Source organism: Rhodococcus triatomae (genome assembly GCF_014217785.1).
GTDB lineage: Bacteria > Actinomycetota > Actinomycetes > Mycobacteriales > Mycobacteriaceae > Rhodococcus_F > Rhodococcus_F triatomae.
Genome location: NZ_CP048814.1, coordinates 1,877,749 through 1,935,419, shown reverse-complemented (window position 1 = coordinate 1,935,419; position 57,671 = coordinate 1,877,749). Strand labels below are relative to the sequence as shown.

Sequence of the window (57,671 nt, the reverse complement as noted above, 5' to 3'; positions counted from 1 at the left end):
CCGTCCTACGGCATGGCGGAGGCCACCCTGTTCGTCTCCGCGACGAGGCACTCGGACGAGGCCCGGATCATCTACGTCGACCGCACCGAGCTCAACGCCGGCCGCGTCGTCACGGTGGATCCGCACGCGGAGAACGCGATCCCGCAGGTGTCCTGCGGCTACGTCGCGCGCAGCCAGTGGGCGACGATCGTCGACCCGGAGACCGCCACCGAGCAGCCCGACGGGCGTGTCGGAGAGATCTGGCTGCACGGCGAGAACATCGGCATCGGCTACTGGGGCCGCAAGGACGAGACCGACGACACCTTCCACAACAAGCTGCCGAACCGGCTCGCCGAGGGCAGCCACGCCGAGGGCGTCGCCGAGGACGGCAACTGGATGCGGACCGGCGACTACGGCGTGTACGTGGACGGCGAGCTGTACATCACCGGCCGCGTCAAGGACCTGGTGATCGTGGACGGGCGCAACCACTACCCGCAGGATCTCGAGTACTCGGCGCAGGAGTCCAGCAAGGCACTGCGGCCCGGCTTCGTCGCCGCGTTCGCGGTTCCCGCCAACGAATTGCCCGCCGTGGTGTTCGAGAACTCCCATTCGGGGATCAATTACGACCCCGAGGACAGTTCCGAGCAGCTGGTGATCGTCGCGGAGCGGGCGCCGGGCGCCGGCAAGGCGGATCCGCAGCCGATCGCGGACACGGTGCGCGCCGCACTGTCCACGCGTCACGGCGTCACGGCGCGCGATGTGCTGCTGGTACCCGCCGGGTCGATCCCGCGGACCTCGAGCGGCAAGATCGCACGGCGCGCGGCCAAGGCCGCCTACGTCGAGGGCACGCTGCGCGGTGGGCACGCGCAGACCGCCTTCCCGGACGCCGTTTCCGAATAATCCTTCTCCTCCTGACGGGTAGCTTGGTGAATTGATGGCTGAGAACAACGAGTCGACAGGTTCCGACGCGACCGGTGGGGGGACCGGGGACATGACGGTCGCGCAACTGCGTGACTGGCTACGGAACTGGATCGCGGATGCGACGGGGCAGCCGGTCGCCGCGATCACGGACGACCGGCCGATGGAGGAGTTCGGGCTCTCGTCCCGGGACGCCGTCGCGCTGAGCGGTGAGATCGAGGAACTGGTGGGTGTCACACTCACCGCGACCGTCGCCTACCAGCATCCGACGATCGCGTCGCTGGCCACCCGCATCATCGAGGGCGAGCCGGAGGCCCCGGCCGATTCGCTCGACGACGCGTACTACACGTCGGGTCCGGTGTCGGATGCGCACGACATCGCCGTCGTCGGCCTGGCCACGAGGTTCCCCGGCGCGGGCAACACGCCGGAGGCGATGTGGGAGATGCTGGCCGCCGGGCGGGACGGGGTCTCGGATCTGCCGGAGGACCGGTGGGAGGAGTTCACCTCGGACCCGCTGATCAAGGCGGCCGTCGAGAAGGCGAACACCAAGGGTGGCTACCTCGACGACGTGAAGACGTTCGATGCCGAGTTCTTCGCGATGTCCCCGCTCGAGGTCGCCAACGTCGATCCGCAGCAGCGGCTCGCGCTCGAGCTCGCGTGGGAGGCGCTCGAGCACGCGCACATCCCCGCCAACGAGCTCAAGGGCAAGCAGGTCGGTGTCTTCATCGGCACGTCGGCCAACGACTACCAGCTGCTCGCGGTCAGCGACCCGGTGCACGCGCATCCGTATGCGCTCACCGGTACCTCCACCGCGATCGTCGCGAACCGGGTGTCGTACTTCTACGATTTCCGCGGTCCGTCGGTGGCGATCGACACGGCGTGCTCGTCGTCGCTGGTCGCCGTGCACCAGGCCGTCCGTTCGCTGCGTTCGGGTGAGTCCGACGTGGCGTTGGCCGGCGGCACCAACATGCTGCTCGCGCCCCCGGCCACTCTCGGTTTCCACGAGGGCGGCATCCTCACCGAGGACGGCAAGATCAAGGCCTTCTCCTCGGACGCGAGCGGCATCGTCCGTTCCGAGGGCGGCGGTCTCGTCGTGCTCAAGCGGCTCGAGGACGCCGAGCGGGACGGCGACCCGATCCTCGCCGTGGTCGCCGGAACCGCCGTCAACCAGGACGGCAGGTCCAACGGCCTGCTGGCGCCGAGCCCGGATGCTCAGGCGGACGTGCTGCGGCACGCCTACCGGGACGCCGGGATCAACCCGTCGGGTGTCGACTACATCGAGGCGCACGGCACGGGCACCATCCTGGGTGACCCGATCGAGGCCGACGCGCTCGGCCGGGTCGTCGGCCGCGGCCGTGACGACGACAAGCCCGCCCTGCTCGGCAGCGCGAAGACGAACTTCGGTCACCTGGAGGCGGCGGCCGGTGCCGCCGGGCTCATCAAGGTGGTTCTGGCGATGCAGGAGAACACCCTGCCGCCGACGCTCAACTACGCGGGCCCCAACCCGTACATCGCGTTCGACAAGGCGCACCTCGAGGTGATCCCCGAGGGCGCCGAGTGGCCGCGCTACACCGGCAAGGCCGTCGCCGGTGTCTCCGGCTTCGGCTTCGGTGGCACCAACGCCCACGTCGTCGTCCGCGAGTACACCGGCCCCGAACCGGTGGCCGTCGATGCCGACCCGGACGCCGTGGCCGATGCCGACACCCTGTCCGCCGCCGCCGCCGCCGCCGACGACGACGACGCCGCCGCCTCCCTCCCCGTGGGTGAAGGTGGCCTTCAGTCGGATCACCCGGTCGAAGGGTCCCTTCACCCGGAGGAGCAGCAGGTCACCGAGGATCCGACGGTCGTGCTCCCGGTCTCCGGCGCACTGCCCTCGCGTCGACGCCGTGCCGCCGCGGAACTGGCCGACTGGCTCGAGACCGAGGTGGGCAGCACCACCCCGCTCGTGGACGTGGCCCGTACCCTGGCCCGCCGCAACCACGGCCGTTCGCGTGCCGTCGTGCTGGCGAAGACGCGGGCCGAGGCCATCACGGGCCTGCGTGCCGTCGCGGCGGGCAAGCCCGGTCCCGGCGTGTTCGCCGCCGACTCGCCGGCGTCGAAGGGCCCGGTGTGGGTGCTGTCCGGCTTCGGATCCCAGCACCGCAAGATGGCCAAGCAGCTGTACCTGGAGAACAAGATCTTCGCCGCGGCGGTCGACGAGGTGGACGCCCTCATCGTCGACGAGGCCGGATACTCGATGGTCGAGAAGTTCCTCGACGACGGCATCGACTACGACGTCGAGACGTCGCAGGTCGGCATCTTCACGATCCAGATCGGTCTCGCGGCCCTGCTGCGCCATCACGGTGCCGATGCGGACGCCGTCGTCGGCCACTCCATGGGTGAGGCGGCGGCCGCCTACCTGTCCGGCGGCCTGCATCTCGAGGACGCGGTACGGGTCATCTGCTCGCGGTCGCGGCTCATGGGCGAAGGCGAATCGACCCTGGTCGGCGACGACATTCGGCTCATGGCACTGCTCGAGTACAGTGCCGACGAGGTCGAGGCGCTGCTGCCGCAGTACCCGAAGCTCGAGGTGTGCGTGTACGCCGCGCCCACCCACACGGTGATCGGCGGCCCGCAGGCCGACATCGAGGCCATCGTCGCCCACGCCGAGGGCGAGGAGAAGATGGCGCGGGTCCTCAAGACGAAGGGCGCGAGCCACACGTCGCAGGTCGATCCGATTCTCGGTGAGTTCGCCGCCGAGCTCGCCGGTATCGAGCCGTCCGCCCTGAAACTCGGGGTGTACTCGTCGGTGGACAAGGACACCTTCTACCGCGCCGGCCACGCCGCCATCCACGACGAGGCCTACTGGGTCAAGGGCATGCGGCACAGCGTGTACTTCGACAACGCGGTGCGCCTCGCGGTGGGCAACGGGCACAGCACCTTCGTCGAGCTGTCCCCGAACCCGGTGGCGCTGATGTCGGTGGCAGCCAGCGCTTTCCACTCGGGTCTGCACGACATGCAGCTCATCCAGACGCTCAAGCGCAAGGAGGACGAGCCGCTGGGCGTCCTCACCGCGCTCGCCCAGCTGTACGTGCACGGCCATCGGGTCGACCTCTCGTCCCTCCTGCCCGCGGGTGCCGGATACGCCGAGATTCCGCGGACGTCGTTCCAGCGCAAGAGGTTCTGGCTCGATCATCGGATCGGGAGCGCGAGCAACTCGCGCGTGCCCGGTGCGCACGTGTCGTTGCCGGACGGCCGGCACGTGTGGGAGGTGCAGGCGGACGCCGTCTCCGACATCGAGTCGCTCGTGACCGCCGCTGCGGCGCAGGTGCTCTCGGACGTGGCGCTGACCGCCTCGGTCCCGCACGCCGCCGTACCGGCGACCGGGACGCTCACCACGACACTCGCTCCCCATCTCGGTGGGGCCTCGATCCAGGTGCACGCCAAGGACGGCAGCGCGTTCACGCTGCTGGCCGACGCCGTCGTCACCTCCGGTGATCCGCTGCCCGAACCGGTCGTCGCGCCGGTACCCGCGGTCACCGAACGGGTCGAGGAACTGCCCGAGGTCGTCGAGGACATCGGTGACAAATGGGATCCGGAGGGATCGCAGACGCTCGAGGAGCGGCTGACGATCATCGTCGCCGAGGCGATGGGCTATGCGCCGGAGGACCTCCCGCCGGAGATTCCGCTCATGGAACTGGGTCTCGACTCGCTCATGGCGGTGCGGATCAAGAACCGGGTCGAGTACGAGTTCGACATCCCGCAGCTGCAACTGCAGGCGGTCCGCGACGCGAACCTGCTCGAGGTGGCGAAGTACCTGCGGTACGCGGTGGAGAACCGCGAGGAGGTCGCCAAGCTCGCCGAGAAGCAACAGGCCGAGAAGGAAGCGGCGGAAGCCGCCGAGGAAGCCGGCGAGGCCGGGCAGGTGGCCGAGGAGGCCCAGGACGAGGCAACTCCGGGGGAGCCCACGGCCGACACCGTCGCCGAACCGGCTGCCGGGGGAGTCGGGGTAGCCAACAGCGCCCTGGCCACGAAGGAGGCCTTCGCGACCGCGACGGGATCCGACGTCCCGCCGCGCGATGCCGCCGAGCGGCTGACGTTCGCGACCTGGGCCGTCGTCACCGGCGAGTCGGCGAAGGGCATCTTCAACACGCTCCCGATCCTCACCGACGAGAAGGCGGAGGCCCTCGCGCAGCGCCTGTCCGAGCGCTCCGGCGGAGAGATCACCTTCGACGACGTGCTCGACTCGACCACCATCGAGGAGCTCGCCAACGTGGTGCGCGGCTTCCTCGAGGACGCGGGCAAGATCGACGGCCTCGTCCGCACGTTGCGGGCGCGCCCCGAGGGCTCCACGGCCACACCCGTGTTCGTGTTCCATCCCGCGGGTGGATCGACCGTGGCCTACGAGCCGCTGCTCAAGCGGTTGCCGGCGGACACTCCGATGTTCGGTCTGGAACGCACCGAGGGCCCCATCGACGTGCGGGCACGCGAGTACCTGCCGCTGGTCGAGGAGATTCAGGGGGACGGCCCGTACGTGCTGTACGGGTGGTCGCTCGGCGGCGTCCTCGCCTATGCCGTGGGCAAGCTGCTGCGGGACGCGGGCAAGGACGTCCGGTACGTCGGGCTCATCGACACCGTCATGGCCGGGGAGAAGATCGAGGACACCCCGGAGGAGATCCGCAAGCGCTGGCAGCGGTACGCGGCGTTCGCGAAGAAGACGTACAACGTCGACTACCCGTTGCCGTACGACAAGCTCGCGGCCGCCGAGTCCGACGAGGAGCAGATCAAGATTCTCACCGAGCTGCTCAAACTGTCCGGCGCCAAGATCCCCGGCGGCATCATCGAGCACCAGCGCACGTCCTGGCTCGACAACCGCGCTCTGCAGACCGCGCACCCCGACGTCTACGACGGCGACGTGGTGCTCTACCTGGCCGATCGGTACCACGACGACGTGATGCAGCTCGAGCCCGCGTTCAAGACCCGGCAGCCGGACGGCGGCTGGGGCGAGTTCGTGGAGAACCTCGAGATCATCCACGTCGGAGGCGATCACATCCAGATCGTGGACGAACCGTATATTGCGAAGGTGGGGGCGGACCTGACGAAGAAACTGGCGGCTATCGACGGCGCCGGAACCGGAGAAGAGTAGTGACCGAGTCCACGACGGCGGGAAAGCTTGCCGAGCTGCGCGAGAAGCTCGAGAAGGCGAAGGAGCCCGGATCCGAGCGGGCCATCGCGAAGCGCAACGCCAAGGGACTGCCCTCGCCGCGCGAGCGGATCAACATGCTGCTCGACCCGGGCAGCTTCGTCGAGGTCGGCGAACTGGTCAAGATGCCGGGCGACGCGAACAACCCGTACGGCGACGGCGTCGTCACCGGTCACGGCACCGTCGAGGGCCGGCCGGTGGCCGTGTTCTCCCACGACCAGACCGTCTTCGGCGGCACGGTCGGCGAGATGTTCGGCCGCAAGGTCGCCGGGATCATGGAGTTCGCCGCGAAGATCGGTTGCCCGTGTGTCGGTATCAACGACTCCGGTGGTGCCCGCGTCCAGGATGCGGTGACGTCGCTGGCCTGGTACGCCGAGCTCGGCCGCCGTCAGGAACCACTGTCGGGCATGTGCCCGCAGATCTCGATCATCCTCGGCAAGTGTGCGGGCGGCGCCGTGTATGCGCCGATCAACACCGACATCGTGGTGGCCACCGAAGAGGCGTACATGTTCGTCACCGGCCCGGACGTGATCAAGTCGGTCACCGGTGAGGAGATCAGTCTCGAGGAACTAGGCAGCGCGCGTAAGCAGGCCGAGTACGGCAACATCCATCACGTCGCGCCGGACGAGAAGGCGGCGTTCGACTGGGTGCGCGAGTACCTGAGCTTCCTGCCCTCGACGTGCCGGGAAGAGGCGCCGATCGTCAACCCGGGGCTCGAACCGGAGGTCACCGAGTCGGACCTCGAGCTCGATTCGTTCATGCCCGATGCGGACAACGCCGGGTACGACATGCACGACATCCTGCTGCGCCTGTTCGACGACGGCACGTTCCACGAGATCGGTGCGCAGGTGGCGCCGAACATCATCACCGGCTTCAGCCGGGTGGACGGCCGGTCCGTCGGAGTCGTGGCGAACCAGCCGATGTTCCTGTCCGGTGCGCTCGACGCCGCCAGTTCGGACAAGGCCGCTCACTTCGTGCGGATCTGCGACGCCTTCGAGATCCCGCTCGTGTTCGTCGTCGACACGCCGGGCTTCCTGCCGGGTGTCGAGCAGGAGAAGATCGGCGTCATCAAGCGTGGTGGCCGCTTCATCTTCTCGTTCGTCGAGGCGACGGTGCCGAAGGTGACCGTGGTGGTGCGCAAGTCGTACGGCGGCGGATACGCGGTGATGGGCAGCAAGCAGCTCGGTGCCGACGTGAACCTCGCCTGGCCGACCGCCCGCATCGCCGTCATGGGTGCGGAGAGCGCGGTGAGCATCATCGGCCGCAAGCAGATCGAGGCCGCGGGCGACAACGCCGAGGTGGTGCGCCGCCAGCTCATCAATTTCTACAACGAGAACGTGGCAACACCGTACATCGCGGCCGAGCGCGGCTACATCGACGCCGTGATCGAGCCGTCGACGACCCGACTGGAGATCCGTCGCGCCCTGACTCTGCTGCGCGACAAGAAGATCCAGCGGAACCCGCGCAAGCATCACCTGCTGCCGCTGTAGCGGCCGCTGGCTGTTGCCGTCCGCCCCGCCGTCGTCCCCCTGCGTTGGCACGATGTCACATCGTTTCGCTCAGATCGAACCGATGTGTCATTGTCCCGGGGCGGCGCGGCGGCCGGTGGAGTCTCAGGCGGCTTCGCGGAGGAATACCGCCGGCCGTGGTCGTACGCAGGCGAGCCGGTGGGCGGCCCGGAGGTCGGCGAGTACGGTGCGGGGGTCGCTGGTCAGCTGCCGTGGCAACGTACTGACGACGACGATCCCGGCGCGTTGCATGCGGGCGCGTCGTTGCAGGGTGGCGGCATGTGCCTCCGCGGTGAAGTGATAGCGCAGCGAGTCGATCTCCCAGGCCAGTGCCACCTCGTCGAGCCAGCCGTCCGGTCGCGCTATCCACTCGCCCGATGGGCCGAAGACGTCCTCGTTGTGAACCATGCGGGGAAGGCCGCTCGATGCATACAGTTTCTGTGCCTGTAGTTCGGCGACGGAGTGGGCGTCGTCGCCGAGTTCCCTGACGATGCTTCGGGGCAGGCCGCTCCCACGGTTGGGCCCGTCGCCCAGTTCCCGAGCCAGTTGATCCACCGTGACGTCCCCACGCTGTAGTCCCGACGTCAGCACTGCCCGGCAGCGGTCCGCGGACGAGAGCCGGCGAGCAACGTCGATCAAGCTGCGCGACGGTGGCGCGTAGCGGAGGTGGCCGCGCCGCAGGCCGTCCGGCATCCGGCATGTCCGTTCGACGTCGACGAACGAGACGGCACGCCGGTGCTGCTGCGCCGGGACGAGGAGTAGTACGTCGTTCCGATCTGCCGTGGAGTAGCCCGCCACGTCGAGTGCCGCGTATCCGCTGAGCAGGCAGTCCGGTCCGCCGTACGTCAGTGCGGCGAGATATCGCTGAGTGGTCGACGGACGGCCGTTGTGCAGCAGGACGACGCCGGGCAGGATCCGTTGCCACGGTCCCTCGGGTCGGCAGCGTGACCACACCGTGGACCTGGCGACGCCCAGCTGTTCGAGGGTGCGGGCGCGAATCACCCCGTCCAGGCTTGCATCCCGGATTGCCGTGAGATCGTCTGCCCATGCTCCGCGCTTCATGGTCGACAGCATGACCCCGCATCGGCGACCCCGGCCCCCTCCGCGCGATCTGTGGATGACGGAATCAGTTGTCCACATTCGTCCAGGAGCCTGGACAACTGGCCTTCCGTATGCGCCATCGGTTCGGGCCTCCCCGCGTTCGACCCGCCGCACGTTCGGCACGATGTCACACCAGTTTCGTCAGAACGAACCCGTGTGACATTGTGCCGCAGGCACGGTGGCGGCGAGGTGGGGCCGGCGAGGGGGGATCAGTAGACGCGGAGCGTGCCCTCCTTGGCCCAACCCCATCGGGTCACCTCGCCGGTGGTGAGTTCGGCCGGGGTCGCGTCGGGGGAGTGCCGGTCGTAGCGTTCCAGGGAGCCCCAGTCGCGCGCCCAGTCGTCCTGCAGATAGGTCGGGACGGCGGTGGCCCCGGCGAGCAGCTCGGTGATGCCGAGCGGGCCGCCGTTGTCCGCGGACTGCCAGGTGTCGGTGGAGCTCACGGCGAGCGGGCGGTCGGGCAGGATGCGGTAGTTCGGCATCTCCGCCACCCCGTAGCGGTGGTCGAACGGCCGCTGGCACGGGAACTGCAGTCCCACAGCCCAGTCCAGCAGCACCGGCTGTTCGGTACCGATGTAGCTGTTCAGCGTCTCGAGCTGCGGTACCCGCGGCGGGGTGAAGGCCAGCCACTGGTCGCCGATGAGGATGGGGTCGTACGCGAGGATGCGTACCGCGTCGGCCTCGGGTGCCAGATCGGCGATCGGTACCCGCAGATTCCGCCACGACGGCGCGGGGCCGATGTCACGGGGCTGGAAGGTGCCGAGCGGCTCGACGGACCCGTCCGCCTGGCGGGTGCCGTACTCGACCAGCAGCGACTGACCGTATGTCCCGGCACCGGTGTCGTCGACGGACGCGATACGGCCCGCCGCCGAGATGACCACCAGTGGCGCGTCGTCGCTGCGCTCCGGCAGCTGGTACCAGCTCGAGGTGAGGCTCGCCGGCTCCTGCACACCCTCCTGGTAGCTACCCATCACCGGGGTGGTGGCCGGGTCCAGGGCGAACGGCAGCCGGGCGGTGGAGCCGTTGACGCCGACGGCACCGGTGCCGCCGCTGGTGCCTGCGCTCGAACCGGTCTCGAACGTGGGGCCGACACTCTGGGTGTCGGTGTTCCCCATGCCCTGCTTGACCTCGATGTAGTCGGCGGTCAGGTCGGTGGGGACACCGTTGGGGGAGAAGCCCCGCGAGTCGGTGCCGGCGAGCGGATCCTCGAGCGGCCCATCCGGGCCGACGATCGGTTGCAGGGCGCCGGCATTGGTGTCTCGTTCGACGAGGACGTCCTCGGCGAGACCACACGTCTGGCCGGTGACCGCATCGATGTTCGAGCGCGCCAGCGAGTAGGCGGGGTATTGCGACACGGCGCCCTTGGCGAGCGAGAGGACCTCGAACACGACCATCGCAGCGGCGATCACGGTGAGCGGGGCGGCGGCGAACTTGCGAATCCGGCGGCCCTTCTTCGTGTTCGCGCGCACCGGCGGAGCCGCGTAGCCCTCGCGCAGGTACTGCCAGCCGGCGAGGGCGACGGCACCCGCGAAGAGCGCGAGGAACAGGGTGTTCGATTCGCGCCCGCCGAGCGAGACGGTCTTGTCGAACCACGGGACGCCGTAGCTCGAGACGTACCAGTAGCCGTTGATGCCGGCGAACGTCAGCGCGAGGACGAGGAGCAGGCCGGCCAGGAAGATGGTGCGGTTGCGCCGAGAACGCAGGGCGGAGGCAGACACCGCGACGGCGGTGAGTGCGGCCAGGGATCCGGCGATGCCCGCGTACGCCCCGAAGTGGTGAGTCCACTTGGTGGGGTTGAACATCATGAAGAAGATCGTGCCGAACACCACACCCAGCAGGCGCCAGGACGGCCCGGTCGCCGCACCCGGGATCCGGCGTCGGCGCAGCAGCACGAACAAGGTGGTGAACAGGCACAGGAGCAGCACCAGGAACGCGAAGCGGCGCGCCACCGACCCGTCGACGGTGTCGACGAACAGGTAGTAGTAGCGCAGGAAGTCCTTGTACCACTCGAGGTTCGGGCCGATCAGCGTGCGCACCCGGGTCGCTTCCATCACGGTGGCCAGGGTCTGATCGGCGAAGACGACGACGAGGACCAGGGTTCCTGCCGCGCCGATCGGCGCGATCAGCGGCAGGGTGCCGACCTGTCGGTGACGTTTGACGACGATGCGGACCAGGGGTCGGGACGCGGCGAGCAACGCGGCCACACACATCAACCCGGTCGGTGCCGCGGCAAGGGTGAACGCACCTATCAGCACCGCGATCGCGGCGGGCAACAGCCGGGCCGTGGCGATGGCGCGCTCGATCGAGCACCAGGTGAGCAGTGCGCCGAGGGCGACGATGGGTTCGGGGCGCAGGCCGTTGTTGAAGGGCAGCCAGAACGCGAGGAACACCATGCCGCCGGTCCACAGCGCGACGTTGTTGTTGCGGACGGCGCGGCCCAGGCGCGGGGCGACCTCGCGGCTGATCACCATCCAGCAGAGGACGCCGGCGATCAGCGCGGGCAGCCGGATGAACGGTGACGCGGTGGAGATCTTGGCGAGCGTGGCGAGCACGTCGTAGTACCAGCCGAAGGGTGCCTCGGGGACGCCGAACCAGCGGAAGTAGTTGGCCATGTAGCCCGAGTGCTCGGAGACACGGGCCATCGTGAGCAGGTAGCCGTCGTCGGAGGTGTTGGCGCCCAGGAAGTGCCAGAGTCCGAGGGTGCCGAGAACCACACCGTCGATGACGGTGAACTTCCACCAGTGTGACGGCAGGAAGCGCCGGTGGTGCCGGCCGTCGGTGCCGTCGAGTCGGCCCAACGCCACCAGCGACGTGATCGTGGCGAGGATCGCGACGATCATCGCGACCAGCTTGATCAGTGTGGGGCTGGACGAGAACCGGGAGTCGACGTCGATGGAGACGGACAGCCCGTCCGGTGCCGCGCCCTGCAGATCGGTGAACACGCCGACGACCTGCGGCCGGAGGTCACCGCCGAGCTCGCCACGGACCGGGTCACCGGCCTCGGTGGTGAGTCCGGTGAATTCGGCGGTCGTGCGGTTGATGTCGGCGGAGATCGCGATCTGCGAGCACTGCGCGGACTGCACCTGCTCGCGGGGCGCCGATGCCACCACCACGTTGCGGTCGAGCACGTCGACCGATTCGCCGGAGACGCGCACGAACAGGGCGTTGAGCGGTGCGCCCTCACCCTGCGGCGGCGCCGTCGACAGCAGGATCCCGCCGTAGTCGGGCAGGTCCGCGACCGTCGAGCAGGGAATCGTCGCCTCGAACCGCACCGGCACCTGCGCCATCAGCGGCGCCTCGACGTCGCCGACCTGGCCGTTCTGTGGCCAGGAGACGGACGCGGTGTCCTGGGTGACGGGCAGGAACGGGGTCGACACCGCCAGCACCAGGCCGAGGAGGCCGGTGACGATCGCGATCAGGCGCGCGGTCCGATACTCGGCCCGGAAATCCTGTGCGTTCGGCGGCGGTGGGGAGGACTCTGGCTCGGCTTGCTGAGCAGTCACGGCGTCGGACACGATTCGCCATGCTATGTCAGAAACCTGAGAACACCCACCTCAGCTACCGGCCGGTCGGTTACCCGATTCGTACCGGACCTGGCGTCCACGTACCCCAGCGGTCGACCTGCTCGACGTCGATCTGCGGGGTGCCCGCCGACGGATCGATCGGGGTGTACCGCTCGAGCGAACCCCAGTCCCGGTACCAGTCCTCGTCGAGGTACGTCGCGTACGTCTCGGCGCGTAGCAACTGGGTAGTCCAGCCGAGGGGGCCGCCGCCGAAGTGGTCCTGCCACGCGTTGGTGGCTTCCGCGCCGGTGCGGTCGGGCAGGATCCGGTACTCGGGGACCTCGGCGACGCCGTACCGGTGGTCGAACGGCCGCTGGCACGGGAAGGCCAGGCCGACGGACCAGTCCAGCAGCACCGGGGCGTCGGAGCCGACCACGTTCTGCAGGGTCTGCGTCACCGGCACCCGCGGCGGGGTGACGGCCAGCCACTGGTCGGGGCTGGCGTCCTCGTCGGTGACGACGAGGCGCACGCTGTCCGCCTCCGCGGCGATCGCGTCCAGCGGCACCCGCAGGTTCCGCCAGGAGGGCGCCGGGCCGATGTCGATGGGGTCGACCGTGCCGAGGATCTCCGTCGACCCGTCCGCGGCGGTGCGGCCGTATTCGACCTGGAGGCTGCCGCCGGGGGTGACGATGCCGTCCCGGTCGACCGAGCGGATGCGTCCGGCGGCGGCGATCGTGAGGAGCGGTGCGTCGTCCGTACGTTCGGGCAGTGCGTACCAGCCGGTGGTCAGTGCCGCCGGCCCCTGCTCGCCGGGCTGGTAGCTGCCGAGCACCGGTACGGCACCCCGGTCGAGCCCGAACGGGAGCGAGACGGTGCTGCCGTTGATGCCCTCGGTGGCTTCGGATCCTCCTCCGGTGCCGGCGCTGGTGCCGGTGGTGGCGGACTCGTCGGAATCGACGGTGTTCGCTGCGCCGGATGCGCGTTCCTCGGTGTCGGCGGTGAGGTCGTCGGCGACACCGTCCGGGGTGAAGCCGGTGGATTCGGTGGCGCCGAAGGCCCCCGCCCCGGCCAGGTCCACGGGGGGTACCCGCAACGGCAACACCGCGGCGTTCGGGTCGTTCTCGACGAGGACCGCGTCGGCGAGGGCGCAGGTACCGGTGATCGAGTCGAGATTGGCCTTGCCCACCGAGTACGCGGGGTACTGCGAGACGAACCCCTTGGCCAGCGAGGCCACCTCGAACACGACGACGACGATCGCCGCGAGCGTCAGAGGGGACACGGCGAGTGCGCGGGCGTGCGAGCCGTTGGGCCTGCCCTTCTCGTACGGCTCACGGAAGTGGAACCACGCGGCGAGCAGCAGTGCCAGGACGGTCAGGGCGAGGAACCCGGTGGAGAAGCCGCGCCCGGCGATCGACGGCGGCTTGTCGAACCACGGGATGCCGTAGCTCGAGACGTACCACCACCCGTTGGATCCGGTGAAGGACAGGGCCAGCACGAACAGGACGCCCGCGGCGAACAACGAGCGGTTCCGTTTCGATCGGATACTGGCGGCCCCGACCCCGACCGCGGCGAGCACCGCCACCGACCCGGCGAGGCCGGCGTACACACCGAAGTGGTGCGTCCATTTGGTCGGCGTGAACATCATCAGCAGCAGCGACGCGAAGACGATGCCGAGAATCCGGCGCGACGGCCCGATCGCGGTGCCGGGGATGCGGCCCTTGCGCAGGATCAGCATGACGCACAGGACCAGGCACAGCAGCATGACGAAGACACCGAAGCGGCGCGCGAGCGAACCGTCCGGAGAGATGGTCATCAACGCGTCCCAGCGCATCCGTTCCTCGAACCAGGCCAGGCTCGGTCCGACGGCGTTGCGCACGCGGGTCGATTCGAGGACGGTCGCGAGCGTCTGGTCGGCGAAGACCGCGACCAGCACGACGGTGCCCGCGGCGAGCATCGGGGCGGCCTGGGCGGCGACGCCGACGTTCCTGCGCCGCGCGACGAGCGCCTTCACCACGGGTCGGGAGCCGGCGACGAGGGCGGCGACACAGATCAGCCCGGACGGGCCGGCCGCGAGGGAGAAGGCGGCGATGAGGACCGCGACGGCGGCGGGCAGCATGCGGCCGGTGGCGATGGCCCGCTCGATCGAGCACCAGGTGAGCAGTGCGCCGAGCGCGATGACCGGCTCGGGGCGCAGCCCGTTGTCGTAGGGCAGCCAGAAGGCGAGGAACACCAGGCCGCCGGTCCACAGTGCGACCCGGTTGCGGCGGACGGCGACGCCGAGCCGGGGCACGACCTCGCGGCTGATCACCATCCAGCAGGCGATGCCGGCGATCAGGGCGGGCAGGCGCATCCACATGCTGGCGGTGGAGATCTTCGCGAAGGCGGCGAGCACCTCGTAGTACCAGCCGAACGGCGCCTCGGGGACCCCGAACCACCGGTAGTAGTTGGCCATGTAGCCGGAGTGCTCCGACACCCGGGCCATGCTGAGCAGGTAGCCGTCGTCGGAGGTGTTGGCGCCGATCACGTGCCACAGCAGCAGCGTGCCGATCACCACGACGTCGACGCCGGTGAATTTCCACCAGTGTGCGGGCAGGAACCGGCGCGCACGGCGGTGATCGACGCCGTCGAGTCGGTGCAGCGCGACGAGCGAGCTGATCGTGGCGAGGACACAGACGATCATCGCGAGCAGCTTCAGCAGCGTCGGCGAGGAAGAGAATCGGGAATCCAGGTCCACGTGCACGTTCAGACCGGGCACCGACTGGTCGAGGTCGGTGTACAGGCCCACCATCCGCGGCCGCAGGTCGCCGCCGACCGTCTCGGTGCGGTCGAGTCCGGAGACGGTCGTGGTCGTGGCCTCCGCGTCCGACGACACCGAGATGTCGCCGCATGCCGCGGCTTCCTGGGCGGTGAGCGAGGTGAGAGTGGTGCCGCGCAGGATCACGTCGACCGCGCCGTCGGCATCCGACCGGATCACCAGGCCCTTGTCGAACCGATCGGACGCCCCCTCGGGCATCGTCGACACGACGGTGCCACCGTCCGGTCCCAGTGCCGCGATCGCCGCGCACGGGGCGTGCACCCGGATCCGTTCCGGTGTGTAGGAGACCAGCGGCGCGTTGACCGATTCGGTGAGATCGGCCTGTGGCCACGAGATCGATGCCGCGTCCTGCTGGACGGGGAGGAACGGGATCGACAGTGCCGCCAGGAATCCGACGATCCCGGTGACGATCGCGATCAGTCGGGTGGTGCGCACGGAACCGGGGGTGACGGCAGGGCTCGGTGCGGCGGGGCGTTCTGCGACTTCGGACGGCACAACTGACGATGGTAGGGGAGGGCCGGACCGGGCAGGTCGGATCCCACCCGTCACACGACGGCGCGCACGTCCCACACCCAGGTGCCGCCCACCCGTTCACCCTGGACCCCGACGAGTTGGTTCACGGCCTCCTGGAGCATGCGATCGTTACGCGTCTTGGCGAGGACGAGGACGTCGGCGTTCCAGAACTCCAGGTCGGCGCGCGCCTGGGCCCTGGTCGCCTCGTCGACGGCAGGGATCGTGCCGGTCTTCTCGACCTCGCGTAGGAACAGCGCCGTCGGCCGATCCTCGGGACCGTACTTGCCGAGGTCGTCCGGCCCGGCGGGCCCGACGAAGTAGCCACCCGCGATGGGGAACCCGAAGTCCTGCTCGGCCTGCCAGTGCAGCAGGCGGGCATTCTGCGGGGAGGACAGCGGCACGGCGACGACCGATCCGTCGTCGACGTAGTCCCGCCAGATTCCGTCGTCGAAGAACGCCGGTGCCTGGGCACGGGGAACCACCTCGAGGGGGGTCGGTGCGAGTGGTATCAAGGCGATCGCGAGCCAGGCGAACCAGAGGAACGCTGTGGACCGCTGCCCGTCCCGGGCGAGTGGTGACTGCCCGGAGCGGGAGGAGGCGAGGGCACGGTCGGTACCGAGCGCGAGCAGCAGCGCAGCCGCGGGGATCACGCCCATCGCGAACCGGGATTCGAGCACGGACTCGAACAGGGGCTGGTCGGCGAGAAGCGCCCACGGGAGGGTGATGCCGGTTCCGGTGCCGCTGACGGTGAGTTCCGATCCGAGGGACAGCACACCCATCGCCACGGCCGTCGCGGTGGCGGCCCGTGCGAGCGGCATCCGCCACAGCCACAGTCCGGACACGGCGATGAGCAGGAGCAGCGGCCAGCCGAAGAAGGCATTCTCCTCGGTGGCGTTCATCCGCAGGCTGGACATGTCGGCGGGCGCGCCGGCGAGTGATTCGGTGGGGAAGCTGGTGATCGCCTGGACGTCGTTGCCGACCGGGCCGTGTTCGAGAGCGCTGTAGGCGTTCGGTCCGAAGAACTGCCACCACAGCGGGAACGCGGCGATCGCCAGTGCCACGGCACCGGCGACGGCGAAACCGGGGATCCCGCGGCGTACCGCCGCGACGGCGACCTTCGGCCGGCTCATCGCGTACACCAGCCCGAACACGCAGAAGGTGAGGGCGTAGATCAGCAGGGGTTCCTCGCCGAGGAAGATCTGATAGGCGATGAGCAGGCCGAGGACGATGCCGTCGCGTACCTGCCGTTCGCTGCTTCCGAGCCGCACGACGCCGAGGGCGATGAAGGGAAGCAGGAAGAGCGCGACGAAGTTGGGGTGTCCGTTGGCGTGCGAGATCATCGCCGGGGCGAAACCGCAGACGAGACCGCCGGCGGCGGCGGCGAAACGGGACGACACCACGTGCCGGGACAGCACCCAGTACCAGGCGATGGCGGTACCGGCGAGCCCGACGGTGAGGGCGAGCGCGAAGGTGACCGTGGGACCGAAGAGCAGCGTGACCGGGGCGAACGGGATGCTGAACCCGAACATCGCGGTGTTGCCCATGAGGTTCACGCCGAGTGGGTGGTTCTGCAGATCGCTTCCCAGCGGGTTCTGCAGGTTCACCAGTGAGTGTGCGGCGACGGAGAAGAACCACTCCCACATGTTCTGGTCCTGGCCGCTACGCAGGAGGTAGCCGGTCCCGAGGTTGCGCCACTGCCGGTACAGCACGAAGACGGCCAGAGCGACGAAGCAGGTGATCGCGGCGACATCGGCGGGCTGAGGCGCGAATCGCGCGAGCCGGCGAGAGGGCGGTGGCGCCTCGGGCGCGACGGCGGTGGCGCCGGGCGCCGACCGTTCCGTGGTCGTTGCGGTGGGCGGAAGCTGCCCCGTTTCGGCCAGGATTTCGCGCACTCAGCCGCACCTCCGGATTCCCTCGTCGGACACAATTCGGTCGAGGGTACCGAAGGGCCCTGAGCGCTTCCTGTGCCGTCCCGAGGCGGCGGGAGGAGGGTCAGGCCGCGTGGGGGAGATGCCGGTGGTCGCGCGCCGGGGCGGGCACGGTGAGGCGGGGGCGGGCGTGGACGAGGTGGGCGATGCCGTGTCCGCCCAGCCAGAGCCCGGCGAGTGTGGCGGCTACGGCCATCACGATCCAGATGCCCGCGAACACCGCGGAGATGGCGCCGACGGTGACGATGAGGCCGGTACTGACGGCGAGATGTCCGCCGGTGGTACCGAGGAGGTATTCGGATTCGTCGGGGCGTGCCGGATGCTTCATGATCACTCCTGCCCTACCTCGTGGAGGTTCCCACTCGTGTGCCGGACAGAGAATGCCCGAGTCACATCACGATTAAACGCCGAAAACCGACCGGTTTGCTGCGAATTGTCACAATTCGACGTTCTGTCGGTGTGTTTCCCCGACCTCCGGGTGGAGGTCGTTCACTCCCGGGTGACCACGACGAACGGGCCGGTCTCCGTCACGGTGAAGCGCGGGCCGTCGAACAGGCGCTCGTCGAACGTGACGGTGTAGCGCCGCACGTTCGGGTCGTTCGGGTAGACGTCCTCGGCGAGCCGCAGGGTGTACCCCTCGGGGGAACGGCGGAAGACGAAGGCGTCCGGCGCCCGCCACGGCAGCGAATCGAGCGCGTCGACGAGTTCGTCGGTGCTCTCGAGCTCACTCCATTCGCCGATCGCCGCGGCCCGGCCCGCGAAGTCCGCGAGTGGATTGGCGTAGTGCGAGGTGAGCGCCTGGAAACCGAGGTAGGGGTGGTAGCTGAGGAAGCTGGTGTCGGCGGTGAGAACGACGGTCTCGTCGCGCGGCCGGGGTATCTGCTGTTGCAGGATCGCGTCGACGTCACGGTAGTAGGACGCGGCTCCCGGCGGTCGCTGGTCGGCGCGTACCCCGTCACCGTCGGTGTCGGTGTAGGCGATGGTGATGTCGGGAGCGAGGAATCGGGGCGTGTCCTGGACGAACGCGAGCGCCCCGACGACGCCGACCGCGACGAGGGCCGCCTTGACCCGAGGATTCTCGCTGGTCGCGAGCACGATCCAACCGGCGAACTCGATGAAGCCGAACACTCCGGCCGCGCCGAGGAGGGCGATCAGTACCGGTTCCAGGCGGAAGGACAGCAGGGTCCCGCCGGCCACCGTGAACGCCATCGACAGCAGACACCACAGGTAGATCGCGACGACCCCGACGCCGAGGGCCTGAGCCCGCCGCGAGGACCACGCCCGGGAGACCAGCCACAGCGTGCCGAGCAGGCACAGCGCGCCGGTGAGGGAGAAATGCACCATCGGCAGGGGGAGGACGGCTCCGGATTCGGGAAGATAGTGCGTCGCGGTGCCGCTCGTGGCGGTGCCTCCGCGCAGCGCCTCGAGGAGGTAGGGCAGCCAGACGACGAGGGCGAGCAGACCGGAGATCGCGGCGATCACGACGAGGCGCAACGCCGGAACGAGAATCGCCCGCCACGAACGGGTTTCGCGTACCGAGAGCCAGGCGGCGAGCAGCGCCATCAGCACCACCGTGAAGGCGGCCCAGCCGAGGTAGAGGGTGTAGAAGGTGGCCGCCAGGCCGAGGAAGAGGCCGGTGCCGACCACGGCTCCCCAGCCGGCTCGCGGGTCACGCCGGTGCAGTGCACCCCAGGCGAGTAGCAGCCCGGGACCGGCGAGCAGGATGATCACGGCCCCGTACGCCTCGGGTGAGGCGTAGGTCACGGTCAGTGCGGCGGTCGCGGTGGCCGCGAGCACCGCCCAGTCGTGCCGCACGAGCTCCGTCCAGAGCACCAGGCCCACCACGGCCGCGACGGCGAGCGAACCGATCGCGTAGGGCTTGAAGGCTTCCCACCCGTCGAGCCCGAACACATTCGCGACGCGTCCGCCGATCCAGAACCAGCCGGCCGGGTAGTACGGCGGCAGGTCGGCGTAGTTCATGTCCCGCAGCGCCGCGCTGTCCGTGAGCCGGGTGAGGTACTGGGTGCGGAACTCCTGATCCACCGAGATCCCGTGCAGGTACAGCTTCGTGGCTGCCAGTGGCATCCCGAGCGTCACCGTCACGAATCCGGACAGGCTCGCCCAGGACAGGATCCGGGCGACCCACGGTGCCCGGTGGGCGCGGATCAGCAGGACGGCCCCGGCGATCCCGGCGAGGGTGACCACCTGGCCGACGGTGGTGATCGCCTGGGTGACGTTCGAGGAGTTGAACGCCGGCCAGTTCACCCGGCCGAACGCGAACAATCCGACGACGGCGACGAACGTCGCGACGGCGGCGGCGGCGGCGAGGTGCCCCATCGTGGACGCTGCGCGTATCCACGGCGTGGTCGTCGATGCGGTGGCCGGATCGGGTGAGGTGGTCGCGAGCACTCTCCGAGCATAGGGGGGCCGGTGGTCCGCCCAGGGCGAGGCCGTTCCGAAGACGACACTGCCGCGCCGGGAGAACCCCGGCGCGGCAGGTCGATCGTGTGGCGACCGGTCAGATCGGCAGCTTGCGGAAGATCTTCCGAGGGACGTGTCGCAGGATCATCATCACGTACCGGAACGGTGCCGGAGCCCAGACGAGTTCCTTGCCCTTCTCGGCGGAGCGCACCGCGAGGGCGGCGACGTCCTCCTTGTTCACGGTCAGCGGCGCGTCGTCGACGTGGGCGCTGAACCGGGTGCGGACCATCCCGGGGCGGATGACGAGGACCCGGGGGCCGAAGGGCCGCAGCGCCTCGCCGAGCCCGAGGTAGAAACCGTCGAGGCCCGCCTTGGTGGATCCGTAGACGAAGTTGGAGCGGCGCACTCGTTCACCCGCGACCGAGGACATCGCGATGATCTGCCCGTAGCCCTGCTTCTTCAGCTTCTCGCCGACCAGGACGCCGACCGAGACGGCGGCCGTGTAGTTGATCTCGGCGACCCGGACGGCCTTGGCCTGGTTCTGCCACAGTTCCTCGGCGTCGCCGTCGAGTGCGAACGCGACGATCGCGACGTCCACGTCGCCGGCGCTGAACGCCTCGTCGATCACCTTCGGGTGGCTGTCGGTGTCGAGCGCGTCGAAGTCGACGATGTCGACCCGGGTGGCGCCCGCTTCCCGGAGTTGGGCGACCGCCTTCTCGCGGAGCGGGTCACCCGGCAGGGCCGCCAGGATCACCCGTAGCGGAGCCTTCTTCAGGTACTCCGTGCAGATGGCCAGGCCGATCTCGGAGGTGCCGCCCAGCAGCAGCAGGGTCTGGGGATTGCCCACGGCATTGATCACTGCAGTTCCAACCTTCTGGACATATCGGAGGCGAAGACGTTGTGCGGGTCGTACTTTCGCCGGGTGGCGAGCCACTCGTCGATGCGCGGGTACATGGCGTGGAAGGTCTCCGCGGAGGTGCGCGAGTCCTTCGCCGTGTAGAGGCGTCCACCGAACTCGAGGACGCGAGCGTCCAGTTCGTTCACCAACTCGCCCAGACCCGAGACGATGGGGAAGTCGACGGCGATGTTCCAGCCGCGCATCGGGAAGCTCAGCGGAGCCTGGTTGCCCTCACCGAACAGCTTGAAGACGTTGAGGAACGAGTAGTGCCCGGACGCCTGGATGTCGCGGATGATGGCCTTGAACTCGTCGACGGCCTCGGTGGGGACGACGAACTGGTACTGCAGGAAGCCCTTCGATCCGTACGCGCGGTTCCAGTCCCCGAACATGTCCAGCGGGTGGTAGAACTGCGTCAGATTCTGGACCTTGCCCCGGTAGGTGCCCGACTTGCGGTACCAGAGTTCGCCGATGGGGCCGAAGGTGTACTTGTTGGCCAGTCCGTTGGGGAACAGGTCCGGGAAGTCCAGCAGTTGCGGCGCATCGAACTTGAGCGGGTTCTTCTGCAGCTTCTTCGGCAACTGGTCCAGCGTGGCGAGCGATCCCCGCGAGACCGCGGCGCGGCCCGTCTTCGGGGGTGCCGAGATCGCGTCGAACCAGGCGCTCGAGTACTCGTAGTTGTCCTCGGTGCCGTCGCTGTGCAGCGCGATGGTCTCGTCCAGCGTCCGGGTCACATCGCCGTCGGCGATGAAGTACGCCGTCTCGGTCGGCGTCATCTTGATGGTCGCCCGCAGGATGATGCCGGTGAGGCCGATGCCACCGACGGTCGCCCAGAACAGCGCGCCCTTCGGATCGTTGCGTCCACCCTTGGGGGTGAGCTTGCGCACCTTGCCGTCCGCGGTGAGCAGTTCCATCGACACGACGTGGTCGCCGAAGCTGCCGGCGCTGTGATGGTTCTTGCCGTGGATGTCGTTGGCGATGGCACCGCCGACGGTGACCTGCCGGGTGCCCGGCAACACCGGAACCCACAGTCCGAACGGCAGCGCGGCCTTCATCAACTGATCCAGGTTGACGCCCCCGTCCACCTCGACCAGGCCGGTGTCCCGGTCGATCCGGTGGATCCGGTCCAGCGCGTTCATGTCGATGACCAGGCCACCGGCATTCTGTGCGACGTCACCGTAGGACCGCCCGAGGCCGCGGGCGATGACGCCCCGCCGCAGGTGGGCCGGCTTGGAGTTGTTGTGGTCCGCCACCTCGGCGACCGCCTGAGCGATCACCTCGACGTCGGGGGTGGACAGGACCTGCGCCATGGTGTGCGCGGTCCGTCCCCACCCGGTGAGGCTGCGGGGCTGGGTGTCGAGCGCCGGGAGCGGCGTCTCTTCTGCTGTCGTGGACATCGGGATAGAGGTTACCTGGCGGTACCGGGGTGACCTACGGCCTCGTGACCCACACCGGGTGCGCACGCGGCCGCGGGGTGGGTGGTTACCCTCGTCTACGTGTCCGATGCCCATGCCAGCAGCCACCTCGACGGAACCGATCCTTCCGGGGCGGATCGGCCGGACCCCGACGAGTTGGAGGCGCACGTACCGCTGCCGCCGGCCCTTCCGGTCTCCGAGAACATTGCGGACGATGCGCTCGACCTGAAGACCCAGGCAGTCCGGTTCGTCGTCACCGGTGGCGTGTCCGCGGTCGTGGACTTCGGGCTCTACCTCCTGTTGCTGGTGGTCGTCGGCCTGCCGGTCAACATCGCCAAGGGCCTCAGCTTCATCGCCGGAACCACGACGGCGTACCTGATCAACCGCCGTTGGACCTTCCGCGCCGAACCGAGCACCGCCCGGTTCGTCGCCGTCGTCATCCTCTATGCGGTGACGTTCGCCGTGCAGGTCGGCATCAACTGGGCGCTGTATCACGCGCTGGCGGACGAGTGGTGGCGGCTGCCGCTGGCGTTCGTCGTCGCTCAGGGCACCGCGACGGTCATCAACTTCGTCGTGCAGCGCGCGGTGATCTTCAAGATCCACTGACCCGTGCACGCGAGGGGATGAATGGCACTTTCATCCCCTCAGAGGCGATGAAAGCGCCATTCATCCGGCGAGATCACCGGTCAGGATCCGGTGGTGTGATCTGGCCGGGCCCGACCCGGTGCGGCCGTGCGGGCGAGGATGCCGAGGGTCGCCCGCAGCGCGTTCTCGGAGATCACCGGGAAGATGCCGGCCTCTCGCCACACCGGGTCGATGCCGGACCAGTCGTAATACGAGGTGACCAACGTGCCCGGGGCGGCGTCTGTCGAGGCGGTGCCGTTCACGGGGAGCGGTTCGAGCCGGTAGCCGAACACGTGCCCGATCGGGGGCTTGATCTGCCCGATGACGCTCCAGGCGATTTCCCGTTCGGGAACGTACGTCTCGATGGTCACCGTCACGTCGTAGAGACCGAGCGGAAAGTCGTTGAGCGCTTCACGATCCATGTGGACGACGAAGCTGTCGCCCGCGGCCGTCACCGGGTCGCCGTCGGCGGACATGAGCATTCCGGACGAATCGATCGCCACGTGACCGGCAGGGGTGCGGAGGATGTCGAAGATCGTCGACGGCGGCGCGGCCACGGCGCGCTGGACCTCGAGTCGTTCAGTCGTCATGGGGCCATGGTGCCTCACACCCGCGGCCGGTCCCGAACGTCAGACCCGTTTCGCGAGATCGCCGACGTCACCTTCGGTGCGGGCCTCCTGCGCCTCGTACTCGACGACTGCTCGGCGAATCGTCCCGGCGAGCCTGTCGAGATTCGTGCACAGGGCATCGTCGTCGGCGGCCCAGCGTTCGATCGTCGTGCCGTAGGCGCTCCGAGCGACGCCGGCGAACGAGTGCGGCAGCCCTGTCAGGGCGCCTGCATTGCCGGACAGGTCGCTCCGTGTCCGGTTCGACAGATCCGTCAACCTCTGGGCGTCGCCCTGGGTGCTCGGAACGTCGATCCGCATGCCGTTCGTCATGATTCTCCCCCCGAATCGGTGACCGGTGTCGGCCCCTGTCTGCACTGGTACGGTACCTCCACTGATCACGACCAGGGGGGTGTGGTGGTTTCCATCGGGGAAATCCGAGAGTGGGATCTGGGGGCTCTCGATTCGCTCGTCACCGCGTTGACGAGGCGTGCGGACACGTTGACGGAACTCGATGCCCAACTGGGTTCCATCGGCGAGCTGAACGGCTGGGAAGGCGACGCCGGCGACGCGGCTCGCCGGGACTTCGTCCGTGTCCGCGACGACGTCACCGACAAGGCCGCGGCGGTCGGGGCTGTCCGCCGACTCGCGATCGACACCGAATCATCGGTAGAGGCGCTGAAAGGCGCCCTGTCCGAGGCGGATTACCTCGCATCGTCCTACCGGTTCGAGATTCGTCCGGACAACACCGTCGCCGATCTGATCACCGACCGGTCGGGCCTGTCGGCGGAGGAGCTGTCCGACCACGACCGGATGAAGGTCGAACTGACGGATCGGGTGGAGCAAATCGTCCGGACCGGTACCGACATCGAGACGGACGCCGAGAAGGTGCTGCGTGCGGCCGCGGACGGGAAGATCGACGACCGTGGGGCCTCGACGGCGGAGGAGGCGGCACGGGCGGGCGAAGACCAGGGCCGCCTGTCACGCCTGGACCCGCCGGCCGACGGGTCGCCCGCCGACAACTCGGCCTGGTGGCGCGCCCTGACCGACGAGCAGCGCGCCGAGATCCTCGAGCAGCATCCCGCGATGGTGGGAAATCTCGACGGAATACCCGCGGCGGCGCGAAACGAAGCGAACCTGGCTCTTCTGGAGACGGAAGAGGCGCGGCTCCAGCAGGTGGCCCGCGAACTCCAGAAAGAGTTGGACGACAACTTCTTCGGTGGTGCCTTCAGTAACGCCGACGCGGGACTGGCGCAGACGAACGAGAAGTTGGCCGCCCTCGACGCGATCAGGGATCAGATGTTGGACGGATACGGCCAGCCCCGGGACGACCGGCAACTACTGCTCCTGGATATGACCGGTGAGTTTCCCAAAGCCGCAGTGGCGCATGGCGATGTCGACACCGCCGATCACGTCGCGGTGTTCGTCGGCGGGACGGGCGGCACGGTCGCGGACAAGCCGAACGAGGGCAACGACCTGCCGACCTATGTGGAGCAGACGGGATGGCTGAAGGCCGAGACCGAGGAACAACTGAAACGTGCAGGTCGGGGTGAGGAAACCGTCGCGACGATCGCCTGGATGGGATACGAACCGCCGTCGAATCTCGCACAGGCGTCATCTCCTCACTACGCGGTCGACAACGCGCCGAAGCTGCAGGACTTTCTCAACGGTGTCGATACATCCCGCACGGACGACCCCCGAATGACCGCGATCGGACACTCCTACGGTTCGTTGGTCACGAGCGAGGCGCTACAGCACGGGACGGGCGTGGACGCGGCGGTGTTCATGGGCTCACCCGGGCTCGATGCAGAAGACGGTGACGTGTTCGGGGTGCCGCAGATGAATCTTCCCTCGGGTGAGGCGTACCTGCTCAAGGCGGAGGAAGACTTCGTCGGCAGCCAGGTGGCCGGGACGGGGTGGTTCGGCCCGAATCCGGACGGGATGGAGGGGCTCACGCGGTTGTCGACCAACGAAGGGATGATCCCGGCCCACGGTGATTTCCCCGGGGAGTCCAGGAAGGCCTCGACCGGGCACAGCGAATACACCCACGGCGACACGATGAGTCAGTACAACCAGGCGATCATCGTCGCCGGTCTGCCACAGGAGTTGCTGGTGCGATGAGGCGTTCGGTGGCAGTGGCGACGGTGATGGTTGTGGCAGCACTCGTAGGAGGATGCTCCGAGATGAGCTGGGAAGAGCACAAGCAAGTGAAGTTCGAGCAGAACATGGGGCTGCTGGTGCAGCGCCCGTCGCTCGAGGAGATCGAGGCCCGGTACGCGGCTATGCAGGAGGAGATGAAGGCTTCCGTGGTCGCGGTCGCTCCGCAGGTGGAATGGAGCACTTCGGACGAGGTGAGGCAGGGCCTGTGCAGCGGTGAACTCTCCGGTAGCAGGGCAACGGAAATCAAGTTCCCGACCTGGATGTGGATGTGGACGTCAGCGGACCAGGAGTGGCCCGCAATGCTCGATGCCGTGTCGTCGGTCGCGTCACGGTACGGATTCACGGACCCGAATACGGTGGCGGGTCAGTCGGGAAATCGGGATGTGCGGCTGTATGACGAATTCGGGGGACAGGTGCGATTCGGGTACAACGTGAACCTCACCCTGAGCGTGCATTCGGGCTGTCACGTCCGCCAGGAGGCGAAGGACAGGTTTCTGTCCGGGGACACGTCGGCGCCGTCGTACGGCGGCGACCGCACGCCGCCGAGCGGGTAGCACGTCGCCGCCGAGCGGGTCGAGCCTCACAGGTCCCCGGAATCCGCGCGTTTTGCCTCGGTAGCGCGCACACTGCAACATGCGCGCATGCCTGCAATCTGCGCGCTCCAGCGGGACACGCCTGAATCCGATGGGGAGGCGCGTCCTGCGATCGCCGGAACGTCTCGGGTCGGCGTCCGCTTCGTAACGAGTTCGACGAACCCGGCGGCGTCGCCGATCTCGAGTCGCGGCGCGGACTAGCGTGGGGAGACCGCGCGGATCAGCGTCGATCCGCTCGGCGATGGGAGCTGGCCATGGGCGTCGTCCCCGGGATCGGTACCACCGGTCCGAGCCTCGAGTCGATCCTGCTGTTCCAGGCGTGTCGATGGTTCCTCCGACCGGTGGTGCGCGTGGCGCCCATCAACGAGGCCGCGATCCGGCGGGCCGCGCTCCTCGACCTCGCCGCCGGACTCCGGCCGGCCTCCGGGATCCGCCGACAGAAGGTCGAGCTTCCTGGCTTCGACGCCGAGATCGTCCGCGCCTCCGGGGTCGGCCCCGACCTCACCGGCGGTGCACTGCTCTACCTGCACGGCGGTGGCTTCCTCTGTTGCGGACTCAACACGCACCGACCCGTCGTCGCCGCACTGGCGAAGCTCACCCGTCTCCCCGTCATGCACGTCGGGTATCGGCAACTTCCGGACACCACCATCAGCGGTTCCGTCGACGACTGTCTCGTCGCCTATCAGTGGTTGCTCGAGAACGGGGCACGCCCAGAGTCGACCGTGTTCGCCGGAGACTCGGCGGGAGGGTTCCTCGTCTTCGCCACCGCGTTGCGGGCGCGGGATCGGGACGTCGGTCTTCCCGCGGGGCTGGTGGGGCTGTCCCCGCTCCTCGATCTCGACTGCACCGCGAAACAACTGCATCCCAACGCGTCCCGGGACGCGTACGCGCCCGTGTCCGCGCTCGAGGCCATCGGTCGGCTCGGAGGCAGCGTCGACGGCGTGCTCGATCCGGCACTCTCACCCGTCAACGGCATCCTCGACGGACTGCCTCCGGTTCTGCTCGTCGCCGCCGAATCAGAAGTGCTGCGGCCTGATTCGGAAACGATGAGCGAGCGGCTCACCGCCGCGGGGGTGCCCCACACCTTGGAGATCTGGAAGGGACAGGTCCACGCCTTTCCGGCGCTGCTACCGGGGCTTCCGGAGAGTAGGCGGGTGCTCGCAGGCGTCGCCGAATTCGTCGGAGATCGGCTGGGCTGAGGCGACTTCCGTCAGTTCGGCGGACCGGCGTCGAGGACCACGGTCCCCGTCCGGCGAGCACCCGACTCGTCGGTCCAGACCAGTTCCACCTCGTCGCCGGGGCCGAGCAGGCGCATCCGGGCGATCATGTCCCGGGACCTCCCGACCGGAACGCCGTCGAATACCGTGACCACGTCCCCGATCCCGAGTCCCACTCCGTCGGCGGGGGTCCCCCGGGTCACCCACATCACCTCGGCTCCGTCGGGGTGGTCGACGACGCTGACCCCGAGGAGCGGCGTCGGGCCCACCTGCACCGACTCCGAGGCGTCACCTGCCCGGACCTGGTCGACGATGCGCAGCGCGTCGTGGATCGGTACCGCATAGGAGCGGGGGACCTCGGGGGGAGGTTTCGTCGGGTCGGTCTCCGCGTTGCCGGCGGTGTTCACGCCGATCACCCTGCCCTCGGCATCGACGAGTGGGCCGCCCGAATCTCCGGGACGAACCGGGCCGTCGAACTCGAGCAGCCCCTGGAGCCGATTCGTCGAGCCGTCGGTGGTGCGGCGCGCGGTGATCGCCCGGTCGAGCGCCGTCACCGTTCCGCGAGTCGCGGCAGGAACGCCCTCGCCCTCGGCGTTGCCGACGGCGAGGACCGGGTCTCCCACGGAGACGACACCGTCCGGCGGCGCGATCGGTGCGGGAGTCAGGCCGGACGCCCCGGACAGGCGGAGGACGGAGATGTCTCGAGAGCTGTCGTAGCCGAGGATCTCTACCGGATAGGTCGCGCCGTTGCCCTGGTGGATTGCGGACACCGAGGTGCCACGCACGATGACGTGATGGTTGCTCAGGACGATGCCGTCCTCGGTGAGAACGATCCCGGTGCCCGCGGTCCGGTAGCTGCCGGCATCGGTGTCGATGGCGACGATCACCGCCGCGGTGCGTGCCTCGACTTCCGCGGGACTGGGCGGCGGGGGCGGGGCGGGCGGCGCGACCGGCCGGCCGATGGGCGCGACGGGCCCGGTGGTGTCGGTCAGCGGCGGCGCGGTCGCCACCAGCGCCGCCGCCGATGCGACGGCCGCGAGCAGCAGGGTGAGGGAGCGTGGCATCCGCATGGTCGAGGTCCGGGGTCAGTTCTGCCGCAACGCGCCCCAGCCGTGCCAGCGGTCGATGTCGATCCACGCACTGACCCGAGCCCGGTCCCGAACCGGGTAGGGCTTGCCGGTGTAGTGCTCGGCGATTCGGTCGATGTCGGCCAGCTCCGGGTCGTCGGCGAACTCGACGACCCGTCCCTGCACGCTCAGGTGCGTGATCCAGTTCTCCGGATCCATGGCGGTGAGGCTGATTCGAGGATCGGCTCGCAGGTACTCCAGGCGCTTGCGGGCGGCGTCCATGTTGACCAGTACCCGACCGTTCTCGTAGAGGTACCAGGTGGCGACGGACACCGGTTGACCGTCGGGCCGCACGGCCGTGATCGTGGCGTAGTTGGGGCGAGCGAACATCTCGGCGGCATTCGCGGGAAGTGGTGGCTCGGGCACACGACGCCCCTCTCCTGGTCGGCTTTCCGATATCAACGTACCCGGAACACGGTGTGATCGAACCGCCTTCGCTCGGGCGGCCGTCGAACTGCCGGATGCTCAGGCGCGCAGCGCGCGGATCATCCGCTGCACCACCGGCCACGCCTCCTCGGTCGCGTCGTCCGGGTCCTCGGCGCCGGCGATCCACAGTGCGGCCTCGTTCATCGCGCCCGACAGTGCGGCCGCGGCGGCGCCGGGTGCGACGTCCGCGAGTTCGTCGGCATCGCGCAGTGCGACGAGGACGTCGAGGAGCAGGCGCCCGGACGCGGCCGCGTCCTGCCCTCGCCACGTGTTCCAGCCGAGGACGGCGGGGGCATCGACGAGCATGATCCGTCGGGCGCGCGTGTCTGCGCTGGCGGTCAGGAACATCCGGCACCCGGCTTCGAGCCCGTCCCAGAGGTCGGTCTCCGCGTCCGCGGCGGCTTCCACCCGGCTGGCGATGGTGTGCTGGACGTCGGCGAGCACGGCCTCGAACAGTCCTCGCTTGCTACGGAAGTGGTGGTAGACGGCTCCGCGGGTGACTCCGGCCTCGGCCGCGACGGCCTCGAGCGCGACGCCTCCGTAGCCGTGTGTGGTGAACATGGCCCCTGCGGTCCGCACGATCCTCTCCGCGGTGGCCTCGCTCTGCTCTCTCGTCGCTCTGGGCATACCCACCACTATACGTACAGAGTGTATGTATAGTACGAAACAAATACATACACTCTGTACGTAAAGGGGCACTCTCATGGCACTCACCAGCATGTACCCGGTTCTCCAGAGCGCGGATGTCGCCGCGGCGGCCGCGTTCTTTCGCACCCATTTCGCGTTCGAGACCACCTTCGAGGCGGACTGGTACGTCAGTCTCCGCCGCGGCGATCGGGAGCTGGCGATCCTCGACGCCGGGCATTCCACCGTCCCCTCGGAGTACCGGCAGCCGGCAGGCGGGGTCCTGATCAACTTCGAGGTCGACGACGTCGATGCCGAGTATCGCCGGTTGGTGATCGACGGCGGTCTCGAGCCGGTGCTCGAGCTGACGTCGGAGGATTTCGGGCAGCGGCACTTCCTCGTGGCCGGGCCGGACGGCGTCCTCGTCGACGTCATCACGCCGATCGCACCGAGCGCGGAGTTCCTCGCCCGGTACTCGTGAGGTGCCGGTACCCCCGAGGCGAGCGCTGCCGCTCAGGCGCGGATCGTCATCGACGAGATCCGGCCCTCCTCGACGGCGAACCCGAACGTGCTCGGTCCGTTGAAGCCGTCGCCACCGACCGTCGCGAGAACGATCGTGACGTCACCGTCGCGGTGCACGGCGGTGACCTCCAGAGTCACGTTCTTTCCGAGGAACTCGGCGTCGCTCCATCGTCGGATGTCCTCGCCGCGGAACTCACGGCCCCAGTCGTCGACCACGCCGGACGTCGTGAATGCTCCGAGGAAACCGTCGAGGTCCCCGGCATTCGTGGCATCGAGGAGGGCTCGCACCGCCGCGGGCAGTGTGGATTCGAGATCTGTGTCGGCCATGCCGGCTCTCCTGTCGTGTGGTTGCGCGGTCACCGGGTGGTGTATCCACCGTTGGCGAACAGCGTCTGCCCGGTGATCCAGCCGCCGTCCGCGACCAGGAATCGCACCAGCGGCGCGATGTCCTCGATCCGGGTGAGTCGGCCGTCCAGTGCCTGCGACTTGTGGAACTCGACGCGCTCGGGAGTCTCCTGTGGGTAGAAGAACGGGGTGTCCATGGGGCCCGGCGCGACCGAGTTCACGGAGATCCCTCGTCCGGCGAACTCCTTCGCCGCGGCGCGGGTGAAGTGTTCGACCGGGCTCTTCGCTCCCGCGTAGGTGGAGTAGCCGTCGGTGAAGGCGGCCAACAGCGAGGTGAGGATCGTGACGACGCGCCCGCCGTCGGCGACGGTGCGACCGGCTTCCTTGAGGAAGAAGTAGGCGGCCTTCGCATTGATGTCGAACATCGAGTCGTACTCGGCCTCGGTGGTCTCGACGATCGGCTTGCGCAGGACCTTGCCTGTGGTGTTGACCGCGATGTCGACGGAGCCGAAGGCGTCGACGCCCGCCGCGAAGAGGTCGGTGACGGTGGCCGGGACGGTGAGATCGCCCTGGAAGGTCTCGGCCTTCGCGCCGGCGTCGCGTACCGCCGCTGCGGTCGCTTCCGCGTCCTGGGCCGAGGCGTCACTGTGGTAGTGGACGAGGACGTTCGCCCCGTCGTCGGCGAGGGTGCGGCTGATCAATCCGCCGAGGTTCTTGGCGCCCGCGGCGACGATCGCGGATTTTCCGGTCAGGGGAGCGGTCATGGTGGACCTCTTTCTCGTGTCGGTGGCGGTGTGCCGTGCCTCCGACGCTAGAAGCGATGTCCACAAATGAAAAACAGGAATTTATCGTAATTCGACAAGTAGTGCTTGTTGATGGCCGGCGGTCGGGCCACCGGTCAGGACATCCGCCGCCGCAACACGACGTAGGCCGCGCGCCGCAGGAACGACGTGGCCAGCGCCTTCGCGTTGCCGATCCGCACGTCGGTCGCCGACAACAGGGTCGGATCGGCCGCGCGCAGGCGGCGGTGGAATGCCGCGGCCTGACCGGCCTGCTGCCTGGCGAGACGCACACTCCACTGGCCGACGCTGACGCGGAACGTCGCGAGCGGACGGTCGATGGCGACGACGTCGCCCTCGAGCGCGACCGCGGCATACGTGGCCTCGTCGATGAGGTAGGGATCGGTGTCGTCCCACCATCCCTTCGCCTCGAGCAGGTCCCGGCGCATCAGCACGCAGCCGGGCTCGCCGAAGATGTTCGAGCCTGCTCGCACTGTCGCGCGCACCGCGTCCCGGCCGGACACGAGACCCGACAGGCCGGGTAACCCGCGGGACGCGACGATCGGCTTGCCCTTCGCGTCGGTGAGGGTGCGACGGCTCGCCACCAGCACCGCGCTCGGGTGGGCGTCGAACGCCGCCACCTGCTCCTCGAGGCACGTCGGCAGCAGGGTGTCGTCCCCCGGCAACAACTTGATCAGTTCACCGCGCGCCGCCTGGCTCACCCGGTCCCAGTTCCGTTTCGCTCCGCCGCCCGCCTCGGTGGTGAGGACGGTGACCCGGGGGTCTTCGGCGAATCCGAGCGCCACTTCGTGGCTGCCGTCCGTGGAGGAGTGATCGGCGACGATCAGTTCGAAGTCGGTGAAGGTCTGCTTCAGCACCGACTCGATCGTCTCGGCGAGGTACTCGGCATTCTGGAACGCCGGGATCACGACGGATACGCGGGGTGACGACGAGGACGGCACGGGATCAGCCTTTCTTTCGGCGGAACGAGAAGTCGCGATAACCGAAGAAGCTCGCGACGGCGGTCACCGCGGTGATGACGATCTGAGCGGGAATCGGCGGGAAGCCGAGGACGCTGACCGCGAGTGTCATGAGGACCATGTTCAGCGCGAACGCGCCGAAGTTGACGACGACGAAGCGCCACAGGTCGCGGAAGAAGTGACCGCGCACCTCGAACACCAGGTAGCGGTACAGCGCGAACGCGCACGCGACATTGCACAGGTAGGCGGCGGTGATGGCGACGCGGTAGTCGACGTAGTCGCCGATCGCGAGTTGCCATCCGATGAACCACAGCGTGCCGAGGCCCGTGTTGAAGCCACCGACCAGCAGGAAGGCGAGTTTCTGGTTCCTCACCATCCGCATGAGCGGTCCGGGCTTGCCCGTCATGCCCGCGGGGGGAGCTTCCGGAGTGGAGTCCGTCGCCATCAGCCCGCGGTCGGGCCGTCGGCGAACGACGGGAGGATGCCGTCGGCGAGCGCGGTGGCCAGCGACGGCGCGTCGCTGTCCTTCGCGGACAGCTGGAAGCTCAGCGGGTTGCCGTCCCGGCCCGTCTTCGGCCAGTCGATACCGATCTCCGGATCCAGCGGGTGCACGCCGTGCTCGCGTTCGGGGGCGTACCCGGTGGAGCACAGGTACACGACCGTGGAATCGTCCTCGAGGGAGAGGAACGCGTGGCCCAGGCCCTCCGTGAGAAAGATCGCGCGCCGGTCCACGTCGTCGAGCAGCACCGCATCCCACACGCCGTACGTGGGGGAGCCGACCCGAAGATCCACCGCGACGTCGAGTACCGCGCCCGTGACGCACGTGACGTACTTGGCCTGGCCGGGCGGCACGTCCGCGTAGTGGACCCCACGCAGGACTCCGGCCGCGGACACCGAGCAGTTGGCCTGCTGCAATTCCAGCGTGCGGCCGGTGAGCTCGGAGAAGCCCGGCTCCTTGAACCACTCGAGGAACACTCCCCGGTCGTCACCGAACTGGCGCGGGGTGAACTCCCAGGCACCGGGCACCTTCAGTTCGCGGTACTGCATCAGGCTCCTCGCACCTCTTTGCCGTGCTCGAGCAGCCCCAGCAGGTAGCGCCCGTATCCGGATTTCAGCAGTTGCTCGCCGCGTTGACGCAACTCGTCGTCGGTGATGAAACCGCGCCGCCACGCCACTTCCTCCGGCGCGCCGATCTTGAGTCCCTGACGCTCCTCGATGGTGCGCACGAAATTGGAGGCGTCGAGCAACGAGTCGAAGGTACCCGTGTCGAGCCAGGCGGTGCCACGGGGCAGCACCTCGACCTGCAGCCGGCCTGCTTCGAGATAGGCGCGGTTGACGTCGGTGATCTCGTACTCGCCGCGGTCGGAGGGCTTCAGGTCCTTCGCGATGGCGACGACGTCGTTGTCGTAGAAGTACAGCCCGGGCACCGCGAAGTTCGAACGCGGGTGCTCCGGCTTCTCCTCGAGCGAGATGGCCTTGCCGGTCTCGTCGAACTCGATCACCCCGTATGCGCAGGGGTCGGACACCCGGTAGGCGAAGACGGCACCGCCGTCGATGTCCTCGAACCGGTCCAGGTGTGAGCCGAGACCCGGTCCGTAGAAGATGTTGTCGCCGAGGACGAGTGCGACGGAATCGTCGGCGATGTGGTCGGCGCCGAGGACGAAGGCCTGCGCGAGGCCGTTCGGCTCGTGCTGCACCTGGTAGCGGAGGTCGATCCCGTAGCGGGAGCCGTCGCCGAGGAGTCGCTGGAACTGCGGTGCGTCCTCGGGTGTGGTGATGACGAGGATGTCCCGGATCCCGGCGAGCATCAGCGTGGTCAGCGGGTAGTAGATCATCGGCTTGTCGAACACCGGGACCAGTTGCTTGCTCACACCGAGCGTGATCGGGTGCAGTCGCGAACCGGTCCCACCGGCCAGAATGATTCCGCGCATGCTGCGTAGTGTCCCAGGCTTCGGGCCGGATACAAATCCGGCCCGCGCGGTATCCTGCGGGTTCGTGTCGATTCGGCGTTCTCCGGAACGCGGTCTGTGAGGGTGGATCAGTGAGAGTTCTCGTCACCGGAGGCGCCGGTTTCATCGGCGCCAACTTCGTGCAGCAGACGGTGCGGGAACGGCCGGACGTGCAGGTCACGGTGCTCGACGCGCTCACCTACGCGGGCAACCGCGATTCTCTGGCGCCGGTGGCCGACGCCATCGACTTCGTGCACGGCGACATCACCGACACCGACCTGGTCGACCGCCTCGTCGCCGCCTCGGACGCCGTCGTGCACTTCGCTGCCGAGTCCCACAACGACAACTCGCTGCAGGACCCGTGGCCGTTCCTGCACACCAACATCATCGGCACCTACAGCCTGCTCCAGGCCGTGCGCAAGCACGACGTGCGCTACCACCACATCTCCACCGACGAGGTGTACGGCGACCTCGAACTCGACGACCCGGAGCGGTTCACCGAGGCCACCGCATACAACCCGTCCAGCCCGTACTCGTCGACCAAGGCGTCCAGCGACATGCTGGTGCGGGCGTGGACCCGCTCGTTCGGGGTGCGCGCCACCCTGTCGAACTGCTCCAACAACTACGGGCCCTATCAGCACGTGGAGAAGTTCATCCCGCGGCAGATCACCAACGTGCTCACCGGGGTGCGGCCCCGCCTGTACGGCGACGGCCTCAACGTGCGCGACTGGATCCACGTCGACGACCACAACAGCGCCGTGTGGGCGGTGCTCGACCGTGGCCGGACCGGGCAGACGTACCTCATCGGCGCCGACGGCGAGACCAGCAACCGCGTCGTCGTCGAGTCGATCCTCGACGTTCTCGGGCAGTCCCCGGACGCCTTCGACTTCGTCACCGACCGCCCCGGCCACGACCGCCGCTACGCGATCGACTCCACGCTGCTGCGTACCGAACTCGGCTGGACACCCCGGTATGCGGACTTCCGTGCCGGGCTCGAGGCCACCATCGCCTGGTACCGGGAGCACGAGGACTGGTGGGGGCCGCAGAAGGCCGCCACCGAGCAGGCCTACGCGGCTGCGGGCGAGTCCGTCACGAAGTAGTGACTCGGTTCGGAACGGTGGTTCAGCGTCGCGCCAGCTGACGCCGGATCGCCCCGAGCGTCGACTCGATACCGGCGGGCAGCGGCAGGTGGGTGCGTTGGTCCAGATCCGTCCACACCACCGAACGCAGCCGAAGATCCCGCGCCTGCCCGGCGGCGAGCGGGCTCGTCGCGAGCACCACGTTCGGCTTCTTCCGGAACACCGAGCGGCAGGCACCGAGGATGGAGCCGATCGTCACACTGCGACCGGAGGCGAAGATCTTCGTCGTGACAGTGACACCCGTCGCGGGGCGGGACAGTGCGTCCGCGACCATCTCCGCGGCGTCGGTGACGTAGACGTAGTCGCGCAGGGTGTCCATCGGGACGTAGATCGACACGGGTGCCGAGAGCAGGTAGCCGCGGCACAGATGCGAGATCAGGCCCTGAGGTTTCGCCAGGTTCTGGCCCGGCCCGTACAGGTTGGCGAAGCGGCCGATCACGATGTCGGTCCCCGAGCGGCGCCCGAAGTCCGTGACGATCTCCTCGGCGTCGAGCTTGGCACGGCCGTAGTCCGACAACGGCGCGGTGGTGCTGTGCTCGTCGTGAGGGGCCCCGGGAGCGCCCGCGTACACCCCGCCGGCCGACGACGCGTGGAAGACCCGGCCGTCACCCCCGCCGTCGGCGAGAGCGTCGAGCACGTTGCTCAGCAACGTGTTCTCCCCGGCGAACTCGTCTGCGCTGGTGCCGTTGACGCCCGCGCCCGCGCACCACGCCATCCGCCACGGACCACCGGCAGCCTCGGTGAGCAGCCTGCGTGCGTCGTCGCGCAGGACCTGCACCGCCCGGGCCGGGTCGCCCCACGGAACGACGCTGGTCAGTGCGGGAGTGTCACGCCGCCGTAGTTCCCCCGCCAGTGCGCCGCCGAGGAGCCCTCCGCTCCCGACGATCCAGGTGGGGCCGGTGGTCACGGGTCGGCGCGATCCGTCGGGTCGGCCGGGACGGCGGGTGCGGTCCGGCCGAGTGGCCCGTCCGCCGGGTCGCTGACGATGAGATACGGCGGTTTGCCCATGGCCGTCTTCACGTTCACGCCGATGTACTCGGCGATCACGCCGAGCGAGAACAGGGAGGCGCCGAAGCCGAACAGCATGACCACCATCGTCGAGGCCCACCCACGGACCTCGGCGCCGGAATCGAGGAACAGGTACGACGCGAGGACGTACAGCACCAGCGCGATCCCGCAGATGGCGAAGAGGAAGCCGACGAGGCTGACCATGCGCAGCCCCTTGGTCCCGCTCGAGAGCACCATCCGCCAGAAGTGCGACAGCAGCGTCCGCAGCCGGTACCCGGACCGCCGGTCCTGTTCCTCCCGGAGCGTCACCGGGCTGGTGGTGACCTCGCCCGCGATCCAGCCGAGCGCGACGTCGAGATATGCCTCGGAGCCGGCGTATGCGGCCACCGATCGCCCCACCTCGCCGAGGACCAGCCGGAAACTCTGGTATTCGCGGGTACCCTCCGCGGACAGGACCGAGGCGAGCAGCCACTTCGCGCCCTTCGACGCCGTGTTGCGCAGCGCGCCGTGCGGTGGCGGGTTGGTCGGCTTCGCGTAGACGAGGCTCGCCTGACGATCGAGCGCGGTGTCGAGGAGACCGCCGATCTCGGCCGGGTCGTGCTGGCCGTCCTCGTCCATCGTCACGACCCACTCGCCGCCGCTCGAGGCCATGCCGGCGAGCGTTGCCGGATGCTGCCCGAAATTGCGGCTGAGCCAGATGGGGCGGATGAAATCGTGACGGGCCGCGAGTTCGCGGATCACCCGCGCAGAACTGTCCGGGCCGTGGTCGAACACGAGGAGTACTTCCTCGACCACCATCGGCCGGCCGGCCGGGGTGGTGCTCGCGGTGGTCCACGGGAGGATCTCGTCGATCAGTGCCGCGAGGGTCTTCTCGCCCTGGTAGACCGGCACGACCACGGAAATCCGGTGCGGCTGCACCGGTGCTGGGGTGCCTTCGGTCATCACAGGCGGCGAGTTTATACGTCGCGGGTCACGACCTCGGTCACCGCGGCGCGGTTCGGCTCGGCAGAGTGTGCCGATCGTTATGCTCGGGCGCACGGCGTGGCCGGAATCGGTGATGCCGCCGCAACCGGAACGGGTGATACATGTGACCAGCCGCGAAGGAACGAGCGACGAAGGAGCGGGTACCACCGAGAGCGACTACACCGCCCGCCTGCGGGAACTGCAGGGCGCGCGGTGGAAGCGGGTCCTGCGCGTGCAGGCGCCCTATCAATGGAACATTCGGAGATTCCTCGGCGGACGCCGCGTCCTGGACGTCGGCTGCGGCATCGGCCGGAACCTGCGCAATCTCCCGCCGGGCAGTGTCGGTGTCGACCACAACGCGCATTCGGTCGAGTTCTGCCGCACCCAGGGGATGCAGGCGTACACCCCGGACGAGATCGGGGAACTGGCGACCACCTTCGACGGCATGCTCATGGCCCATCTGCTCGAGCACCTGCCGCCGGGCCAGGTGACCGGGATCGTCGAGCAGTACCTGCCGTATCTCGAGCCGGGCTCGACCGTCATGCTCATCTGTCCCCAGGAGCGCGGCTTCGCCAGCGACGCCACCCACACGGTGTTCCTGGACGGGCCGGACCTCGAGCAGGTGTGCGCGGCCGTCGGGCTCGAGGTGCAGCGGTCGCTGTCCTTCCCGTTTCCCCGCTGGGCGGGGCGGGCGTTCGTCTACAACGAGTCGGTGGTGGTGGCGCGCCTGCCGCGGTAGTAATACACCGTCAGCGCGGTCAGCAGGAGCAGGCCGAAGGCGATGCCGACCTGTCCGACCCGCCAGCCGGGCGGACGGAACTCGATCTCGAGATCGCCGTCGACGGTTCCCGGCGGGATGTCGACGAACAGGAACATCTCGCCGATACCCATCGTCGGCAACGGGTCGCCGTTCAACGTGGCGGTGTACCCGGGCCAGGCGAGCCGGGAGAACACGACGCTGCCGCCGTCCACCGAACTGACCCGGAGCCGTTCCCGGTTCACCGCGTACGAGACCGGTTCGACGTCGACGCCCAGGGCGGCCGACACCCGCCCCGGTGCGTCGGAGATCGGTCCGCCGTCACGCTCGAGGACGTAGATCTCGTCGTCCGCGACGGCAGGCACCTCGGCCCAGTGCCAGCCCGGGGGCGCCGGCGTGCGGTCGGCGTCGGGATACTGCTTGCGTTGCAGCACGACCCGGTCCACCTGCATCAGATCGACGAACGTCTCCTGGGTGTACGGGTCGACCTGGAAGACGTTGTCCAACGCGTCCGGGCAGGTGGAGCTGTCGAAATTCATGCACAGCAGGCCGGAGAACGGGCCGTGGCCGACGGGCGTGTACGCGTTGACGTAGTCGAGATCGAGGATCTTCGCGTAGTTGCCGTACACCTGGGACTGCCAGGGCAGCTCGGGACTGTCTCTCTCGATGGTGAGGATGCCGCGGGCGCCGAGTTGCAGCGTGACACCGTCCCACTGGGGGAAATTGGCCTTGGCCTCGGTCTGCGTCGCGGGAAGGAACCACTTGTGCAGCGCCTGCGGATAGGTCGTCGCCTGGTAGGCGGCCACCGGGACGATCGTCAGCAGGATCAGCGCCGTCACCGCGACGGTGCCGTACCGGCGGGCCAGGAACAGCGCCAGCGCCCCGACCGCGAGGATGGCCAGCGCCCACAGCAGATGTCGGCCGAAGTACTGGGGGCCGGACGACGAGGCACGCAGCAGCAACACCAGCACCAGCAGCGACGCCGCGACCACCCGGGTGCGTAGTGCCTGCAACGTCCCGAAGCGGCTGAGGAGCACCACCACGAGGATCAGCAGGACCACCGCGACGACGGGGAGCAGGCGGGCGGGCCAGCGCACCTGGCCGATCGCGCTGGGTCCTGCCGTGAACAGCAGGGCGAACGAGGCCATCAGCAGAAGTGGGGACAATTCGCGGAGTGAGGACTGCGCGGCCCGCCACCCGACGAACGCCAGTGCCGGGACGAGGAACCACGAGATGTAGGTGACCGGTGCGAACGTCGTCTCGCCGGTCCACGACTCGATGCTCGACACCGCGGACGGCATGCTGGCGGTGAGCGTCTCGGACCAGGGGGCGGTGAGGAAGTTGTCGTTGTAGACGCCCTCCTCACCGGTACGCCAGGTGACCGACGAGGACAGCACACCGGGGAGGAAGGTGATCGCTGCTGCGGAGGCGGCGGCGATCCCGACGAGCGCCAGGAGCATCGACGGCTTCCACTGCCGCTGGTACAGGTACTCGCCGATCATCAGCACGGCGACGACGACCCCGGCCAGTAGCGCCGCGTGGACGTATCCGACCGTGATGGCCAGGTACAGGAAGGCGAACACCGGTAGTGGCCCGGAGCGGCCGCGCGCGTACCGGACACCCGACGCCCACGCCTGCATCACGTACGCGGTGCCGATCATCGAGGTCACCCACGACGTCTGCTCGAAGTAGAGGGTGAAGCCGACGAACGGCGCGCTGGCCCCGGCGACCGCGGCCCACGCCGGGCGCGCGCCGTACTCGAGCGCCACCCGGTACACACCCCAGCCGAGCAGGATCGAGAACAGCAGCTTCACCACGGTGACGAGGACGACGAGATTGTCCACCGACGGCGCCACGTAGTTGATCGCCATCTGGACGGGATTGAACAATCCGCCCTGGCCCTCGACCGGGTAGTTCCCCGACATCCACTGGTCCAGCACCAGCGTCGGGAACCACTGGCCCTCGCGCATGAGGTGGCCGAGCTGCAGCCAGTTGCCGACGGCCCCGGATTCGGTGTCGTCGACGAAGAAGTAGCGCGCGTCCACGGCGACGAGAGCGGCGAAGCCGGCGCAGATCACCAGCGCGACCACGGCCCCCCACGTCCATCGTTCCTTGCGGGTCGGAAGGGCGGTATCGGGTGTCACGGGTGCTCCGAGTCGAGGGGCGTTGTCGCAGTGACAGTAACGGACAGCCCGTGCGCATCCCCGCACCGGCGCGGCCCGTTCCCGCGCGTGGCCCGATTTCGCCGCGATACGCTTCGGGGGCAAACGACCGGTCGACAGACATGTGGGTGGATGGTGTGAGCGTGCCCGGACAGACGGACACACAGGTGGCGGAACGAGCGCGGGCGGGACGGCTGCTGGCGCAGCGTGGACTGTTCGCGGGAACGTCGCCGATCGTCGACGACGGGCTCTATGCGGTCGCCGACGGCCCGTCCGGCCGCACCCGCACTCGCCTGCACCTCGAGGACGGCACCCGGGCCCACACCAACACCTACTTCGGGCGGTTCGCCGCCAGCTACTGGCAGCGGTGGACGACGGTGACCTCGGTGCGGGCCGGTGCACGGGTGGAAGCCGCGTCGCAGTGCACGGTGCGGTTGATGGCCTCCGACATCGCCGGCCATCGCAGGATCATCGGTACCGTCCAGGTCGAGGGAGCCTCGGATGTCCGGCTCGATGCCGCGCTCGACAAGTTCCTCGACGGCGGCGCGCTGTGGCTCGAGTTCGACGCCCTCGGTGGGCCCGTCGAGGTCGGAGCCGTCGAGTGGACGGTGGATTTCGACCGGCAGCTGCGGCCCGTGGCCGTCGCGATCTGCACCTTCAACCGCGCGGACGACTGTGCGGAGACGGTCGCGGCACTCGCCTCGGACGAGGTGGTTCTCGATGCCCTGGACGGCCTCTACGTAGTAGATCAGGGCACCGATCTGGTCCAGGACCGCGCCCGGTTCCAGGAGGTCGCGCCCCGCTTCGGCGAGCGGCTGCACTACCTGCGCCAGCCGAATCTCGGTGGGGCGGGCGGGTTCACCCGTGGCCTGTTCGAGGTCTCGGCAGAGGGGAAGAACGCCGACGTCATCCTCATGGACGACGACATCCTCTGTGAGCCGGAGACGGTACTCCGGCTCAGCGCGTTCGCGAACGTCACCACCGAGCCGACGCTCGTCGGCGCGCAGATGCTGTTCCTCTACAACCCCGACTATCTCAACGTCGGGGCCGAGGAGGTGCATCTGGACACGCTGCAGCACGGTCAGCGTGTGCCGAAGGCGTTGCGCAACACCAGCATGCTCGAGAACAACCAGGAGCGCCGGGTCGACGCGGGCTACAACGCGTGGTGGACGTGCCTGATCCCCGGCGAGGTGGTCGCGGAGATCGGGCTGCCGCTGCCGATCTTCTTCCAGTGGGACGATGTGGAGTACGGAATCCGTGCTCGGCGTGCCGGATACGTGACGGTGACCCTGCCCAACGCGGCGGTGTGGCATGCGGACTTCTACTGGAAGGACTTCGACGACTGGGCGCGGTACTTCAGCACCCGCAACTCGCTGATCGTCGGTGCCCTGCACGGGGACGTCACGACGAAGCAGATCCGGCGACAGTTCCTCGGTCAGCTCACGGAGTACATCGTCGCCATGCAGTACGGCCTGGCAGCGACCACGCTGCGCGGTATCGAGGACTTCCTCGCCGGGCCGGAAGTGTTGCGGGACGGCGGGATCGAGGCGATGGCAGCGATCCGGAAGGAACGCAGTGCCTACCCGGAGACGGTCCGGTACCCGGCCGCCGAGGCCCCGGTACGTGACGCCGACATCTCGGTGCAGCGCGATGTCGGCGAGCCGAGCCGGATGGGCGTGGTGCGTCTCAAACGTGCGGTCAACCAGTTCCTCGGCCGCACCCGCGGCGGTCTCGTGGCGGTGCCGCGTGAGGACGCGCACTGGTGGCACGTGTCGCTGTTCGACCACGTTGTCGTCACCGACGCGTCCCAGTCCGGTGTGCGGATCCGCCGGCGGGACAAGGACACTGCCACGGCACTGATGAAGCGCACGTTCGAGCTGCTGCGGCGGCTCGACAAGGAGGGCGCGGACGTGCAGGAACGGTACCGTCGAACAGCCGCCGAGCTGATCAGCCGGGAGAACTGGGAGCGTCTCTTCGGTCGCTGACGCGAACCGGGGAGCGCCGCTCCTCGTCGGCGCATGGAGGTTGCAGTCTCGACCGGGTTCAGGATCGGTTGCCGCGGGCTGGTCGGGTCGAGAAGTCCAGTTTCGGTCGGCAGTCGGCGCTCCCGGCCCAGCGCCTGCTCGATTGCAGTTGCTGTGCTAGTTTCGCCTCCGAGCTGTTGATAGGGGGGGAGATGCAAGTTGATCCCGAGCAGTTGCGGGCGTTGGCGTCGTCGATGGACCGCATAGGCGCAGAGATCGATGCGCTCAATGTTCGCAGTAAAGTCGATGAGGTCGGACCTGCAATGCAAGGATCTCCGCTGGGGGGATCTTGCTCAGTCGCGGGAGAGTTCGTAGAGGGGGCCTGGCTACGGATGGCTATGCGCTGCGCGAGGTACTCGAATCTTGCCAGGGGCAGCGCATCTACGTACGCGGTTACTGACCAGGATTTCCGTGACGGCTTGACCGCGATGGGGTGACCGGTGACCGATGACGTGCCGTCCCTTGGTCAGGTTGAGCTCAATTGGCAGCCCGGAAAGCTCCGCGAAGCAGGTGAAGTAATGCGGGCGCAAAGTGAGGATTTCCTAAATCTGACAGATCAGATGGTCAGTCATATTCGGGAGGTTGGAGCAACCTGGGAGGGAGACGCCTACTGGGCTGCGTACGATCGGATCGCAGGTGATCGCGACAACGGAAACCGCATCGCGAGTGAGGTCGGTAACCTTGCGCAACTGTTGATTTCCAGTGGCGACAGCATTTCAAGCTACCGTGGAGTATTGCTCGGTGCGGTGGCTTCAGCCCGAGAATCGGGGTTTCGCGTTACAGAGCGGTGGACCGTAGAAGCCGCTGTTGCTACCGCGGATGATCTGGGCCAGGTACTTTCAGAGCATCAGAGTGCGATATCCACCGCAGTCAACGAGATGCTATCTGCTCAGAGCGATGCGGTAAGCGCCATTGAACAGGCGTCCAGGGAGGTTCGTGCCGAGGGCGACCGACTAGGTGCGGGTGATGACCCGACGGCAGATCGCGCCGAGGAAGAGGCTAGAGCGGCAGCCGCTGCTGCGGCATTCGCGGAGATTTTCGGACGGCCGCCAGTAAGCCTGACGGATTGGGAAACTGCCCGGGTGCTGGACCCGAATAGCTACGATCCCAAGTATCGAGGCGTAGATCCCGAAATTCGAGTAGCGCGTATTGATCCTGTTACTGGGCGGGGGTGGTTCGGGTGTCGCAGTACATAAGCCAAGACAAAGTTCTGAGTGTTCCTCAGGGGCTCGACGATATCCTCAATCCGTACGATCTCGGTGATAACAGGACGGAAGACCCCAACTTTGATCCTGAGCACACTCGAGTAGCCACCTACATAGACTATGAGAACGGCTTGGTCGTGATGAGACAGAATCCCACGGTGACGGCTGGCGGAGACGTTGCCGTCGAGGCTCCGAGGGCTGATGTCTGGCAGGTCGAAGACGGGTCAGTGAGGATTCGCTATGACGCAAAGAATCCATTTGCTCCTGATATTGACTCGGGCCATACTGTAAATGGTGATTTGGTATTCACTCCTGGGAATGATGGCGTCGCGGTCGCTGGAACCCGGACGGATTACCCTTCGTTGGAGGTATATCAGGATTATCCAGAGGGGGAAACTCCTACTGTGGCAATTGACCCAGCCAAATCTGGTCAGCCGTGGGGCCCGGCCGCAAATCTTCCATTCCACCATGATCTTGGTTCGGGCGCATTGGCGACGCAGCCGTTCAAGACATATCCATGGTCGGGTGGCGAGCTTCCGCCGCCGCAGGACCTGCCATGGACCAGCGCGGGTTCTGTCGATAGCCCGCCGAAGGTGCCGATAGTTACACCTGAGTATCCGGCAAAGTTGCCAACGATATGAGCGTGTCTCCTGGGGTTCCGCGAAATCGACGTTGCGACGGCTATTGGGCGTCGGCCACATGGTCTGTTCCGGTCGCCTTCCCGCTCGTCGTCGCGGCACTGGCGCTGATGGTGTGGGCGATCGGACGGATGTCGTCGATCGACGAGCGAACATCGTTGCTCGTAGTCGCGGCGGCGTCGAGCGTGAGCGTCGGGGTGGCAGCAATCGCTGCCGCCCTCACCACGCGGGGTTCGGCAAGGTTGCGTGGCGCTGCTCTCGGTCTGGGTTGTGTCAGCGCTTTCGTGTGGGTGTGCGCAATGGTGTTCGCGGTATCGGCGGATCGATGGTGACGACCACTTCTGGCGAGAGTGATCTGGAGCGTAGATTCGGTCCAGCCAGTTTCGTCGCTGCGCTTCTCAATGTTCCAATTGCACTTTCTCCCGCCCTGTTGCTCATGCTTGGCGGAATCTCATACTTCTTTCTGTTCGTGGTGCTCCTCGACCTCGTGGTGGCATTCGTCCTGGTGTTCCTCCGTGGGCGTGCAGGCCAAATTGGAAGGGGGATGCTCATCGCTTGGGTAACGCTTCCCGTGATGGCTGTAGTGATTGTCGGGGTCGTGATCGTGCGCGCATGAGCGGAGCGCCGACGGACGGAGTTGCCGAACGCACTCGTGCGGTGACGGCCAGTGCGGCGCAGGCGACGACGGCGGCGGCACCGAGGAGCACACCGGGCGTGAGAGGTTCGTGCAACAGCGTCGATGCCCAGGTGATCGTGAGCACGGGCTGCACGAGCTGGATCTGGCTGACGTTCGCGACCGGGCCGATGGCCAGGCTCCGGTACCAGGCGAAGAATCCGAGGAACATGCTCACCAGAGCCAGATACGCGAAACTCGCCCACTGCGCGCCGCCCGCATCCGGCCCCGGCCAGGGCAGCAGCGCGGTGAGCACGCTCATCGCCGGTAGCGCGAGCACCAGCGCCCAGCAGATCGTCTGCCAGGAGCCGAGCTGCCTGGACAGGGCGGCGCCCTCGGCATAGCCGAAGGCGGCCGCGATCACGGCGCCGGCCAACAGCAGGTCGGCCACACCGACGCTGCCCAGCCCGCCGGTCCCGAGCGAGACGAACACGGCCACGGCAACCGCGCCCGCGGCCGATGCGACCCAGAAGATGCGGGACGGCCGTTCCGGACCTCTGACGACGGCGACCACTGCGGTTGCGGCGGGCAGCAGGCCGATGACCACGGCGGCGTGGCTCGCGGACACCGATTCCAGGGCCACCGACGTGAGCAGCGGAAACCCGGCGACGACGCCCAGTGCGACGACGGCGAGACCGGTCCATTGCCGACCGCAGGGGAGCGGAGCGCGGACCGCGAGCAGCAGCGCGCCCGCGCAGACGCCCGCGACCACGGCGCGGGCGGTCCCGACGAAGTACGGGTTCATCCCCTCGACCGCGATACGGGTCAGCGGCACCGTGAACGAGAACGCGAGGACCCCGAGGAATCCCCAGGCCACCCCGGCGGCCGATAGCGGAACTCGCACCGTACTGATAGCGCTATCATGATCTCTCATGAATGATGGTAGCAGTGCCGCTCGGGTGGCCGCCGGTCTCCGGGGCTGGGTGCGTACTCGACCGGCGGGGACGAGGCTGCCGTCGACGCGCTCCCTCGCCACCGAGCACCACGTCGGCCCCGTCACCGTCCAGCAGGCACTGCAGCTTCTCGTGGCCGACGGCCTGGTCGAGACCCGTCCGGGGGTAGGCACCTTCGTGGCGGCCGCGCGGCAGGCACGGCCGGCGGACGTCTCGTGGCAGACGACGGCGCTGGGGCCGTCGGAGGTGTTCGACACCGAGGGCTCCGGGGTGCGGACCTTTGCCCCGGACGTGATCGGCCTGCACGCCGGGTACCCGTCGCCGTCGCTGCTGCCGGGGCCGCTCCTGCGCTCGGCCGTCCAGAAGGTGGCCCGCGACCCCGACGTCCTCATGCGTGCCGCGCCGAATTCCGGTCTCCCACAACTGCGGGCATGGTTCGCGCGGGAGTTGGACGGTCACCGTGCGGGCGGAGCAGGCGTCGACGAATCGGACGTGATCGTCACGTCCGGGGGACAGGCCGCGCTGTCCGCCGCCTTCCGGGCGCTGGCGTCTCCCGGCGAGACCGTCGTGATGGAGTCTCCGACGTACTGGGGTGCGATGGCGGCCGCCCGGGCCCACGGGCTGCGCATCGTGCCGCTCGCCAGGACGGCGGACGGCATCGACCCCGAGGATCTGGATGCCGCGCTCGCGGCCCACGGCTCCCGCGTGTTCTACGCGCAACCGACCTATGCGAACCCGACCGGCGACGTCTGGGCCCCGCAGGTCCGGGCCCGGGTCGGCGAGGTGCTCGCGGACCGCAAGGCGTTCCTCGTCGAGGACGACTGGGCGCGAGACCTGTACTACGACGCCGAGGCTCCCGCGCCGCTCGCGGCGGCCGACGACGACGGTCACGTCGTGTACGTCCGGTCGCTGACGAAGAGCATGTCCCCGTCGATCCGGGTCGCCGGGTTGGTCGCGCGGGGTCCGGCGCTGCGGCGGATCCGTGCCAGCCGCTGGGTCAGTGAACTGTTCGTCCCCGCATTCACCCAACAGGTCGCGATCGACGTCCTCGCTCACCCCGGATGGAACCGGCATCGCGGCGCACTGCGCCGGGCGTTGCGTACACGCCGGGACACGCTGCTGGCCGAATTGACCCGCGCCGTCCCGGAATTGCGCGTCGATCGGGTTCCTCGCGGCGGGCTGAGTCTGTGGGCGCGGCTGCCGCGGCCGCACCACGCCGATCAGGTCGCCGAGGCGGCACTCGCGGCGGGCCTGGCGATCTCCCCGGGCGCGGAATGGTTCCCGACGGAGCCGTACGGCCAGTTCGTACGGCTCAGCTTCGCCGCCACCCAGGAGACCCGGTACGCCGACGCTGCCCGGATCCTCGCGGACCTCCTCCGCTGACCGCCGCGCTCCCTGGGTGTCCCCCTCCCTCCGGCGCGATGTCACACCGTTTCGGTCAGATCGAACCGATGTGACATCGTGCCAGGTCGGAAGGGCTTTCAGTCGCGCTCGAACCGCTCCTGCCGGCCGAGCTTGCGCAGCCGGGCCCACTCGAACAGGCCCTTCGGGTCGCGGCGGGTGATCAGGAAGTACCAGCCGAATCGCACCCACTCCTGCGGGAGCAACCGGCGCAGGCCGGGCTGGGACAGGAGGTAGCCGCGGTTGCGGTAGGTGAAGAAGCGCTTGGTGTCGTTGTCCGGGTACTGGGTGTGCATGCGCCCGCCCAGGATCGGCTTGAACTCGTCGGCGCCGTTCGGATGCAGGTACGCCGTCGTCAGGCAGGTGCCGAACCGTAGCCCCGAACGCACCAGCCGCCGGTGCACTTCCACCTCGTCACCGCGCACGAACAGCCGCAGATCCGGGACGCCGACGGCATCGATCGCGGACGCGGTGAACAGGGCCCCGTTGAACAGTGATGCGATACCGGGCAGCAGATCCGAGTCCTCGCTGCCGCCGGCGAACAGTTCCGACCGCAGTCGCCGCCACTGCACTCCGCGGCGTAGGGGGAACGCGAGCCGGTCCGGCTCGTCGATGTCGCACACCACGGGCGACACCTCGGCGAGGTCGTGGCGTAGCGCGCAGGCCAGCAGGGTGGCGAGAACGTCGGGGCCTTCGGGGCGGCCGTCGTCGTCGGCGAGCCAGACGCGGTCCGCGCCGAGGGACAGGGCGTAGAGCATGCCGAGCGCGAAGCCCCCGGCACCGCCGAGATTGTGCTGCGAACCCAGATAGGACGTCGGGATCGGTGCCGACTCGACGAGGGCGCGTACCTCGTCCTCGTTCGCGTTGTCGACGACGACGAGGTGGTCGAGCGGCCGGGTCTGCGAGGCCAGCACTTTCAGGGACTGGGCGAGCAGTTCGCGCCGTTTGTGGGTGACGACCACTCCGACGATGCGTTCGCCGGCCCCGATCCGTTCGCTCACGTGGCGTCCCGCTCCTGTTCGCGTTTCAGTTCGGCGATGACGTGGTGGACGTGGTCGCCCGCCTCGTCGCCCTCGTACGCGCGCACGACCTCCTCGATCTCACCGTGTTGACGGATCTGCCCGTGGTCCACCCACATCGCGGTGTCGCACAGCTGCGCGAGGAACTCGTTGGAGTGGCTGGCGAACACGAGGATGCCGGAGCGCTTCACGAGAGCCTCGAGCCGCACCCGGGCCTTCTTCATGAACTCCGCGTCCACGGCTCCGATGCCCTCGTCGAGGAGCAGGATCTCCGGGTCGATGCTGGTGACGACACCCATCGCGACGCGCACGCGCATACCGGTCGAGTAGGTGCGCAGCGGCATCGCGAGGTACTCGCCGAGCTCGGTGAACTCGGCGATCTCGTCCATCTTCGCGAGCATCTGCTTGCGGGTCTGTCCGAGGAACAGGCCGCGGATGATGATGTTCTCGTAGCCGGAGATCTCCGGGTCCATCCCGACGCCGAGGTCGAACACCGGCGCGACGCGGCCCCGGATCCGGGCGCTGCCGCGGGTGGGCTCGTAGATGCCGGAGAGCAGGCGCAGCAGCGTCGACTTCCCGGCGCCGTTGTGCCCGACGAGGCCGATCCGGTCGCCCTCCTTCAGGGACAGGGTGATGTCGCGCAGCGCCTCGACGACGACGACGTCGGAGCTGTTGCGCCCGATCGTGCCTCCGGCCTTGCCGAGGAACGCCTTCTTCAGCGAGCGGGACTTCGCGTCGAAGATGGGGAAGTCGACGCACGCTCCGCGCGTCTCGATACTGACGGTCATGTTCTTCTTCCCTTACACCCAGTAGGGCACGCGGGCCCGGTACTTGCGCATCCCGAGCAGTGCGACGGTCCAGCCCACGACGGTGATCGCGAGCACGATGTACCAGTGGTATGCCTCCTGCGGCTGACCGATCATCGGGGCGCGGACGATGTCGAGGTAGTGGAACAGCGGGTTGATCTCGGCGATCTTCGCGCGTTCGGCGACCTGACCGCCCTGCGCCTCGAGGCTCTGTGTCGTCCACATGATGGGCGTGAGCACGAACAGCAACAGGGTCAGCGAGCTGAGGATCGGCCCGATGTCCCGGTAGCGGGTGGCGAAGATACCGAACACGATCGCCACCCACACGGCGTTGAGGCCGAGCAGCGCCAGCGCCGGGATCGCCATCAGTGACGCCCAGCTGAGGTTCGCCCACACCCCGAGCGCGACCAGCAGGATCAGGTAGATGATGAGGTTGTGCGCGAACAGCAGCGCCTGCCGCCACACCAGGCGGTACACGTGCACGCTCAGCGCCGACGGCAACTGCTTGATGAGGCCCTCGTTGGAGATGAAGACTTCCGAACCCTCCGTGATGCTCGCGTTGATCACGTTCCACACGATCAGGCCCACCGTCACGTACGGCAGGAACTCCCGCAGCGGGATGTCGAGGAGCGCCGAGTAGAGCAGGCCGATCGCGGACGCCTGCACGCCGGTGGCGATCGTGATCCAGAACGGACCGATCACCGAGCGCCGGTACTTCTGCTTGATGTCCTGCCAGCCGAGACTCAACCACAGCTCGCGCTGACCGAACCCGTCCTTCAGATCCCGGAAGGCGCGGCGGAACGTCTGCGAGCCGGACCCGTGCGGCGCCTCGTCGACGGTCCCGGAATCGATAGCGGATGCTGACACGGAGACCGAGCCTACCGCGATCGGGAACCGGCGCCGTTTCCCCAGGCTGTCAGCGGTCCTCCGCTAGAGATACTGTCCGGTTCCGGTGGGCCCCTGCGGGCGGTCCGAATTGGGTGATCCGGGTGGATTGCCGATGCTCAGCCCCGGGGGCAGTGCCCCCTGACGCATTTGTTCGAGCTGTGCCCGGGCGGCCATCTGCTGCGCGAACAGCGCGGTCTGGATGCCGTGGAACAGGCCCTCGAGCCAGCCGACGAGCTGGGCCTGGGCGATGCGCAGTTCGGCGTCGGACGGAATCGAGTCGTCGGTGAAGGGCAGCGCGAGCCGCTCGAGTTCCTCACGCAGCTCCGGCGCCAGGCCCTGTTCGAGTTCCTTGACGGACGTGCGGTGGATCTCCTTGAGGCGGGCTCGGCTGGCGTCGTCGAGGGGCGCGGCCTTCACCTCGTCGAGGAGCTGTTTGATCATGGTGCCGATGCGCATGACCTTCGCCGGCTGCTCGACCATGTCGGCGACGGAGTCGGCGTCGTCCGGGGCGTCCGCGGCGTCGGGCGACTCCGTGCCGGACGGGGGCGGCGTCGCGGCACCGTTCGCCGGAACCGCCACCGGGCGACCGTCGGGTCCGATCACGAGGACATGTTCATTCTCCGCGTTCGTCATGCCTCCATCTTGACGGTTTCGGGCACCGGGTGGGAGTCGGGAGCCCCGACCGGGCGTCGCAGCGGTGCGTTTCCTCACCGCTGGGCGCACTCTGCCTTACCTCCGGTTGACGAAGCGTCCTAGAGTGTCGGGCATGGTTTACGACGTTGCCCGTGTACGGGGTTTGATCCCCTCACTCGGCGACGGGTGGATCCATTTCGATCCGCAGGCCGGCATGCAGATTCCGGACGCCGTCTCCCGGACGGTGTCGACGGCGTTCCGGGCGTCGGCCTCGTCCGCGTCCGGCCGTCACGTGTCCAGCCGGCGTAGCGCCGCGGTTCTGGAATCCGCCCGGGCCGCGGTGGCCGACCTGGTCGGAGGTGACCCGGCCGGAGTGGTCCTCGGTGCCGATCGGGCCATCCTGCTGGCCTGGCTCGCGGAGTCGCTGAGCACGCGGCTGGGTCTCGGTACCCGGATCGTGCTGTCCCGGCTGGACGAGGAAGCCAACGTCGCCCCGTGGCTGCGGGTGGCGAACCGGTACGGCGCCCAGGTCAAGTGGGCCGAGGTCGAGATCGAGACGTGCGAGCTTCCGGCGTGGCAGTTCGAGGACCTCATCGGCACGACGACACGGCTGGTCGCGCTCACCGCCGCGTCCCCGATCGTCGGCTCCGCGCCGGACGTGCGGGCGGCGGCGGACCGGGCCCACGAGGTGGGTGCCGTCGTCGTGGTGGACGCGATCGGGGCCGCGCCCTACGCGCACATCGACATCGAGGAACTCGGCGCCGACGTCGTCGCGGTCAGCGCGCCCGCATGGGGTGGCCCACAGGTCGGGGCGCTGGTGTTCCGGGATCCGGGGCTGCTGGACCGCATTCCGGCACTGTCGCTCAATCCGTTCGCCCGCGGGCCCGAGCGGCTCGAGGTCGGCGGGCACCAGTTCGCCCTGCTGGCCGGGCTCACCACGTCCGTCGACTTCCTCGCCGGGCTCGACGACGCGGCCGTCGGCAGCAGGCGGCAGAAGCTCGAGACCTCGATCAGCTCGCTCATGCACTATCAGGACGGCCTGTTCGACCACCTGATGAACTCCCTGCGGCGGTTGCCGCAGGTGATGATCATCGGCAAGTCCCCGAGCCGGGTGCCGACCCTCAGCTTCACCGTGGAGGGCATTCCGGCGGACAAGGTGGCCTCGCATCTGGCGGATCGCCGGATCGCGACCATCAGCGGCGGACACGGCGGCTCTCGGCTACTGGACGCGCTGGGCGTCAACGACGAGGGCGGTGCCGTCACCATCGGGCTCGCCCCGTACACCACGCGGTTCGAGATCGACCAGCTGGTGAAGGAACTCACCGCCCTCGGCTGACGCCGGGTCACCGCACCCGCAGGATCACCTTTCCCACGGCCTCGGGCGAGTCGAGCAGTTCGTGTCCCCGGGGGCCTCGGTGATCGGAAGTTCGGCGTGCACCACCGGCTGCACCGTGGCGTCGGCGATCAGAGGCCACAGCTTCGCGCGGACCTCTCCGACGATCTCGGCCTTGCTGTGCCGTCCGGTGACCGGGCGCCCGCGCAGTCCGGCGGCGAAGACGCGGGCCCGTTTGGCGAGAAGTGCGCCCAGGTCGAGTTCGCCCTTGCGGCCGCCCTGCATCCCGATCACCGCGAGGCGCCCGTCCGTGGCGAGGACGTCGACGTTGCGCGGCAGATAGGACGCGCCCATGTTGTCCAGGACGACGTCGGCGCCGTGACCGTCCGTGGCTTCGCGGAGCACGGTGACGAAGTCGGTCTCCCGATAGTTGATCGTGATGTCGGCGCCCAGTTCGCGGCAGCGAGCGAGCTTCGCCTCCGACCCGGCGGTGACGGCCACCCGGGCACCGAGGGCCTTCGCCACCTGGACGGCGTGGGTGCCGATGCCCCCGGCGCCGCCGTGCACCAGGAACACCTCACCCCGGCTCAACTGCGCGTCCATGACGACGTTGGACCACACCGTGCAGGCGACCTCCGGCAGTGATGCCGCGACGGCCAGGTCGAGGCCGTCGGGAACGGGGAGCAACTGCGCGGCCGGAACGGCGACCCGCTCGGCGTATCCGCCACCGGCCAGCAGGGCGCAGACCTCGTCGCCGACGGACCAGCCGGTGACTCCGTCGCCGAGGCGCGCGATGGTGCCGGAGCATTCGAGTCCGAGGATGTCGCTCGCGCCCGGTGGGGGCGGGTACAGGCCCTGTCGCTGGAGCAGGTCGGCGCGGTTGACGGCGGTGGCGGTGACGTCGACCAGGACGTGTCCGGCGGGCAGCTCCGGTTCGGGCTGCTCGGCCCACACCATCGCGTCGGGTCCGCCGGGCTCGGGAACGGTGATCGCATACATGGCCTAGACCGTAGTCAACGAACGGAACGAGAATAGCCTGTGAGCAATCATAAAAGCGGTACGACAGTACTGGAATCCCGCCACCGCGAAGATGGGGAGTGGCCCACTAGGATGTGGGATGTGTCAGCAGAGCGCAGCGATGTCGAGTACCCCACCCCGTGGTTGACGGCCGAGGAAATGCGGGCGTGGCGTGGCTACATGGACGGCAATCAGCGCCTGATGAGCGTGCTCAACCGTGATCTGCAGGAGATGCACGGACTGTCGCTCGCCGACTACCGGATTCTGGTGCTCCTGTCCGAGTCCGAGGACGGTTCACTGCGCATGAGCGGTCTCGCCGACGGGATACTGTCCTCGCGCAGCCGCCTCACTCATCAGGTCCGACGGATGGAGGCGGAGGGCATGGTGGCTCGCGACACCTGTGTCGAGGACGGGCGCGGGGTACGCGCCGTTCTCACTCCGGAGGGGCGCCGCCGTCTCGCCGAGGCTGCCCCCACCCACGTCGCGGGCGTGCGCGCCAACCTCATCAACCTGCTCACCAAGTCTCAGCTCAAGATGCTGGCCGAGGTCTTCGAGCGCGTCGAGAAGGCCGTCGTCGACCGCTGACCGATTGGCCCGGCTTCCTCCCTGCCCGCTAGGATCGCCCACGGAAGCGTGGCAGAGCGGCCGAATGCACTCGCCTTGAAAGCGAGCGTCGCGAGAGCGACCGGGGGTTCAAATCCCTCCGCTTCCGCCGCCGGCACAATGTCACACCGGTTTCGTCAGATCGAACCCGTGTGACATTGTGCCTATTCTTTTTAGGTCTTCCGCGCCGCCGGTGTCCGGTCCGGACGGCGGCTGACGGGCGGGGGTGTGCCGGGGTACCAGAGGTGGGGTGGGAATTTACGTTGCTGTCACAAACTGTCAGGTGTTTGTTGACCGGTAGGTGCCTGTACTGTGCAATCGTCACAGTGTCGGAAGAGGGAAAACACCATGCGTCGTAGGTCGATCATTGCCGTCGGGGCGGCGCTCGCGCTGTCTTTCTCCGGGGCAGGAACGATCGCCGTCGCGGACCCCGCCGACGCACCTCCGGCACCCGTTTCGGCACCGGCGACCATCGAGCGCACCGAGACGATCACCGACACCCGCACCGCGCTGTTCGTGTATTCCCCCGCCATGAACCAGACCGTCCAGGTACAGGTGCTGCACCCGGCATCCGGCGGTTCCCGCCCCACGCTGTACATGCTGGACGGCGTCGGAGCCGGCGAGGAATCGAACTTCGCGGAGAGCACCTGGACGTTCAAGACGGACCTCGTCGACTTCATGTCGGACAAGGACGTCAACGTCGTGCTGCCGGTGGGTGGCACCGGCAGTTACTACACCGACTGGCTGAACCCGGATCCCAAGTTCGGCTCCTACAAGTGGGAGACGTTCCTGACGGACGAGTTGCCGCCCCTCATCGACAAGGAATTCCGCGGCAACGGCGTCAACTCGGTCGCCGGTGTCTCGATGGGCGCGATGGGCGCGGCCAACCTGGTCACCCGGCATCCGCACCTGTACCGCGGGCTCTCCGCGTTCAGTGGCTGCCTCGACAACAGCGAGCCCAGCTCACGGGACTCGGTGCGTGGCACCGTCGCGTTCAAGGGCGGCGACGTGGTGAACATGTGGGGCGCGGACTCGCACCCGGCGTGGAACGACCACAACCCCACCGTCAACGCGGAAGCGTTGCGCGGCAAGCAGATCTACATCTCCACCGGCAACGGCCTGCCCGGTCCGCACGAGCGCGCGCGGGGCGGGGACCTGGCGTCCACCATCGCCGTCGGCGGCCCCCTCGAGGCGGCCGCGAACCTCTGCACCCGCACGTTCGAGAACCGGTTGGGTCAGCTGCGCATCCCGGCGACGTTCGTCTATCACGACTACGGCACGCACTCCTGGCCGTACTGGGAGGACGAGTTCAAGGCGGCATGGCCGCAGATCGCTTCCGCGCTCGGACGCTGAGTTCGGGGGTCGGTCAAGCCCGGCGCCCCGTGGGGTGCCGGGCTTGTCGGCAGGCGTGAGCGTGGAGAAGGGGCGGCGGGGACGGCGCGGACACGTGGCCGGCCCCGCCGCTGTTCATCTCACGCCGCCCGTTCATCTCATGCGGAGACGCCGACTCCGGCCACCGCTCGCACGTCCGCGCTGGTGGCGAAGGAGAGGAAGGCGTCGTTCTCGTGTGGGTCGCCGATGGTGATCCGCACCCCGTCCGTCCCGTAACCGCGCAGGAGCACTCCGGCCTCGGCGCCGGCTTCCGTGTATGCGGCGGTGTGCTCACCCAGGGGTAGATAGACGAAGTTCGCCTCCGTGTCGGGCACGTCGTATCCGGCGGCGATCAACGCGGCGCGGACACGGCCGCGTTCGGCGACGACGGCGTCGGTGCGGGCGAGCAGTTCGTCCACGGCACCGAGTGACGCGATCGCGGCGGCCTGGGCGAGGCTGGACACACTGAACGGCAGGTGCACCTTGCCGAGCGCGGCGATCACCGCGGGATCTCCGACGGCGTAACCCACCCGCACGCCGGCCAGTCCGTACGCCTTCGAGAATGTCCGCAGGACAACCACATTGGGGCGCGAACGCGCGTATTCGATGCCGTCGACCCCGGACCGGTTGTATTCGTAGTACGCCTCGTCGAGCGCGACGACGACGTGTTCGGGCACGGCGTCCAGGAAGCGTTCCAGTTCGTCGCGTCCGAGCGAGCGGCCCGTGGGGTTGTTGGGATTGCACACGAAGATCAATCGGGTGCGATCGGTGACGGCCGCCGCCATCGCGTCGAGATCGTGTGCCTGGTCGGCGGTGAGCGGGACCTTCACGGCGACCGCCCCGGCCACCTGCGTCACCACCGGGTAGGCCTCGAACGAACGCCACGCGAAGATCACCTCGTCGCCCTCGGCGCACGTCGCCTGCACCAGCTCCTGGCAGAGGGTGACCGAGCCGCAGCCGCAGGCGACCGATTCCGGGGCCACCTCGAGGAACTGGGCGAGGGCGCTGCGTAGCTCCAGTGCACCGTTGTCCGGGTATCGGTTGGCCGAGTCCAGGGCCGCGTTCACGGCGTCGCGCACGCTCGGCAGCGGGCCGTGCGTCGTCTCGTTGCTCGCCAGTTTGATCGCTCCGGGAAACGTGCGTCCGGGGACGTAGGCGGGGATCGCGGCGAGGTCGGGACGGGTCCGGGGAGTCACCTGACCGATTATGCGCCCCGGTCTCCGGTGCACGGAGGCCCGGTCCGTGCCAAGGTGGACGTATGTCGGGAATCTTCACGGACAGCGCCCCGCTTTCCGCGGGGTCCGATCATGTGCCGGTCACGGCCGCCGAGCCCGAAGGCCCGGCGCGCGGGGGCATCGTCCTGTTGCACGAGTCGCGTCAGTTCGGCGAGTCCGTCCTCGACCTGATGCGGGCACTGGCGGTGGAAGGCTGGCTGGTGGTCGCGCCGCATCTGTTCCACCGGGTGCCGGAGTCGGTGTCCGGCGTGTTCGGTGACGCACTGTTCGAGGACTTCGACGCGGCGGGTGCCTGGCTGGGCCGGCGCGGGGTGCAACCGGACCGGGTCGGCGTGCTCGGGTTCGACCAGGCCGGAACCGCAGCACTCCTCGTCGCCACGACGCGTCCCGTCGGCGCGGCGATCAGTGTCGCTTCGCCGGGCATCGTGGAGGCGTTGACCGTCGATGCCCCGCCCCTCGTCGATGCCGTCGTCTCGTTGCAGGCGCCGTGGCTCGGCCTGTACGGAGACGACGATCCCGGCACTCCACCGGAGCATGTCGAAAGGCTGCGCGAGGCGGCATCCCGCGCATTGGTGGCGACCCTGGTGGTCAGTTATCCCGGCCTCGGTCACCGTGCGGACGAGCCGTCGACGTTGCTGGAGCCGACGGAGGAAACACTCGTCGACGCGCAGGAGCGGATCTTCGACTGGTTCGACAGCAACCTGCGCTGACCACCCGTTTTGCGCTAAGTGGTCGAAGGTGTGTAATCTTTCCGCTCGGCGGTTCGAGAGAATCGAAACCCCCCAGGGAGGCGTGCCAGAGCGGCCGAATGGGACTCACTGCTAATGAGTTGTCCCCTTTACGGGGGACCGGAGGTTCAAATCCTCTCGCCTCCGCCACACCGGCATTCGTGCCGGGTGAACAACTGAAGAGCATGCGCCCGTAGCTCAACGGATAGAGCACTTGACTACGGATCAAGAGGTTAGGGGTTCGAATCCCTTCGGGCGCACAGTGAAATGCCCTGACGGAACTTCCGTCAGGGCATTTTCGTGCGGCCTTGGGGTTCACAACGGGAATGTCGGGTTCACCACCCCCGCGACGCGTCGCGGCCGTTGTGAACCCGACAGAATCATGGTGAACCCCTCGGAGTCATGGTGAACCCGTCAGAGGAGATGGGCCCGGTGGATCACCGAATCCACCACGAGCAGGACGCCGATGACGGCGAAGATGACACGAACCGTGGCCGGGCCGTACCGGTTCACGCCTCGCACGATCGCCATGTATCTGCGCCGGGACCGAGGCGTGCGGCGGGTGGCGAGCAGGAGGATCAGCAGCGGCGGCACGAGTGCCAGCGCGCAGTACGCGACCACGATGGCCGGCCAGGCGGGCGGGAGCGGCTGGTGCGCGGCGATCAGGCCCAGCCCGGCCAGATAGGGAATGGCCGTGGGCGCCTGGGCGAGACCGATCACCACCCCCGCGAGCGCGAGGACCCACGGATTGGTGCGGAGCCGCCGAGTCCACTCCGGCGGAGCGGAGTTCCGCACCGGCAGCGCCGCGAGGGCGATCAGCACGATGCCCACGACGAGCTCGCCCCGATAGCGGATGGTCGGGGTGAGAGTGAAGTCGAACAGGTCGGTGAGGAAGCCGATCCCGAGGACGGTGAGGATGCCGAACGCCGTCGTCACCGCGAACACACCGGCGAGGAAGCCGAGCCCGCCCGGCACCGGGGAACGTCGGCTCAGCCGCGCGTCGTAGACGACCGCCGCGGTGACTCCGACGAGCAGCACATCGAGCG

General features: G+C 68.4%; 48 protein-coding genes, 3 tRNA genes and 1 pseudogene (2 of these 52 only partly in view). 22 read left to right on the top strand and 30 right to left on the bottom strand.

Features of this window, described 5'->3' with window-relative positions; translation table 11 throughout:
• The 3 genes from fadD32 to G4H71_RS09100 all read left to right on the top strand — a co-directional run.
• A protein-coding gene (gene fadD32 / locus G4H71_RS09110) for a long-chain-fatty-acid--AMP ligase FadD32 (protein ID WP_072737447.1) crosses the window boundary here: on the top strand, positions 1-879 show its end. The gene continues 1,017 nt to the left of window position 1, outside the view; only the last 879 of its 1,896 coding nucleotides appear in the window; its start codon lies beyond the left edge, outside the window; the stop codon is at positions 877-879.
• A 91-nt stretch (positions 880-970) separates the two neighbouring features.
• Positions 971-6,022 (top strand): polyketide synthase Pks13, encoded by a 5,052-nt coding sequence (gene pks13 / locus G4H71_RS09105; protein WP_139183243.1) that lies wholly within the window; start codon positions 971-973, stop codon positions 6,020-6,022.
• Positions 6,022-7,569, top strand: a complete 1,548-nt coding sequence (locus G4H71_RS09100; protein WP_072737445.1) for an acyl-CoA carboxylase subunit beta — start codon at positions 6,022-6,024, stop codon at positions 7,567-7,569. Before pks13 ends, G4H71_RS09100 begins: the two co-directional genes overlap by 1 nt.
• A 123-nt stretch (positions 7,570-7,692) precedes the next feature.
• Here G4H71_RS09100 and G4H71_RS09095 read toward each other — a convergent pair whose 3' ends face one another.
• The 8 genes from G4H71_RS09095 to dprE1 form a co-directional block, all read right to left on the bottom strand.
• Positions 7,693-8,649 (bottom strand): hypothetical protein, encoded by a 957-nt coding sequence (locus G4H71_RS09095; RefSeq protein ID WP_072737569.1) that lies wholly within the window; start codon positions 8,647-8,649, stop codon positions 7,693-7,695.
• Positions 8,650-8,897: 248 nt separating this feature from the next.
• Complete coding sequence (locus G4H71_RS09090; RefSeq protein WP_072737444.1) at positions 8,898-12,203, bottom strand: arabinosyltransferase domain-containing protein; 3,306 nt, start codon at positions 12,201-12,203, stop codon at positions 8,898-8,900.
• 58 nt (positions 12,204-12,261) lie between these two features.
• Positions 12,262-15,501, bottom strand: a complete 3,240-nt coding sequence (locus tag G4H71_RS09085) for an arabinosyltransferase domain-containing protein (RefSeq protein ID WP_246442358.1) — start codon at positions 15,499-15,501, stop codon at positions 12,262-12,264.
• A gap of 50 nt (positions 15,502-15,551) precedes the next feature.
• Positions 15,552-17,411, bottom strand: a complete 1,860-nt coding sequence (locus tag G4H71_RS09080) for a glycosyl transferase (protein ID WP_246442360.1) — start codon at positions 17,409-17,411, stop codon at positions 15,552-15,554.
• A 100-nt stretch (positions 17,412-17,511) separates the two neighbouring features.
• Positions 17,512-17,775: a hypothetical protein gene (locus G4H71_RS09075; RefSeq protein ID WP_139183232.1), complete on the bottom strand. Its 264-nt coding sequence runs from the start codon at positions 17,773-17,775 to the stop codon at positions 17,512-17,514.
• A 161-nt stretch (positions 17,776-17,936) separates the two neighbouring features.
• On the bottom strand, positions 17,937-19,784 hold the full coding sequence (locus G4H71_RS09070; protein ID WP_072737442.1) for a galactan 5-O-arabinofuranosyltransferase: 1,848 nt from the start codon (positions 19,782-19,784) through the stop codon (positions 17,937-17,939).
• A gap of 181 nt (positions 19,785-19,965) precedes the next feature.
• A complete protein-coding gene (dprE2, locus tag G4H71_RS09065) occupies positions 19,966-20,727 on the bottom strand; it encodes a decaprenylphospho-beta-D-erythro-pentofuranosid-2-ulose 2-reductase (protein WP_072737441.1) in 762 nt (253 codons plus the stop codon).
• On the bottom strand, positions 20,724-22,160 hold the full coding sequence (gene dprE1, locus G4H71_RS09060; RefSeq protein WP_072737440.1) for a decaprenylphosphoryl-beta-D-ribose oxidase: 1,437 nt from the start codon (positions 22,158-22,160) through the stop codon (positions 20,724-20,726). Before dprE1 ends, dprE2 begins: the two co-directional genes overlap by 4 nt.
• A 174-nt stretch (positions 22,161-22,334) precedes the next feature.
• On the opposite strand from dprE1, the gene G4H71_RS09055 reads away from it, so the two are divergent.
• Positions 22,335-22,784 (top strand): GtrA family protein, encoded by a 450-nt coding sequence (locus tag G4H71_RS09055; RefSeq protein WP_371842207.1) that lies wholly within the window; start codon positions 22,335-22,337, stop codon positions 22,782-22,784.
• Positions 22,785-22,864: 80 nt separating this feature from the next.
• On the opposite strand, the gene G4H71_RS09050 is transcribed toward G4H71_RS09055, so the two are convergent.
• Both G4H71_RS09050 and G4H71_RS09045 read right to left on the bottom strand, forming a co-directional pair.
• Entirely contained in the window at positions 22,865-23,392 is a 528-nt protein-coding gene (locus G4H71_RS09050) for an SRPBCC family protein (protein WP_072737439.1), read from the bottom strand.
• A 39-nt stretch (positions 23,393-23,431) separates the two neighbouring features.
• Positions 23,432-23,740 carry a WXG100 family type VII secretion target gene (locus tag G4H71_RS09045; protein ID WP_072737438.1) on the bottom strand — a complete coding sequence of 103 codons (309 nt, stop codon included), beginning with the start codon at positions 23,738-23,740 and terminating at the stop codon, positions 23,432-23,434.
• 84 nt (positions 23,741-23,824) lie between these two features.
• On the opposite strand from G4H71_RS09045, the gene G4H71_RS09040 reads away from it, so the two are divergent.
• The 3 genes from G4H71_RS09040 (at position 23,825) to G4H71_RS09030 (ending at position 27,359) form a co-directional block, all read left to right on the top strand.
• Positions 23,825-25,528: an alpha/beta hydrolase gene (locus tag G4H71_RS09040; RefSeq protein ID WP_072737565.1), complete on the top strand. Its 1,704-nt coding sequence runs from the start codon at positions 23,825-23,827 to the stop codon at positions 25,526-25,528.
• 62 nt (positions 25,529-25,590) lie between these two features.
• The gene (locus G4H71_RS09035) at positions 25,591-26,121 is read left to right on the top strand and encodes an LppA family lipoprotein (RefSeq protein WP_072737437.1); all 531 of its coding nucleotides are present in this window, start codon (positions 25,591-25,593) and stop codon (positions 26,119-26,121) included.
• 293 nt (positions 26,122-26,414) lie between these two features.
• A complete protein-coding gene (locus G4H71_RS09030; RefSeq protein ID WP_072737436.1) occupies positions 26,415-27,359 on the top strand; it encodes an alpha/beta hydrolase in 945 nt (314 codons plus the stop codon).
• A gap of 11 nt (positions 27,360-27,370) precedes the next feature.
• Here the strand turns inward: G4H71_RS09030 and G4H71_RS09025 are convergent, their stop codons facing one another.
• The 3 genes from G4H71_RS09025 to G4H71_RS09015 all read right to left on the bottom strand — a co-directional run bounded on the left by G4H71_RS09025 (position 27,371) and on the right by G4H71_RS09015 (position 29,557).
• Entirely contained in the window at positions 27,371-28,447 is a 1,077-nt protein-coding gene (locus tag G4H71_RS09025; RefSeq protein ID WP_072737435.1) for a S1C family serine protease, read from the bottom strand.
• Between the two features lie 15 nt (positions 28,448-28,462).
• Positions 28,463-28,870, bottom strand: coding sequence for a TIGR03618 family F420-dependent PPOX class oxidoreductase (locus tag G4H71_RS09020; RefSeq protein ID WP_072737434.1), 408 nt, complete (start codon positions 28,868-28,870; stop codon positions 28,463-28,465).
• A 99-nt stretch (positions 28,871-28,969) separates the two neighbouring features.
• Positions 28,970-29,557, bottom strand: coding sequence for a TetR/AcrR family transcriptional regulator (locus tag G4H71_RS09015; RefSeq protein WP_072737433.1), 588 nt, complete (start codon positions 29,555-29,557; stop codon positions 28,970-28,972).
• Between the two features lie 76 nt (positions 29,558-29,633).
• Here G4H71_RS09015 and G4H71_RS09010 point away from each other — a divergent pair, with 76 nt between their 5' ends.
• Positions 29,634-30,035, top strand: coding sequence for a VOC family protein (locus tag G4H71_RS09010; protein WP_072737432.1), 402 nt, complete (start codon positions 29,634-29,636; stop codon positions 30,033-30,035).
• 32 nt (positions 30,036-30,067) lie between these two features.
• On the opposite strand, the gene G4H71_RS09005 is transcribed toward G4H71_RS09010, so the two are convergent.
• The 6 genes from G4H71_RS09005 to rfbA form a co-directional block, all read right to left on the bottom strand.
• Positions 30,068-30,403 (bottom strand): nuclear transport factor 2 family protein, encoded by a 336-nt coding sequence (locus G4H71_RS09005; RefSeq protein WP_072737431.1) that lies wholly within the window; start codon positions 30,401-30,403, stop codon positions 30,068-30,070.
• Positions 30,404-30,432: 29 nt separating this feature from the next.
• Positions 30,433-31,185 (bottom strand): SDR family oxidoreductase, encoded by a 753-nt coding sequence (locus G4H71_RS09000; RefSeq protein ID WP_072737430.1) that lies wholly within the window; start codon positions 31,183-31,185, stop codon positions 30,433-30,435.
• Between the two features lie 134 nt (positions 31,186-31,319).
• A complete protein-coding gene (locus G4H71_RS08995) occupies positions 31,320-32,162 on the bottom strand; it encodes a glycosyltransferase family 2 protein (RefSeq protein WP_246442362.1) in 843 nt (280 codons plus the stop codon).
• A 4-nt stretch (positions 32,163-32,166) separates the two neighbouring features.
• Positions 32,167-32,625 carry a GtrA family protein gene (locus G4H71_RS08990; RefSeq protein WP_083343037.1) on the bottom strand — a complete coding sequence of 153 codons (459 nt, stop codon included), beginning with the start codon at positions 32,623-32,625 and terminating at the stop codon, positions 32,167-32,169.
• Positions 32,625-33,227: a dTDP-4-dehydrorhamnose 3,5-epimerase family protein gene (locus G4H71_RS08985; RefSeq protein ID WP_072737428.1), complete on the bottom strand. Its 603-nt coding sequence runs from the start codon at positions 33,225-33,227 to the stop codon at positions 32,625-32,627. Before G4H71_RS08985 ends, G4H71_RS08990 begins: the two co-directional genes overlap by 1 nt.
• Positions 33,227-34,111, bottom strand: a complete 885-nt coding sequence (rfbA, locus tag G4H71_RS08980; RefSeq protein ID WP_072737427.1) for a glucose-1-phosphate thymidylyltransferase RfbA — start codon at positions 34,109-34,111, stop codon at positions 33,227-33,229. Before rfbA ends, G4H71_RS08985 begins: the two co-directional genes overlap by 1 nt.
• Before the next feature lie 110 nt (positions 34,112-34,221).
• Here rfbA and rfbB point away from each other — a divergent pair, with 110 nt between their 5' ends.
• On the top strand, positions 34,222-35,229 hold the full coding sequence (gene rfbB, locus G4H71_RS08975) for a dTDP-glucose 4,6-dehydratase (protein ID WP_072737426.1): 1,008 nt from the start codon (positions 34,222-34,224) through the stop codon (positions 35,227-35,229).
• Between the two features lie 22 nt (positions 35,230-35,251).
• On the opposite strand, the gene G4H71_RS08970 is transcribed toward rfbB, so the two are convergent.
• Positions 35,252-36,175 carry an NAD-dependent epimerase/dehydratase family protein gene (locus G4H71_RS08970; RefSeq protein WP_072737425.1) on the bottom strand — a complete coding sequence of 308 codons (924 nt, stop codon included), beginning with the start codon at positions 36,173-36,175 and terminating at the stop codon, positions 35,252-35,254.
• Positions 36,172-37,218 (bottom strand): glycosyltransferase, encoded by a 1,047-nt coding sequence (locus G4H71_RS08965; protein ID WP_174561837.1) that lies wholly within the window; start codon positions 37,216-37,218, stop codon positions 36,172-36,174. The genes G4H71_RS08970 and G4H71_RS08965 overlap by 4 nt, the downstream gene beginning before the upstream one ends.
• A gap of 145 nt (positions 37,219-37,363) precedes the next feature.
• On the opposite strand from G4H71_RS08965, the gene G4H71_RS08960 reads away from it, so the two are divergent.
• Entirely contained in the window at positions 37,364-37,978 is a 615-nt protein-coding gene (locus G4H71_RS08960) for a class I SAM-dependent methyltransferase (protein WP_217631314.1), read from the top strand.
• Here the strand turns inward: G4H71_RS08960 and G4H71_RS08955 are convergent.
• Entirely contained in the window at positions 37,939-40,140 is a 2,202-nt protein-coding gene (locus G4H71_RS08955) for a hypothetical protein (protein WP_072737424.1), read from the bottom strand. The two genes, G4H71_RS08960 and G4H71_RS08955, sit on opposite strands and share 40 nt — an antisense overlap.
• A 140-nt stretch (positions 40,141-40,280) precedes the next feature.
• Between G4H71_RS08955 and G4H71_RS08950 the strand changes: the two genes are divergently transcribed.
• The 4 genes from G4H71_RS08950 (at position 40,281) to G4H71_RS08930 (ending at position 44,357) form a co-directional block, all read left to right on the top strand.
• Positions 40,281-42,143: a glycosyltransferase gene (locus G4H71_RS08950; RefSeq protein WP_072737423.1), complete on the top strand. Its 1,863-nt coding sequence runs from the start codon at positions 40,281-40,283 to the stop codon at positions 42,141-42,143.
• Between the two features lie 479 nt (positions 42,144-42,622).
• Positions 42,623-43,378, top strand: a complete 756-nt coding sequence (locus G4H71_RS08940) for a WXG100 family type VII secretion target (protein WP_139183234.1) — start codon at positions 42,623-42,625, stop codon at positions 43,376-43,378.
• Positions 43,363-44,028, top strand: a complete 666-nt coding sequence (locus tag G4H71_RS08935; protein ID WP_139183235.1) for a hypothetical protein — start codon at positions 43,363-43,365, stop codon at positions 44,026-44,028. Before G4H71_RS08940 ends, G4H71_RS08935 begins: the two co-directional genes overlap by 16 nt.
• Positions 44,025-44,357, top strand: coding sequence for a hypothetical protein (locus tag G4H71_RS08930; RefSeq protein ID WP_169847137.1), 333 nt, complete (start codon positions 44,025-44,027; stop codon positions 44,355-44,357). Before G4H71_RS08935 ends, G4H71_RS08930 begins: the two co-directional genes overlap by 4 nt.
• A 216-nt stretch (positions 44,358-44,573) precedes the next feature.
• Here G4H71_RS08930 and G4H71_RS08925 read toward each other — a convergent pair whose 3' ends face one another.
• Positions 44,574-45,572 carry a DMT family transporter gene (locus tag G4H71_RS08925; RefSeq protein ID WP_072737421.1) on the bottom strand — a complete coding sequence of 333 codons (999 nt, stop codon included), beginning with the start codon at positions 45,570-45,572 and terminating at the stop codon, positions 44,574-44,576.
• Here G4H71_RS08925 and G4H71_RS08920 point away from each other — a divergent pair.
• Complete coding sequence (locus tag G4H71_RS08920; RefSeq protein WP_072737420.1) at positions 45,571-46,974, top strand: aminotransferase-like domain-containing protein; 1,404 nt, start codon at positions 45,571-45,573, stop codon at positions 46,972-46,974. The genes G4H71_RS08925 and G4H71_RS08920 overlap by 2 nt on opposite strands.
• Positions 46,975-47,072: 98 nt before the next feature.
• Here G4H71_RS08920 and glfT1 read toward each other — a convergent pair whose 3' ends face one another.
• The 4 genes from glfT1 to G4H71_RS08900 all read right to left on the bottom strand — a co-directional run bounded on the left by glfT1 (position 47,073) and on the right by G4H71_RS08900 (position 50,338).
• Positions 47,073-47,981, bottom strand: a complete 909-nt coding sequence (gene glfT1 / locus G4H71_RS08915) for a galactofuranosyltransferase GlfT1 (RefSeq protein ID WP_174561836.1) — start codon at positions 47,979-47,981, stop codon at positions 47,073-47,075.
• An 8-nt stretch (positions 47,982-47,989) separates the two neighbouring features.
• On the bottom strand, positions 47,990-48,799 hold the full coding sequence (gene wzt, locus G4H71_RS08910) for a galactan export ABC transporter ATP-binding subunit Wzt/RfbE (protein WP_072737418.1): 810 nt from the start codon (positions 48,797-48,799) through the stop codon (positions 47,990-47,992).
• A gap of 12 nt (positions 48,800-48,811) precedes the next feature.
• Positions 48,812-49,684 (bottom strand): galactan export ABC transporter permease subunit Wzm/RfbD, encoded by an 873-nt coding sequence (gene wzm / locus G4H71_RS08905; protein ID WP_072737417.1) that lies wholly within the window; start codon positions 49,682-49,684, stop codon positions 48,812-48,814.
• Between the two features lie 63 nt (positions 49,685-49,747).
• On the bottom strand, positions 49,748-50,338 hold the full coding sequence (locus G4H71_RS08900; protein ID WP_072737416.1) for a bacterial proteasome activator family protein: 591 nt from the start codon (positions 50,336-50,338) through the stop codon (positions 49,748-49,750).
• 133 nt (positions 50,339-50,471) lie between these two features.
• Between G4H71_RS08900 and G4H71_RS08895 the strand changes: the two genes are divergently transcribed.
• Positions 50,472-51,674 (top strand): cysteine desulfurase-like protein, encoded by a 1,203-nt coding sequence (locus G4H71_RS08895; protein ID WP_072737415.1) that lies wholly within the window; start codon positions 50,472-50,474, stop codon positions 51,672-51,674.
• Positions 51,675-51,681: 7 nt separating this feature from the next.
• Here G4H71_RS08895 and G4H71_RS08890 read toward each other — a convergent pair.
• Positions 51,682-52,670 (bottom strand): annotated as a pseudogene (locus G4H71_RS08890) (NAD(P)H-quinone oxidoreductase).
• Positions 52,671-52,790: 120 nt separating this feature from the next.
• On the opposite strand from G4H71_RS08890, the gene G4H71_RS08885 reads away from it, so the two are divergent.
• The 3 genes from G4H71_RS08885 (at position 52,791) to G4H71_RS08875 (ending at position 54,644) form a co-directional block, all read left to right on the top strand.
• Positions 52,791-53,273, top strand: coding sequence for a MarR family winged helix-turn-helix transcriptional regulator (locus G4H71_RS08885; RefSeq protein ID WP_072737560.1), 483 nt, complete (start codon positions 52,791-52,793; stop codon positions 53,271-53,273).
• 42 nt (positions 53,274-53,315) lie between these two features.
• Positions 53,316-53,400, top strand: a tRNA-Ser gene (locus tag G4H71_RS08880).
• 239 nt (positions 53,401-53,639) lie between these two features.
• Complete coding sequence (locus tag G4H71_RS08875; RefSeq protein ID WP_072737414.1) at positions 53,640-54,644, top strand: alpha/beta hydrolase; 1,005 nt, start codon at positions 53,640-53,642, stop codon at positions 54,642-54,644.
• A gap of 137 nt (positions 54,645-54,781) precedes the next feature.
• On the opposite strand, the gene hisC is transcribed toward G4H71_RS08875, so the two are convergent.
• A complete protein-coding gene (hisC, locus tag G4H71_RS08870) occupies positions 54,782-55,858 on the bottom strand; it encodes a histidinol-phosphate transaminase (RefSeq protein WP_072737413.1) in 1,077 nt (358 codons plus the stop codon).
• Between the two features lie 62 nt (positions 55,859-55,920).
• On the opposite strand from hisC, the gene G4H71_RS08865 reads away from it, so the two are divergent.
• From G4H71_RS08865 to G4H71_RS08855, 3 genes are all read left to right on the top strand, one after another.
• The gene (locus G4H71_RS08865) at positions 55,921-56,607 is read left to right on the top strand and encodes a dienelactone hydrolase family protein (protein WP_072737412.1); all 687 of its coding nucleotides are present in this window, start codon (positions 55,921-55,923) and stop codon (positions 56,605-56,607) included.
• Positions 56,608-56,683: 76 nt separating this feature from the next.
• Positions 56,684-56,775 (top strand) — tRNA-Ser (locus G4H71_RS08860).
• Positions 56,776-56,812: 37 nt separating this feature from the next.
• Positions 56,813-56,885: transfer RNA gene (locus tag G4H71_RS08855), tRNA-Arg, on the top strand.
• Between the two features lie 154 nt (positions 56,886-57,039).
• Here the strand turns inward: G4H71_RS08855 and G4H71_RS08850 are convergent.
• Positions 57,040-57,671: the 3' portion of a GAP family protein gene (locus tag G4H71_RS08850; protein ID WP_072737411.1), read on the bottom strand. The gene runs 46 nt beyond the window's last position; only the last 632 of its 678 coding nucleotides appear in the window; the start codon falls outside the window, past its right edge; the stop codon is at positions 57,040-57,042.

Coding starts and splice junctions, on each gene's coding strand:
- pks13 (WP_139183243.1), top strand. CDS start 971: ATGACGGTCGCGCAACTGCGTGACTGGCTACGGAACTGGATCGCGGAT.
- G4H71_RS09095 (WP_072737569.1), bottom strand. CDS start 8,649: ATGAAGCGCGGAGCATGGGCAGACGATCTCACGGCAATCCGGGATGCA.
- G4H71_RS09075 (WP_139183232.1), bottom strand. CDS start 17,775: ATGAAGCATCCGGCACGCCCCGACGAATCCGAATACCTCCTCGGTACC.
- G4H71_RS09070 (WP_072737442.1), bottom strand. CDS start 19,784: ATGGGGCACCTCGCCGCCGCCGCCGCCGTCGCGACGTTCGTCGCCGTC.
- dprE1 (WP_072737440.1), bottom strand. CDS start 22,160: ATGTCCACGACAGCAGAAGAGACGCCGCTCCCGGCGCTCGACACCCAG.
- G4H71_RS09050 (WP_072737439.1), bottom strand. CDS start 23,392: ATGACGACTGAACGACTCGAGGTCCAGCGCGCCGTGGCCGCGCCGCCG.
- G4H71_RS09045 (WP_072737438.1), bottom strand. CDS start 23,740: ATGACGAACGGCATGCGGATCGACGTTCCGAGCACCCAGGGCGACGCC.
- G4H71_RS09035 (WP_072737437.1), top strand. CDS start 25,591: ATGAGCTGGGAAGAGCACAAGCAAGTGAAGTTCGAGCAGAACATGGGG.
- G4H71_RS09030 (WP_072737436.1), top strand. CDS start 26,415: ATGGGCGTCGTCCCCGGGATCGGTACCACCGGTCCGAGCCTCGAGTCG.
- G4H71_RS09025 (WP_072737435.1), bottom strand. CDS start 28,447: ATGCGGATGCCACGCTCCCTCACCCTGCTGCTCGCGGCCGTCGCATCG.
- G4H71_RS09015 (WP_072737433.1), bottom strand. CDS start 29,557: ATGCCCAGAGCGACGAGAGAGCAGAGCGAGGCCACCGCGGAGAGGATC.
- G4H71_RS09010 (WP_072737432.1), top strand. CDS start 29,634: ATGGCACTCACCAGCATGTACCCGGTTCTCCAGAGCGCGGATGTCGCC.
- G4H71_RS09005 (WP_072737431.1), bottom strand. CDS start 30,403: ATGGCCGACACAGATCTCGAATCCACACTGCCCGCGGCGGTGCGAGCC.
- G4H71_RS09000 (WP_072737430.1), bottom strand. CDS start 31,185: ATGACCGCTCCCCTGACCGGAAAATCCGCGATCGTCGCCGCGGGCGCC.
- G4H71_RS08990 (WP_083343037.1), bottom strand. CDS start 32,625: ATGGCGACGGACTCCACTCCGGAAGCTCCCCCCGCGGGCATGACGGGC.
- G4H71_RS08985 (WP_072737428.1), bottom strand. CDS start 33,227: ATGCAGTACCGCGAACTGAAGGTGCCCGGTGCCTGGGAGTTCACCCCG.
- rfbA (WP_072737427.1), bottom strand. CDS start 34,111: ATGCGCGGAATCATTCTGGCCGGTGGGACCGGTTCGCGACTGCACCCG.
- G4H71_RS08965 (WP_174561837.1), bottom strand. CDS start 37,218: ATGACCGAAGGCACCCCAGCACCGGTGCAGCCGCACCGGATTTCCGTG.
- G4H71_RS08950 (WP_072737423.1), top strand. CDS start 40,281: ATGTGGGTGGATGGTGTGAGCGTGCCCGGACAGACGGACACACAGGTG.
- G4H71_RS08930 (WP_169847137.1), top strand. CDS start 44,025: ATGAGCGTGTCTCCTGGGGTTCCGCGAAATCGACGTTGCGACGGCTAT.
- G4H71_RS08920 (WP_072737420.1), top strand. CDS start 45,571: ATGAATGATGGTAGCAGTGCCGCTCGGGTGGCCGCCGGTCTCCGGGGC.
- G4H71_RS08925 (WP_072737421.1), bottom strand. CDS start 45,572: ATGAGAGATCATGATAGCGCTATCAGTACGGTGCGAGTTCCGCTATCG.
- wzt (WP_072737418.1), bottom strand. CDS start 48,799: ATGACCGTCAGTATCGAGACGCGCGGAGCGTGCGTCGACTTCCCCATC.
- G4H71_RS08900 (WP_072737416.1), bottom strand. CDS start 50,338: ATGACGAACGCGGAGAATGAACATGTCCTCGTGATCGGACCCGACGGT.
- G4H71_RS08895 (WP_072737415.1), top strand. CDS start 50,472: ATGGTTTACGACGTTGCCCGTGTACGGGGTTTGATCCCCTCACTCGGC.
- G4H71_RS08875 (WP_072737414.1), top strand. CDS start 53,640: ATGCGTCGTAGGTCGATCATTGCCGTCGGGGCGGCGCTCGCGCTGTCT.
- G4H71_RS08865 (WP_072737412.1), top strand. CDS start 55,921: ATGTCGGGAATCTTCACGGACAGCGCCCCGCTTTCCGCGGGGTCCGAT.